This is a genomic window from Bradyrhizobium sp. 141 (assembly GCF_023074055.1).
In the GTDB taxonomy this organism is placed as follows: Bacteria; Pseudomonadota; Alphaproteobacteria; order Rhizobiales; family Xanthobacteraceae; genus Bradyrhizobium.
Genome location: NZ_JADPKR010000111.1, coordinates 1 through 57671, shown reverse-complemented (window position 1 = coordinate 57671; position 57671 = coordinate 1). Strand labels below are relative to the sequence as shown.

General features: G+C 61.6%; 48 protein-coding genes and 6 pseudogenes (1 of these 54 running past the window's edge). 16 read left to right on the top strand and 38 right to left on the bottom strand.

Features of this window, described 5'->3' with window-relative positions; all coding sequences use genetic code 11:
* Window positions 1–674, bottom strand: partial view of a peptidoglycan-binding domain-containing protein gene (locus IVA81_RS36675; protein ID WP_247327388.1) — the 5' portion only. 952 nt of this gene lie to the left of the window's left edge; 674 of the gene's 1626 nt are visible here — the first part of the coding sequence; its start codon is at window positions 672–674; the stop codon falls past the left edge of the window.
* A 350-nt stretch (window positions 675–1024) separates the two neighbouring features.
* On the opposite strand from IVA81_RS36675, the gene IVA81_RS36670 reads away from it, so the two are divergent.
* From IVA81_RS36670 to IVA81_RS36660, 3 genes are read left to right on the top strand one after another with little or no spacing between them, the layout of a single operon-like run.
* On the top strand, window positions 1025–1597 hold the full coding sequence (locus tag IVA81_RS36670; RefSeq protein ID WP_247327283.1) for a diguanylate cyclase: 573 nt from the start codon (window positions 1025–1027) through the stop codon (window positions 1595–1597).
* Window positions 1585–2856 (top strand): SDR family oxidoreductase, encoded by a 1272-nt coding sequence (locus IVA81_RS36665; RefSeq protein ID WP_247327281.1) that lies wholly within the window; start codon window positions 1585–1587, stop codon window positions 2854–2856. The genes IVA81_RS36670 and IVA81_RS36665 overlap by 13 nt, the downstream gene beginning before the upstream one ends.
* Window positions 2856–3335, top strand: coding sequence for a DUF2269 domain-containing protein (locus IVA81_RS36660; RefSeq protein ID WP_247327279.1), 480 nt, complete (start codon window positions 2856–2858; stop codon window positions 3333–3335). The genes IVA81_RS36665 and IVA81_RS36660 overlap by 1 nt, the downstream gene beginning before the upstream one ends.
* A 176-nt stretch (window positions 3336–3511) precedes the next feature.
* Here IVA81_RS36660 and IVA81_RS36655 read toward each other — a convergent pair whose 3' ends face one another.
* Together IVA81_RS36655 and IVA81_RS36650 are read right to left on the bottom strand one after the other, a co-directional pair.
* On the bottom strand, window positions 3512–4465 hold the full coding sequence (locus tag IVA81_RS36655) for a cation diffusion facilitator family transporter (protein WP_247327387.1): 954 nt from the start codon (window positions 4463–4465) through the stop codon (window positions 3512–3514).
* Between the two features lie 127 nt (window positions 4466–4592).
* Window positions 4593–5375 (bottom strand): SDR family NAD(P)-dependent oxidoreductase, encoded by a 783-nt coding sequence (locus IVA81_RS36650; RefSeq protein ID WP_247327277.1) that lies wholly within the window; start codon window positions 5373–5375, stop codon window positions 4593–4595.
* Between the two features lie 164 nt (window positions 5376–5539).
* Between IVA81_RS36650 and IVA81_RS36645 the strand changes: the two genes are divergently transcribed.
* The 3 genes and pseudogenes from IVA81_RS36645 to IVA81_RS36635 all read left to right on the top strand — a co-directional run.
* Entirely contained in the window at window positions 5540–6715 is a 1176-nt protein-coding gene (locus tag IVA81_RS36645) for a zinc-dependent alcohol dehydrogenase (RefSeq protein ID WP_247327275.1), read from the top strand.
* 15 nt (window positions 6716–6730) lie between these two features.
* Window positions 6731–7273 (top strand): hypothetical protein, encoded by a 543-nt coding sequence (locus tag IVA81_RS36640; protein WP_247327274.1) that lies wholly within the window; start codon window positions 6731–6733, stop codon window positions 7271–7273.
* 42 nt (window positions 7274–7315) lie between these two features.
* A pseudogene (locus IVA81_RS36635) lies at window positions 7316–8399 on the top strand (alpha-amylase family glycosyl hydrolase); the annotation flags it as partial.
* 61 nt (window positions 8400–8460) lie between these two features.
* Here the strand turns inward: IVA81_RS36635 and IVA81_RS36630 are convergent.
* The 10 genes and pseudogenes from IVA81_RS36630 to IVA81_RS36585 all read right to left on the bottom strand — a co-directional run.
* Window positions 8461–8505, bottom strand: a pseudogene (locus tag IVA81_RS36630) (hypothetical protein); the annotation flags it as partial.
* Window positions 8506–8587: 82 nt separating this feature from the next.
* Window positions 8588–8941: pseudogene (locus IVA81_RS36625) on the bottom strand (MFS transporter); the annotation flags it as partial.
* Between the two features lie 183 nt (window positions 8942–9124).
* A complete protein-coding gene (locus IVA81_RS36620) occupies window positions 9125–10177 on the bottom strand; it encodes a leucyl aminopeptidase (protein WP_247327273.1) in 1053 nt (350 codons plus the stop codon).
* Window positions 10158–11048, bottom strand: a complete 891-nt coding sequence (locus tag IVA81_RS36615) for an alpha/beta hydrolase (protein WP_247327272.1) — start codon at window positions 11046–11048, stop codon at window positions 10158–10160. Before IVA81_RS36615 ends, IVA81_RS36620 begins: the two co-directional genes overlap by 20 nt.
* Window positions 11045–11653 carry an isochorismatase family protein gene (locus IVA81_RS36610; protein WP_247327271.1) on the bottom strand — a complete coding sequence of 203 codons (609 nt, stop codon included), beginning with the start codon at window positions 11651–11653 and terminating at the stop codon, window positions 11045–11047. Before IVA81_RS36610 ends, IVA81_RS36615 begins: the two co-directional genes overlap by 4 nt.
* A 104-nt stretch (window positions 11654–11757) precedes the next feature.
* Window positions 11758–13005: an FAD-dependent monooxygenase gene (locus IVA81_RS36605; protein WP_247327270.1), complete on the bottom strand. Its 1248-nt coding sequence runs from the start codon at window positions 13003–13005 to the stop codon at window positions 11758–11760.
* A gap of 37 nt (window positions 13006–13042) precedes the next feature.
* On the bottom strand, window positions 13043–13531 hold the full coding sequence (locus IVA81_RS36600; protein WP_038950124.1) for a (2Fe-2S)-binding protein: 489 nt from the start codon (window positions 13529–13531) through the stop codon (window positions 13043–13045).
* A gap of 1 nt (window position 13532) precedes the next feature.
* The gene (locus IVA81_RS36595) at window positions 13533–14402 is read right to left on the bottom strand and encodes an FAD binding domain-containing protein (protein ID WP_247327269.1); all 870 of its coding nucleotides are present in this window, start codon (window positions 14400–14402) and stop codon (window positions 13533–13535) included.
* A 2-nt stretch (window positions 14403–14404) separates the two neighbouring features.
* Complete coding sequence (locus IVA81_RS36590; protein ID WP_247327268.1) at window positions 14405–14854, bottom strand: SRPBCC domain-containing protein; 450 nt, start codon at window positions 14852–14854, stop codon at window positions 14405–14407.
* 4 nt (window positions 14855–14858) lie between these two features.
* Complete coding sequence (locus IVA81_RS36585) at window positions 14859–17117, bottom strand: xanthine dehydrogenase family protein molybdopterin-binding subunit (RefSeq protein ID WP_247327266.1); 2259 nt, start codon at window positions 17115–17117, stop codon at window positions 14859–14861.
* A 419-nt stretch (window positions 17118–17536) separates the two neighbouring features.
* On the opposite strand from IVA81_RS36585, the gene IVA81_RS36580 reads away from it, so the two are divergent.
* Window positions 17537–18007: a MarR family winged helix-turn-helix transcriptional regulator gene (locus IVA81_RS36580; RefSeq protein WP_038944656.1), complete on the top strand. Its 471-nt coding sequence runs from the start codon at window positions 17537–17539 to the stop codon at window positions 18005–18007.
* 880 nt (window positions 18008–18887) lie between these two features.
* Here the strand turns inward: IVA81_RS36580 and IVA81_RS36575 are convergent.
* The 8 genes and pseudogenes from IVA81_RS36575 to mdeB form a co-directional block, all read right to left on the bottom strand.
* Entirely contained in the window at window positions 18888–19427 is a 540-nt protein-coding gene (locus tag IVA81_RS36575) for an FAD-dependent oxidoreductase (RefSeq protein ID WP_346659432.1), read from the bottom strand.
* A gap of 159 nt (window positions 19428–19586) precedes the next feature.
* Entirely contained in the window at window positions 19587–21761 is a 2175-nt protein-coding gene (gene scpA / locus IVA81_RS36570) for a methylmalonyl-CoA mutase (RefSeq protein ID WP_247327382.1), read from the bottom strand.
* Window positions 21762–21795: 34 nt separating this feature from the next.
* Complete coding sequence (locus IVA81_RS36565; RefSeq protein WP_247327264.1) at window positions 21796–23673, bottom strand: methylmalonyl-CoA mutase family protein; 1878 nt, start codon at window positions 23671–23673, stop codon at window positions 21796–21798.
* Window positions 23674–23783: 110 nt separating this feature from the next.
* A pseudogene (locus IVA81_RS36560) lies at window positions 23784–25705 on the bottom strand (acetyl/propionyl/methylcrotonyl-CoA carboxylase subunit alpha).
* Between the two features lie 8 nt (window positions 25706–25713).
* Window positions 25714–27243, bottom strand: a complete 1530-nt coding sequence (locus IVA81_RS36555; protein ID WP_247327261.1) for an acyl-CoA carboxylase subunit beta — start codon at window positions 27241–27243, stop codon at window positions 25714–25716.
* A 17-nt stretch (window positions 27244–27260) separates the two neighbouring features.
* Complete coding sequence (lpdA, locus tag IVA81_RS36550; protein WP_247327258.1) at window positions 27261–28973, bottom strand: dihydrolipoyl dehydrogenase; 1713 nt, start codon at window positions 28971–28973, stop codon at window positions 27261–27263.
* Between the two features lie 8 nt (window positions 28974–28981).
* Window positions 28982–30262 (bottom strand): 2-oxo acid dehydrogenase subunit E2, encoded by a 1281-nt coding sequence (locus tag IVA81_RS36545; protein WP_247327255.1) that lies wholly within the window; start codon window positions 30260–30262, stop codon window positions 28982–28984.
* A gap of 17 nt (window positions 30263–30279) precedes the next feature.
* Window positions 30280–32958 (bottom strand): alpha-ketoglutarate dehydrogenase, encoded by a 2679-nt coding sequence (gene mdeB, locus IVA81_RS36540; protein ID WP_247327253.1) that lies wholly within the window; start codon window positions 32956–32958, stop codon window positions 30280–30282.
* Between the two features lie 371 nt (window positions 32959–33329).
* Between mdeB and IVA81_RS36535 the strand changes: the two genes are divergently transcribed.
* The gene (locus IVA81_RS36535) at window positions 33330–34190 is read left to right on the top strand and encodes a helix-turn-helix transcriptional regulator (protein ID WP_247327249.1); all 861 of its coding nucleotides are present in this window, start codon (window positions 33330–33332) and stop codon (window positions 34188–34190) included.
* A gap of 72 nt (window positions 34191–34262) precedes the next feature.
* Here IVA81_RS36535 and IVA81_RS36530 read toward each other — a convergent pair whose 3' ends face one another.
* The 12 genes from IVA81_RS36530 to IVA81_RS36475 form a co-directional block, all read right to left on the bottom strand.
* Window positions 34263–35486, bottom strand: a complete 1224-nt coding sequence (locus IVA81_RS36530) for an ABC transporter substrate-binding protein (protein WP_256469421.1) — start codon at window positions 35484–35486, stop codon at window positions 34263–34265.
* Between the two features lie 77 nt (window positions 35487–35563).
* Window positions 35564–37429 (bottom strand): AMP-binding protein, encoded by a 1866-nt coding sequence (locus IVA81_RS36525; RefSeq protein WP_247327246.1) that lies wholly within the window; start codon window positions 37427–37429, stop codon window positions 35564–35566.
* Between the two features lies 1 nt (window position 37430).
* Window positions 37431–38210: an enoyl-CoA hydratase-related protein gene (locus tag IVA81_RS36520; RefSeq protein WP_247327245.1), complete on the bottom strand. Its 780-nt coding sequence runs from the start codon at window positions 38208–38210 to the stop codon at window positions 37431–37433.
* A gap of 16 nt (window positions 38211–38226) precedes the next feature.
* Window positions 38227–39360: an LLM class flavin-dependent oxidoreductase gene (locus IVA81_RS36515; protein WP_247327243.1), complete on the bottom strand. Its 1134-nt coding sequence runs from the start codon at window positions 39358–39360 to the stop codon at window positions 38227–38229.
* Window positions 39361–39527: 167 nt separating this feature from the next.
* Window positions 39528–40322, bottom strand: a complete 795-nt coding sequence (locus IVA81_RS36510) for a creatininase family protein (protein WP_247327242.1) — start codon at window positions 40320–40322, stop codon at window positions 39528–39530.
* Window positions 40323–41087, bottom strand: a complete 765-nt coding sequence (locus tag IVA81_RS36505; RefSeq protein ID WP_247327241.1) for an enoyl-CoA hydratase/isomerase family protein — start codon at window positions 41085–41087, stop codon at window positions 40323–40325.
* A 104-nt stretch (window positions 41088–41191) separates the two neighbouring features.
* Window positions 41192–41911: an ABC transporter ATP-binding protein gene (locus tag IVA81_RS36500; protein ID WP_247327240.1), complete on the bottom strand. Its 720-nt coding sequence runs from the start codon at window positions 41909–41911 to the stop codon at window positions 41192–41194.
* Entirely contained in the window at window positions 41904–42629 is a 726-nt protein-coding gene (locus IVA81_RS36495) for an ABC transporter ATP-binding protein (RefSeq protein ID WP_247327239.1), read from the bottom strand. Before IVA81_RS36495 ends, IVA81_RS36500 begins: the two co-directional genes overlap by 8 nt.
* Window positions 42626–43657 carry a branched-chain amino acid ABC transporter permease gene (locus IVA81_RS36490; RefSeq protein WP_247327238.1) on the bottom strand — a complete coding sequence of 344 codons (1032 nt, stop codon included), beginning with the start codon at window positions 43655–43657 and terminating at the stop codon, window positions 42626–42628. The genes IVA81_RS36495 and IVA81_RS36490 overlap by 4 nt, the downstream gene beginning before the upstream one ends.
* Window positions 43641–44510, bottom strand: a complete 870-nt coding sequence (locus tag IVA81_RS36485) for a branched-chain amino acid ABC transporter permease (protein ID WP_247327235.1) — start codon at window positions 44508–44510, stop codon at window positions 43641–43643. The genes IVA81_RS36490 and IVA81_RS36485 overlap by 17 nt, the downstream gene beginning before the upstream one ends.
* 114 nt (window positions 44511–44624) lie before the next feature.
* Window positions 44625–45170 (bottom strand): flavin reductase family protein, encoded by a 546-nt coding sequence (locus IVA81_RS36480; protein WP_247327233.1) that lies wholly within the window; start codon window positions 45168–45170, stop codon window positions 44625–44627.
* Between the two features lie 69 nt (window positions 45171–45239).
* Window positions 45240–45593 carry a VOC family protein gene (locus IVA81_RS36475; protein ID WP_247327231.1) on the bottom strand — a complete coding sequence of 118 codons (354 nt, stop codon included), beginning with the start codon at window positions 45591–45593 and terminating at the stop codon, window positions 45240–45242.
* 611 nt (window positions 45594–46204) lie between these two features.
* On the opposite strand from IVA81_RS36475, the gene IVA81_RS36470 reads away from it, so the two are divergent.
* Entirely contained in the window at window positions 46205–46828 is a 624-nt protein-coding gene (locus tag IVA81_RS36470) for an Lrp/AsnC family transcriptional regulator (protein ID WP_256469420.1), read from the top strand.
* A gap of 142 nt (window positions 46829–46970) precedes the next feature.
* A complete protein-coding gene (gene ribB, locus IVA81_RS36465; protein WP_247327224.1) occupies window positions 46971–48047 on the top strand; it encodes a 3,4-dihydroxy-2-butanone-4-phosphate synthase in 1077 nt (358 codons plus the stop codon).
* Here ribB and IVA81_RS36460 read toward each other — a convergent pair.
* Window positions 48006–48944 carry a helix-turn-helix transcriptional regulator gene (locus IVA81_RS36460; protein ID WP_247327220.1) on the bottom strand — a complete coding sequence of 313 codons (939 nt, stop codon included), beginning with the start codon at window positions 48942–48944 and terminating at the stop codon, window positions 48006–48008. The two genes, ribB and IVA81_RS36460, sit on opposite strands and share 42 nt — an antisense overlap.
* Window positions 48945–49034: 90 nt before the next feature.
* On the opposite strand from IVA81_RS36460, the gene IVA81_RS36455 reads away from it, so the two are divergent.
* The 3 genes from IVA81_RS36455 to IVA81_RS36445 are packed head-to-tail and all read left to right on the top strand — an operon-like array spanning window position 49035 to window position 52218.
* Window positions 49035–51104 (top strand): FUSC family protein, encoded by a 2070-nt coding sequence (locus IVA81_RS36455; RefSeq protein WP_247327217.1) that lies wholly within the window; start codon window positions 49035–49037, stop codon window positions 51102–51104.
* The gene (locus IVA81_RS36450; RefSeq protein WP_148754951.1) at window positions 51101–51319 is read left to right on the top strand and encodes a DUF1656 domain-containing protein; all 219 of its coding nucleotides are present in this window, start codon (window positions 51101–51103) and stop codon (window positions 51317–51319) included. The genes IVA81_RS36455 and IVA81_RS36450 overlap by 4 nt, the downstream gene beginning before the upstream one ends.
* Window positions 51316–52218, top strand: coding sequence for an HlyD family secretion protein (locus tag IVA81_RS36445; RefSeq protein WP_247327214.1), 903 nt, complete (start codon window positions 51316–51318; stop codon window positions 52216–52218). Before IVA81_RS36450 ends, IVA81_RS36445 begins: the two co-directional genes overlap by 4 nt.
* A 1046-nt stretch (window positions 52219–53264) precedes the next feature.
* Here IVA81_RS36445 and IVA81_RS36440 read toward each other — a convergent pair.
* A pseudogene (locus IVA81_RS36440) lies at window positions 53265–53513 on the bottom strand (dihydrolipoyl dehydrogenase); the annotation flags it as partial.
* A gap of 311 nt (window positions 53514–53824) precedes the next feature.
* On the opposite strand from IVA81_RS36440, the gene IVA81_RS36435 reads away from it, so the two are divergent.
* The 3 genes from IVA81_RS36435 (at window position 53825) to IVA81_RS36425 (ending at window position 56315) form a co-directional block, all read left to right on the top strand.
* The gene (locus IVA81_RS36435; protein ID WP_247327379.1) at window positions 53825–54553 is read left to right on the top strand and encodes a LuxR family transcriptional regulator; all 729 of its coding nucleotides are present in this window, start codon (window positions 53825–53827) and stop codon (window positions 54551–54553) included.
* Between the two features lie 84 nt (window positions 54554–54637).
* A complete protein-coding gene (locus IVA81_RS36430) occupies window positions 54638–55270 on the top strand; it encodes an acyl-homoserine-lactone synthase (protein ID WP_247327210.1) in 633 nt (210 codons plus the stop codon).
* Between the two features lie 79 nt (window positions 55271–55349).
* A complete protein-coding gene (locus tag IVA81_RS36425; protein WP_247327376.1) occupies window positions 55350–56315 on the top strand; it encodes a LysR family transcriptional regulator in 966 nt (321 codons plus the stop codon).
* Here the strand turns inward: IVA81_RS36425 and IVA81_RS36420 are convergent.
* The 3 genes and pseudogenes from IVA81_RS36420 to IVA81_RS40780 all read right to left on the bottom strand — a co-directional run.
* The gene (locus IVA81_RS36420) at window positions 56282–56527 is read right to left on the bottom strand and encodes a DUF2274 domain-containing protein (RefSeq protein ID WP_247327207.1); all 246 of its coding nucleotides are present in this window, start codon (window positions 56525–56527) and stop codon (window positions 56282–56284) included. The genes IVA81_RS36425 and IVA81_RS36420 overlap by 34 nt on opposite strands.
* A 3-nt stretch (window positions 56528–56530) precedes the next feature.
* A complete protein-coding gene (locus IVA81_RS36415; protein WP_247327204.1) occupies window positions 56531–57583 on the bottom strand; it encodes a TrbI/VirB10 family protein in 1053 nt (350 codons plus the stop codon).
* A pseudogene (locus IVA81_RS40780) lies at window positions 57580–57671 on the bottom strand (IS21-like element helper ATPase IstB); the annotation flags it as partial. The gene IVA81_RS36415 and the pseudogene IVA81_RS40780, both read right to left, overlap by 4 nt.

The following is a 57671-nucleotide window of genomic DNA, read 5'->3' as shown; positions in this document are numbered from 1 at the left end:
CTCTGGTTTTGCGCCGGAGCGGCCGCCTGGGTGCCGGTCGAGGCGCCCTGGTTCTGCTGCGTGGTCTGACCTTGCGTGGACTGACTCGGAGCAGGAGCATTGCTCGGGCTGGTGTTGGCGCCGGTTGTCGTGCTCTGGTCGTTCTGGCCCTGCTCCTTCTGGCCCTGCGGCGCCTTTTGCTCGGACTGTCGCGTCTGATCGCGCTCGCCACGACGATCCTGTCCGACGGTCTGACTGTTTTGCTTGCCAGAGGATTGATCCTTGTCTTGCGTCTTTTGCTCGGATTGACGAGGTTGGTCTCGATCGCCACGGCGCTGCCCAACGGTTTGGTCCTTTTGACCCTGCTGATCCTTACCGATCTGGCCTCTCTCCGCAGCCCGGCCGCCCTCCTTCATACCTTCGCTACGATCAGTGCGTGACCGACCGGCCTCAGGACTTTCCGCCCGGCCGCCTCCGCGTTGCTCCGCGGCCCGGCCTTGCGTCATGCCTTCACCGCGGGATGCAGCGCCCTGGCCTTGCGACATTCCGTCTCCAGACTTGTCGTGCTCCGCGGCGCCGGTGCCGGCATCCATTCCGCGACCGCTACCTTCACGCATGCCTTGCGCCGCCGCCAGGCTGACGCTGGCGAGCAGCACTGCTGTGGACAGCAGGCACTTGCTCTTTCTCACGTTCATCTGCACCTCCTCCGTTTTCTTGCTGTTTTTTTGACCGGCACTTTCGGACCCCGAACTTGAAGTCCGTCATGTGCTACCGAGGCGCATGAAGCGCTCATCCGACTTTCCGGTCTGGTGAGAAAACAAGACGGTGTTAGGAACGTTCCTGACCGCCAGCACCAAACGGAACCTTGACCGCATGAGGCCGAGGCTGGGGCGAAACGCTCGCGGAAAATGAAAGTGGAGAGCGTCAGCCTCGCGACGATAACTCCACTAAGCGCGCGCCGGCCGCGAGCTTCCCGCGAGTTCCAACATGAGGAACGTTCGTGCGTGCGCCGATTTATCCGTCCAGGAGTGAAAAGGAGCCTGACATGGGGCCCGACGAGGTCCTGCGGGGAATGTTGATGTATTTCGTGCTGCCGCTTTGGCTGGCAGCCGGCTTTGCCGATTATCTCTGCCATCGCGCCGCACATATCGAAAAGACGAGCGGCTGGAAGGAGTCGATCCTGCACCTTCTCCAGTTTGCCGAAATGGCCGTTCCGGTGCTGGCTGCGCTCTTCTTCGAAATTACGTCCGGTGTGATTCTGCTTATGATCGCCTTTCTGATACTTCATGAAGCGACCGCGATTTGGGACGTCCGCTACGCATCGGCTATGCGCGAGATCTTGCCGGCCGAACAGCACGTCCACAGTGTTCTCGAAATGCTCCCCCTGACCGGATTGCTGCTGGTCATTGCACTTCACTGGTCGGCCTTCACAGCATTGTTCGGCTTTGGCATGCCGGTGTTTTCATTCACGCTGAAGCAGCATCCACTACCCATTCCTTATATCGTAACCATGCTGGTCCTGACCGCACTCCTCGAGGTTTTGCCGTACATGGAGGAGCTGATCCGCGGTCTGCACCATCGGACCGGCCGACACGGGAATAGTCCATGCGGATCCTGATCGTTGGGGGCACGGGTTTTATTGGGTCTGCCATCAGCGCCAGGCTTACTGTGGAAGGGCATGAATGCGTATCGGTGTCCCGCTCCTCCACAGGGCTAAAGGGCGACCACCACGCGCCCCTAGACCTCGCGCAGACGACGCAAGCTGACTGGAGACCAATTCTCAAAGGCATAGACGCCGTTATCAATGCAGCAGGAGCCATGCACGGGCGGGAGATGCAGGAGGTTCATATCTCGGGCAGCGGCGCCCTGTACGCCGCTTGCGAAGCGGAACGTGTTCGTCGAGTGATCCTTCTTTCCGCCATTGGCGCAAATCGGGATGCTGTCAGTGTCTTTTCACGCACGAAGCGGGACGGCGAAATCGCGCTCACCTCATGCGATCTCGACTGGGTTATTCTTCGACCATCGGTGGTGATGGGAAGGGCAGCCTACGGCGGCAGCGCATTGTTACGTGGCCTTGCGTCATTGCCTGTTTTGCCAGTCATGCCTGACACCGCCCCCATCCAGCCGGTGGACATTGGTGATGTTGTCGAAACCGTTGTCTTTTTCTTGAGGCCCGGCGCGCCTTCCCGCATCGCACTCGATTTGGCAGGGCCGCGGCAGATGATTTTCAGTGATGCCGTCGCACTCTTGCGCCGCTGGCTGCGGTGGCAACCCGTCCGCCGCTTGAACTTGCCTTCGTGGGCTGCTTCGACCTTTTACCAGATGGGCGACGTCGTCCAACTACTAGGCTGGCGAACTCCTATTAACACGACAGCCCAAGCTGAGATGCGTCGCGGGGCCACTGGCGACCCTGACCCGTGGTATCGCACGACGGGAATCCGACCGCGCGACATCGAAGCCGTGTTCGCAAGCGAGCCCTCGTCAGTGCAGGAGCGCTGGTTCGCGAGGCTCTACGCGCTAAAACCACTTATATTTGGCATCTTTGGCCTATTCTGGATCGTTACTGGTATCATTTCGCTCGGTCCGGGCTGGGGGATTGGCATGTCCTTGCTCCGAGAAGGCGGGCTGGAAGGAAACATCGCGGTGCTCACCGTTGTCGCTGGAGCCCTTGCTGACATCGTGATCGGCCTCGCCATTCTGTTTCGGCCATTTAGCCGCTATGGCTTGTGGGCCGCACTTATCATCTCTCTCGTTTACATCGTAATAGGAACAACACTGGTGCCGTCCCTGTGGAGAGACCCGCTCGGCCCCATGCTCAAGATCTGGCCGGTCCTGATGCTAAATTTGGTCGCGATGGCGATCCGTGAGGACTGTTGATGTTCTACCTTCTGCTCAAGACGGTCCACGTCATCGGGGCATCCGTTCTGCTCGGTACTGGTGCCGGCATCGCTTTTTTCATGCTTGTTGCGCACGTTCGCGGCGAGCCCAGGGAGTTGGCCGGCGTTGCGCGAACTGTCGTACTGGCCGACTTCCTTTTTACCGCAACCGCCATTGCTCTTCAGCCGATTACAGGGATTTGGCTCGCGTGGTCGAGCGGATATTCTCTCGCAGAAGGATGGATTTCGGCCTCCATTGCTCTCTATATCGTCACAGGTGCTTTTTGGTTGCCGGTGGTTTGGATGCAAATACGCATGCGGGATCTTGCCGTCCACGCCGTGAAAACAAATGCACCCTTGCCCGACGAGTATACAAGTCTATTCCGCTGGTGGTTTGCTTTCGGCTTTCCCGCGTTCGCTGCGGTACTGATTATCTTCTGGCTGATGATCGCGCGTCCCGCCGTTCCATATTGGGATTAGGCTGACTAGCCGTGAATGGAGAGTATCCGAACACGGAAACCACAGGTGTCGCCCCGCCTTCTTGGCATGAGCGCGCTTGTCGATTTCTGCTCGCTCGGCACGACCTGCTCAGCCTCGCCTGCAGCGCGGGGCTCGAGATCTTCGGCCATCCCGGCGAGAATTTCCTCAAGCGTCGTCTAGGACCTTCCTGCCCGGCGTCTGGTCCGAACGGCGTGAAAGCGCGCGTTCGTCTGCGGCTTGATGAACAGGGCTGCGACACTCGGATGATGCTTGCGGATTTCACCCTCGAGCGAGATCACGCATTGCTCGATATCGTCAGCGCGCTTCTCGTCGGCAAACTCGACGCTGAGCGCGGCGACAACCTCGGCCGGGGATAGTTGCACGGTCAGGAGGCCGTTGGCCTCGAGAACCCCCGGCGAGCGCCGGGCGATCTCGAGGATCGATCGCGCAAGCTCCGGGTGTGCCGGCTCGCCGATCAGCAGACTCTTGCTTTCGCGGGCAAGCCCGACGGATGTAATTCCCAAGAGAAGCCCAATCAGGATCGAGCCGACCCCATCCCACACCGGTTGCGCCAGCGATACCGCCGCCGCCGTAGCGGCGGCCGCGATGACGATGCCCACCAACGCCGCGCTGTCCTCGACCAGCACCATGAATGCAGGCGGGTCCTTGCTGCGGACGAACGCCTGATAGTAACCAAACCGCGCCGCGTCCGAGCGGAACCGCCGCAGGGCGACCAGCCACGAGGCGCCCTCGAACAGGAACGACAGGCCGAGCACCACGAAGCTGACGACGGGATCCTCAATCGGCGCGGGCGCGGTCACGTGCAGAACGCCCTGATAGAGCGACACGCCAGCGCCGAGCGCGAAGATCAGCAGCGCGACGATGAAGCTCCAGAAATACAATTCGCGCCCATAGCCGAGCGGATGCGACTCGTCCGCCGGGCGGCTGGCGCGACGGTAGCCGTAGAGCAGCAGCATCTCGTTGGAGGTGTCGACGACCGAGTGCACGGCCTCGCTCGTCATCGCCGAGCTTCCTGTCCAGATGGCGGCGCCGATCTTGGTGACCGCGACGAGTGCGTTGCCTGCGAGCGCGGCATAGACGGCGGTCTTCGACGACGATGCGGCGGCCATGTTCACCAAGGCCAGTCTCCTCTGCAACCAGCGGGCTCGCAGCCCGCTGCGCGCAGAAGGTCAGCTACCGTTTGCACGGCGGGAGGAACCATGGCTATCTGCGGCGCACCGCTGCTGCACCGCCGCGTTACGTTTTTGCCGTGCCAGGCTCGGCCATCTTGCGGTGCTGCTTGGCCAGCATCTCGTTCGGCGTGATGTTGGCGACCATCGACTGGATCTTGTTCTTCAGTCCGGTAACGACGTCGGCCTCTCCACGCAGCATTGCATCGAAGCCGGTCTTGGCGACCTCGTAGGCACCATCCTTCGGCTCGGTGCCGACCTTGGTGTCCATCATCTCGGCGCGGCGGAAGAATTCCGTGTCGGTGGCGCCGGGCATCAGGCAAGTGACGGTGACGCCGCTGTCGCGCAGCTCTTCGCGCAACGCGAAGGAGAATGAATCGAGAAAAGCCTTGGAGGCGTTGTAGACGGCCTGGAAGCTGCCCGGTGTGAACCCGGCGATCGAGCCGGTGATCAGAATGCGCCCGGAGTTGCGTCGCAGCATCTCATTGCCGGCGCGATGAATCAGGTAGAGCGTGCCGGTGACGTTGGTGTCGACGACGTGCCTGATCCGGCCAAAGTCCTGATCGAGAAACGCCTTGCCGAGGCCGACACCTGCGTTGGCGAGCAACGCATCGATCGGCCGGTCCCCGACCGCAGCACAGAGCCTATCCACACCCTCGGTCGTGGCGAGATCGGACTGGACCGGCTCCACGCTGCCGCCGAGCCTGCGGAGTTCGACGGCTACGCTCTCGATCGCGGGCTCATCCGCAGCGATGACAAGATTGAAACCGGCTTGCGCACAGCACCTGGCGAGTTCCAGGCCGATGCCGGTGGAGGCACCGGTGACGACGGCGAGCTGATTGGCGGGCATGGGACAGATCCTTGCGGATTGGGATGATGACGCCAATCGCCCCATCGGCCAGCCGTTCCTATTTCCGCATCAGGGCCCGTGCAGTGCGAAGAATCTGCGGCTCGCATAGCAACCATCGTTCATTCCTGGACTTAGATGCCACGTGGCTGACCGGGAGGACGGAGATGAAGGCGCTGGTTTGGCATGGCAAGGAGGACATCCGGTGCGACACCGTCACTGATCCCGAGATTCAGGACCCGCGCGATGCCATCATCAAGGTCACGAGCTGCGCCATCTGCGGATCCGACCTGCACCTCTTCCACAACTTCATTCCAGGCATGCTGCCGGGTGACATCATGGGGCACGAGACCATGGGCGAAGTGGTCGAGGTCGGCTCCGGGGTCGATGGCAAGCTGAAGAAAGGCGAGCGCATCGTCGTGCCGTTCACCATCATTTGCGGCGAATGCGACCAGTGCAAGCGCGGGAATTTCTCAGTTTGCGAGACGACAAACCGCAAGCGGCATCTCGCCGACAAAGTATTCGGGCACACCACCGCCGGCCTGTTCGGCTACACCCACCTGACCGGGGGCTATCCCGGCGGACAGGCCGAGTATCTGCGCGTGCCTTATGCCGATGCCACCCACATCAAAGTTCCCGCCGGCATTCCCGACGAGCAGCTCTTGTTTCTCAGCGACATCTTTCCAACCGGCTGGCAGGCCGCCGTGCAGTGCGATATCAAGCCGACCGACACGGTCGCGATCTGGGGCTGCGGCCCGGTCGGGCAGATGGCGATCCGCAGCGCGATCCTGCTCGGCGCCAATCAGGTGATTGCGATCGACTGCCTGCCCGAGCGGCTCAGCATGGCGGAAGCCGGAGGCGCCACCACGATCAACTTCGAGACCGAGAGCGTGGTGGGGCGGCTGAACGAGCTCACCGAGGACAAGGGGCCGGAGAAGTGCATCGATTGTGTCGGCATGGAATCGCACGTGGTTTCATCGCTGCCCGATAGCCTGCTCGACCGCACCAAGCAAATGGTCATGCTGGAGAGCGATCGGCCGCATGTGCTGCGCGAAATGATCTATGTTTGCCGGCCCGGCGGCATCATCTCGGTGCCCGGCGTCTATAGCGGCTTCTCCGACATGCTTCCGATGGGCGCCTTCATGAACAAGGGGCTGACGATGCGGACAGGTCAGACTCACGTCAACCGCTGGACCGACGACCTGCTCCGCCGCATCGAAGAAGGCGAGATCGATCCATCCTTCGTCATCACCCACACCGTGCCGCTCAGCCAAGGCCCCGAGATGTACCAGGTGTTTCGCGACAAGCGGGACTCCTGCGTCAAGGTCGTTCTGAAGCCCTGAGGGATCGAGTCTGACATGTTTCATTTCTCCAACATCGTGCGCACCAAGGGTGATCCAAAGATCCTCGAGGGCGGGCCGAGCCTGAAGCGGCCGGAAGACCAACTTGCTCGCGCGCTTGGCTGGTTCAGCATCGGTCTCGGCGTGGTCGAACTGTTCGCGCCAAGGCGCCTCACCGCGACGCTGGGCATGGAAGGCCACGAGCCGCTAGTCCGCGCATTCGGCGTGCGGGAGATCCTTGCCGGGATCATGTCGCTTTCCGTCGACAGGAATGCGGGCCTCTGGGCCCGTGTCGGCGGCGACGGCCTTGATGCCGCCGCCCTGCTCTCCGGACTGACATCGGACAATCCCAAGAAGGGCAATATCGCGCTGGCGCTCCTGATGGTCGGAGGCATCGCCATGCTCGACTATCGCGCCGCGCAGGATACCAAACCGCGGCGGCCGCCGCGCGAGGCAAGACGCAAGCTTTATCCAAACCGCAGCGGCTTCCCCAAGGGGCTGGCAAACGCCAGGAGCGGTGCGAAGCAGATCGCAGCGCAGGCCACGGCGGAGCGATCCTGAGACGGTCCGAGCGACAAAACTGCGAGGAGGTGAAACGAGGCAATGACCGCCGAATCCCGTGACGAGCGTGCGTGGTGGCAATCCGCAGTCATCTATGAAATGGCGCTGATCTCGTTTCAGGATTCCAAGGGCGACGGCAAGGGTGATCTTGCCGGCCTGATGGCGCGCATAGACTATCTGAAATGGCTCGGCGTCGATGCGGTGTGGCTCACGCCGATCTACCGCAGTGCCTTCCGCGATCTCGGCTATGATATCTCAGATTATTGTTCGATCGATCCGGGCTTCGGCACGCTCGACGATTTCGATCGCCTGGTCGACGTCGTGCACGAGAAAGGGATCCGGCTCATTCTCGACCTCGTCCCCCAATCACACCGCCGACGACCACGCCTGGTTCGTTGAGAGCAGCGGCTCGCGCCATAGCGGGAAATCCGAGTGGTACATCTGGGCCGATCCGGCCGAGAACGGCGGACCGCCGAACAACTGGCTGAGCCGCTTCGGCGGCAGCGCGTGGGAATGGTGTAATGCGCGGCGGCAATATTACTACCACTCCTTTCTGGTCGAGCAGCCAGACCTGAACTGGCGCAATGCGGCGGTCAGGGAAGCGATCGCGGACGTCATGCGCTTCTGGCTCGACCGCGGCGTCGACGGCTTTCGCGTCGATGCCAGCGCCGTTCTGATCAAGGACGATCTGTTGCGCGACAATCCTCCAAACCCGCAAGCCAAGGACAAGCCGCCACCACAACGCCACACACCGGTCTTTACCGATGATCGGCCGGAGACCATGCAGTGCATCGAATTCATCCGAGAGGTGATCGACGGCTATCCGGATCGGCTGTTGTGCGGCGAAGTTCAGGGCAAGACTGACCGGATCGGACACTTCTACGGCAGCGAACGACCGCGCCTGCATCTGCCGCTCAATTTCGCGCTCCTGGATTCGCAATGGGACGAGCTGTCGCTCCAGGCGGCCATCGACGCCTATCTCAACGCCATCCCCGAAGACGCATGGCCGGTGTGGGTGATCGGCGGACATGACAAGCAGCGGATCGCCAGCAAGATCGATGCGGCGCAGATGCGCGTGCTCGCGATGCTGTTGATGACGCTGCGGGGCACGCCGTTCTTCTACATGGCGGCCGGCCGATTGCCGTGGCGATCTTGGCTAGCGCGCGGCTTACGTCCGGCTGGGATTTCTCCAGATATTCCGCGGCGGCGGAAACGCTTCCGGTTGTCCGCACGGCGCTGACCGCACTGAGCAAATTCCAGGCGAGATGATGGCTGAGGTCGGCAGGTCGTGCGCCGGAGCGCGGCCGCGCCCAAACCTCGGCTGCTCTTTTTCCAGGCCTCGTTGAAGAGCACCATGCCTACGCCATACTCGCCGCCAAGACCGATGCCAGTGATCAACCGCAGCACGGCAAGCGACCAGTAATTCCATGCGAAGGCCGAAATGATCGCGGCAACCGAGAACAGCGCGATTGTGAGTTGAAGCGAGGTCTTTCGGCCAAGTCGATCACCAACGATGCCAAACAGCGCGCCGCCAATGGCCGATCCGAACAATGTCAGAGCCTGCAGTGAACCGACCTCGGCCAACGATAGCGACATCGACCGTTGGATCGCGGGCAAAAGAAACGGAAAGATCAGAACGTCGTAGAAGTCGAGAACGTAGCCCAGCATCGCCGAGATCATAATCGAATACCGTTGCCTCGCCGTGTAATCTTCCGAAGTTCCGATCGCCGTAGACATGTGGTGCGCTTCCCGTTGAGAGAACTGGACAATTGATGGTCGTTATCGAAACGCTTTACGCGTCGTTGGGAGTCGCAAATGCGGCTCCGGGCACCGATTTTGATGCGCGGGGGCCTAGCGGCCCGGCGCTCTCAATTTCGGATAAGCAAAGTCGCCCTTGTCGAGGATGTGGATATCGTCGAGCCATAGGCTGCAGCCGCGAAGCGGGATGTCCAAATGACACGGCGTGTCATTCGTACCGCCGAGCTCCGTGTTCGGCCCCGTCGAGAACAGGACGTTCCCGTAGAAGGAAAGCGCATTCATGATGTGCTCCGACGCGAGCTCCTGGGAGGCCGCGATGTGGTGCCAGGTGGCACGCTCGTTCGATCCCCAGCCGATATGCGAGATCGCCCAGCCGCGCGGATCGCCGAAACTGTCGATATAGTTTTTGATGAGGAGCGCGTCGGTGCCCTCGCCCTTGAGGTCGACGATATAACCGTCCTTCACGGTCAGCATGACCGGCGACTGGATGTAACGCTTGAACGCGCAGAGGATGTCACCGGGCATCAGCACGACCGTGCCGTTGACCTCGCCATCAGTCGCCTGAGTGAAGGCAAAGCCTGACGGGAAATGATCCCAGCGCCCGGGCTCATCCGTGTATCCGTATTCGGAAATGACCGGGTATTGCTTCAGGCCATAAGTTACGTCCGTTCCGCCGGGCGACGTGATCCGCATTTTGCTGGCCGACTGGAGGAGGGTTCGAGAAAGCTCCGTTCGCCGGCGCAGATCTTCGGTCGGGAACATCTTCTTGAGGATGTGGAACGGCTCCATCACGCGCAAGATGCGCGTGCCCGCTTCCTGAATTTCGGCTTGCTCGCGAGAGAACAGCAACCCCAGGAGATCGATCACCATGTCCACGCGCTTGAGCGTATCGATCGCCGGCTGGTTGCCCGTGAGCGCATGCCGGCCCTGCAGGCCTGCGACCTTGCCCTGGCCATATTTGGGCACGTTGAGATGAAAGGTCGTTGCGCCGAGGCTCTGCGCGGCCAGCATGAAGGCCTGGGCGTATTCCTGCTGATCCTCGCCGCCGCTCAGGACCGCAACGACTTCGCCCTTCTTCACCTTGCAGAGTGTCAGCTCGGCCTTGAAGAGCTCGAGCATTTCAACATCAACAATTTGTCGGGACATCTTCACTGATCTCCTGTTTGCCGAACGTAGACACGCGGCCGTCGAACCGATCGCGTGGTCGCGCTAGAAGCTCTTCGACGCTCGAAAGGAAGCCCTCGGTATCGTCGATCTGCATTTGGTGACCCGCGCTTTCCAGCGTCCTGATCGCGATCGACGGCAGCAATCCGCGAATTTCCGCTTCATCTTCGGGTCGAATGACCCCTCCCCGCCCGGCGACGATCAATGCGGTGGGAACGCCGAGATGGGCGAGGTCGCGGTGGATATCATCGTCATGAAAGCCGTTATGGCTCTCGATGAGAGCACGCTCGTCGCAGGTATGCATCCACTCGGCCCGAGTGCGGATGTGCAGCTCGGGCCACCGCGGAGCAGAGGGGCTTCGCAGCGCCGCGTCGGCTTCTCCGCGTTTCGCGCTTTGAAGCAATTTGAGAAGCGGTTCGACCGGAATCGGATAGGCGCGGCGTCCGGGACCGGAGACCGGCGGATCGACCAGTATCAGTTGGTCCATGGACGATGGCCGCCAACGCGCGGCGCGGATTCCGATGCGGCCGCCCATCGAGTGGCCCAGCAGCGTATAAGGGCCCATTCCAAGCGCTTCAGCGAACCCGATGAGGTCGGATGCGCATGCGTCGAGCGAATAATTGAGATGCGGGCCGCTTTCGGAAAGGCCGCGACCGCGGACATCGAGCACGAAAACGTCGTGTCCGGAGCACAGGCGTTCTGCGATGAAGGCCCATTGCGCCGCAGTCGTCGAGATGCCAGGGACAATGATGATCTCCGGCCCGGCCCCGCCGAACCGCAAATAATGCTGCCGAATGCCGTTGGCGTGCACATTGGCGCCGTAAAGCAATCCGGATGCCGCGGCGCCGCTCACGTCTGCTGATCCTTTGTGTGGTCATCCGACAGCGCGCGAAGCCGCTCGATGGCGACCTGCGTCAGCATGACATCCGCGTATTTGCTGGCGATATCGAACAGGTTGACGGCGTGAGACGTGGGCGAGCGGTCGTAGACCGCATCGCTCGGCACAATTGACTTGAAGTTCAGCGCGCACGCATCCACAACCGAAGCCCGCACGCAGCCGCTGGTCGTGCAGCCGGTCACCACCAGCGAGTCGACGCCGGCACCGATCAGATAGGTCGCAAGCGGAGTGCCGAAGAACGCGCTTGCCTGAGTTTTCGGCAGCAGCAACTCGCCGGGCTCCGGAGCCACCTCTCGGACGAAGTCGTAGCCCTCGGACGGGATCCGCATGATACCCGGGATCTTCGCGGAGAACGCGCCCTGGTCCTGGCCTACCTTCCGCGCGACATGCGGGAAAATCACCGGCCGTTCTTTCTCGCGAAACAGCCGCACCAATTCGGCGATGTGTGCGATCGCATGCCAACCGGCCTCGCCGCAGCTGGTGGGGTATTGCTTGATCGCGTCGCGGATCGGCATCGGCCGGTCGCCGACCGAACGATACTGCACGTCGATGACCAGCAACGCCGGTCGTCTGCCGAATCCCGCCGCACCACCCAGCCCTGCGAGGGCATAGGTTTCGCGCTCGTCCAGCGGTATCGCGTCGTCCCAGGGGTGCCTGGTGCCAGTCACTGTTGCGCTCCAGAGGTCACAATCGTGAGCATGTCAGTGAAGCGGCGCGGTGGCCGCGTCGTACTGGTAGATCCAATCGTATCGCGCAGCCGTCGCGTCCGGTGCCCACTGGGTCTTGATGTAGTCACCCGCTGTCTCCGGCTTGCACAGCGCCTGGTTATGAAAGATCGGCAGCATGCCGGCCGCCGACTTTGCGACCTTGGTGGTGCGATCGAGCCGCAGGCCCTGATACGTCTTGAATACCGCCGCGATGTCATCGGGATTTCCTCGAAGCAACGGGCGAGGACGGATGCATCCTCCAGGGCCATGTTCACGCCCTGCCCGAGGTACGGAAGCATCGAATGGCAGGCGTCGCCGAGCAGGGTGACGCATCCCTTCGACCACGTACCCAGCGACGGCCGCACGAACAGTCCCCACTTGTTCAGGGTATCCACATTCCCGACCAGTTCGATGATGTCCGGATGCCAGCCCTTGAAGTCCTTCAGGCATTCCTCGACAGAACCCTTCTCCGACCAGGATTCGAGGAGCCAGTCGTCATGGTCGACCTGGCCCGAAAAGGTCATCATGACGGTGTTCTGCCAACGGACCGGATAGGCAGTGACATGAGCGGTGGGTCCGATCCAGGTTGCCACCTCGGGTTCGCGCTGATGCGGCGCAAGGCGGTCGACGGGCACGAGACCACGCCAGGCGATGGCCTTCGTGTACTCGCTCTCGATGTTGCCGATGAGGCCAAGACGGACCTTCGAATGCGCACCGTCAGCGCCGATCAGCGCGCGCCCTTCGACTTCGGAGCCATCAGCAAGCTTGGCCCGAACCCCTTCGTCGTCTTGACTGAACCCGACAACGTGGGCGCTCAGATGAATGGCGCCCGGCTTCAACTCGCGCACGCCGTCGACGAGAATCTTCAGCAGGTGAGCACGGAGCAGCAGATAGGGCTGATTGCGCGCCGCGTCGGAGCTGCGGTTGTAGAGGGGCCACCTATCACCGGTGTTCCAGAGCCGGATCGAGCGTCGCTCGGCCGCGATGCAGTTCTGCTCGACCTGTTCGGTGAGGCCGAGATCCCGAAGAACGCGCACGCCGTTCATGGAGATCCAAAGGCCGGCTCCGACCTCGCGCAACTCGGACGCTTGCTCAAATACGTCACAATCGATGCCGCGACGAAGCAGCGAAAGCGCCATCGCCAAGCCGCCGATGCCGGCGCCGGCAATGAGGACACTCGATTTACTGACCTGTTCAAGACTCATGATATCTCCAAACGACATTGCGCTATCTTGCGACGGGCTAGGCGGCGTCTTCGGAGACTTGCTCGGCGGCAAGGCTCCTTACGGCCTCGAAAATCTTGGTGTATCCGGTGCAGCGGCAGAGGTTGCCGTGCAGGTAGTGACGGATTTCTTCGTCAGTCGGGTGCGGCGTCGCCTTCAGCAACGCTGTGACAGCCATAATGAAGCCCGGCGTGCAGAAGCCGCACTGAAGGCCGCCGTGAAGCACGAACGCCTTCTGAATCCGCGATAGGCCCTCGGGCGGCGTTACGCCCTCGATCGTCGTGACCTCCCGCTGATCGACATCGACGGCGAGCGTGGTGCAACTTGATATCGGCTCACCGTCGAGCAGAACGGTGCAGGCGCCGCACACCTCCATGTCACAGGAGCGCTTCGTCCCCTTCAGGCCAAGGCGATCCCGGATCAGGTCGATCAATAGCGTATGGGCAGGAACGTCGATCGCGATCGCCTGGCCGTTCAGCGAGAACGAAATGGGCAGCACATGTGTCATTTCACGCGCTCCCGGCTGCGGCGATCGCCTCGTCCGCGTTTCGCAGAAGCAAGACACCTGCAAGGTGCCGCTTATATTCGGCGCCGCCATGCCGATCCTCGTTGACTTCCAACTCGCCCAGCGCCGTCGGGAGCACCGCCTCGATCGCCGGGCGGACTTCGGCGACGGATAGGCCCTGGAGGACATCTTCGATGGCCTTCAAAGGCTGAGGTCGCGAACCGAGCGCTCCGACCCGCACGCGGGCGCTTCTGATCGTCCTTCCGCTGGCGCCCAGCGACCAAGCCATCGCGACATTCACCGAGGGCCTCTCACCATGCTTGAACCGCCGATAGGTCGCCGGTCCGGTAGGGCGCGAAAACGCAATGACTGTCAGAAGCTCATCCGGCTCCCGCACCGTTTCCAGCTCACTTCGGATGAAATCGTCAGCGTGAACGACACGCGTACCGCTGGGGCCAATAAGCACCAGCCGTGCGTCCAAGGCCGCGAGCATAGTCAGCGGATCGGCGTGGGGCTCTCCGAAGCACAGATTGCCTCCGATCGTTCCAACGCTGCGGACCCTGATGTTCGCAACGTTGGCACAGAGCGAGGACAGCGCCGGCACATGCGCGCGAATAGCAGGATCATTGGCGATCTTGTTGTGCGTACAGCGCGCACCGAGTTCGATGTCATTCGCATCGTTCAGAGCAATGCGGTCAAGTCCCTTGATTCCCTTAATGTCGATGAGCCGGTCCGTATGGATGACGCGCATCTTCAACGCCAGTAGCAATTCGGTTCCGCCGGAGTAGAACATGCCGTCACCGGACTTTCCGACCGCACGTACGGCGCCGGCGATCGTCGAAGGCCTCTCGAATGCGAAGGGTGAAGGCAGCATGATCAGGTCGCGCCCAACATTTCTTTGAGCCGCTTCTCGAACTCCTCGAAGTTCTGATCGACGCGACGCTTGATGACGCCGAACCCCATAGTCGCGAGGCGACCTTGCACGTCTACCTTCGCGTCCACGGCGAATGTGGACCCCGCCCCTTCCGGCGTCACAGTCACGTCGAGAACAACCGCCAGCCTCGTCCCGGTGATCTTGTCGCGGCCCGTGGCGCGCGTGCGGACGTGAGACGGCTCCGTTATCGATTCAACGATGATGTCGGCCGGGACCTCGACCTTGAACGGGCCGATCTTCTGTTTGACGGTCGCTTTGTAAGTTGCAAGCCGCTCGATTTCCTCGACGTTTTCGCAGCCGGGGATGCAACCCGATATGCGAGGGACGTCGAGCAGCGTGCTCCAAAGCTCCGCCGGCGTCGCGGGCACCACCATCGACATATTGAATTCCATGAATTCAGTTCCTCTTCTGCAGGGCGCGCCATACCTTTTCGGGCGTCATTGGCAGCTCGGTGATCCGAATGCCGTAGGCGGAGAACAGCGCATTGGCGATCGCGGGCGCGACCGGAAGGATCGCTCCCTCGCCCATTCCCTTGGCGCCGCCTGGACCGGGACCGTCGCCGTTTTCGACAAGGATGGTGTCAAACACGGGGGGAACGTCGGAGATGCGCGGTATCGAATAATCGATCGGCGTCGCATTGACCGGCTGGCCATCCTCGAACTCCAGCACTTCATAAAGTGCGTGTCCGAGGCCCATGATTGCAGCCCCCTCGTCCTGCCCTTCCGCCGCAACGCGATTGATCACGCGGCCGACGTCAGCGGCGCTGGCATATCGGGTGACATGGATCTCGCCGGTGTCTTCATCGACAATGATTTCAGCGAGGCCCGCGGAAGTCTCCCAGAACAGAGGGGACTCGGCCAGAGCGCCCTTCTTCGAGCGTGGCGTAATCGCGCCGCGGCCGATGACCTCTCCCGAATCGACACCCAGCGTGCGGTGAAAAATCTGGTGGAAAGTGAGAACCTCGGATCCGGTCGTGACACCGCCCTCAACAAGCGAGAGGTTCTCCCGGGGAAGCTCCCAAACATCAGCAACCATTTCGAGTATCTGATCGGCTGCGTCGAGTGCGGCATTCTCGACGGAAAGGCCGACGACCACGGTCGATCGGCTTGCGCCTGTGCCCCAGTCGTAAGGGGCGACGGCCGTATCGGTGCGCAAGACGGTTACCGCGGAGGCTGGCTGCTTCAAGGTCTGCGATGCGATGCGCGCCATGGTCGCGTGCGCGCCCTGGCCGACTTCAATGCTGGAGACTGAAACGAGGATCGACCCGTCGATCTTGAGACGTACGATCGCGTTACCAATCGGCGTATTGGCCGGATCGGTCGCGGCGACTGCCAATCCGCGCGCCTGCCGGTTGGAGGCCTTCACCTCCGATGCGAACGACTGGGTCACTCGGCCCATCAGCTCGCTCATATCCATATCGAGCGCCCGCAAATCGGGGCGGATGCGCTCACCGCGGGACGCCAAATTCCGCAACCGAAACTCGGACGGATCCATGCCGATTGCCGCCGCGACATTATCCATGTGCGATTCTTTGGCCCAAACAGCTTGCGGCCCCCCGATCGAGCGGAACGCCGCACCTGGAACGGTGTTCGTGTAGACCGCGCTGGCCTCGAGGCGCAGATTGGGTACCGCGTAGGGGCCGATGACGCGATTTGCCGATTTAGTGGCCACGGCGGAGCCTGTATCGGAATATGCCCCGCCATCGAGCAGCAGTTTGGCGCTCTTGGCGAGTATCCGTCCGTTGGCGTCCACAGCCGTTCGAATCGTGATGTCGGCGCCCAACCTTCTGCACGTGAGCATCGATTCAGCTATGGATTGGGCAATCCGGACCGGGCGTTGCACCTTCCACGAAGCAGCGGCGACCAAAGGCTCAATCTTCACCGAGGCCTTGCCGCCAAACCCTCCGCCGACAAACGGAACGATCACCCGGACCTTGGCCAGTTGCAGCCCGAAGAGGCGCGATAGCACTTTCTGAACAGCGGTCGGCGTTTGTGCACCTGCCCAAACCGTCAGAGAGTCCCGCTGGAAATCCGCAATGACCGCATGCGGCTCCATTGCGAAGTGAGAAATGGCCGGGAAGGTGAAGCGATCTTCGTGGATATACGCTGCGGCCGCCTCCGCCGCGTCAACGTCTCCGACGTTGTTCCGGTAAGTGTGGAAAATGTTGCTGTTCTGGGTCGGCCGGGCGCCGCCCTTGAAATAAAAGTCTTCCAGATTTTCATGGCGCTCGTGGATGAGCGGCGCTTCTTCCGCCAGGGCTTCCTGGATGGTCGTTGCGCGCGGAAGGTCGTCGTATCCCACATCGACTAGTTCTGCAGCGTTTTCTGCGATGTCGATTGTCTCCGCGATCACCACGGCGACGGGTTCGCCCACATATCTCACGCGGTCGGTCGCAATGATCGGCCGGTCCTTAAGCACAACGCCCCAGTTACCGAACGAGGCGACGTCTTCGCCGATCAGCACGTCCACAACGCCGTCCATGGCCCGCGCAACGCTCGAATCGATAGAAGCGATGCGGGCATGAATGGCTGGCGAGCGAACCACAAACCCATGCAGCATTCCCGGAACCGTCAGGTCGGTAACGTACTCGGCGCGGCCCGTAACCTTTTCGATCAGGTCGGGCCGAACGGAACTCATGCTGTCAATCGCCGACATACGCAAATCCGATGGTACTTTGGTGCGCCGGTCCGTAAGGCGTGAAGCCAAGGCCCGGGGAGCAATCTCAGGACACTACAACATTTATCACTTGTATGCAAGCGCTGCACTCGCTTGCAAGTATAAGATGTTCTCTTCCCGTGATCGGAGGCAAGCTGGAGCGAATCGGTCTAGCCCAGCGCGTGCGAGAATGGGTTTGCCTCTTAGGCGGAGCGGATTTCGATATGCGAACGACGGACGCATCGAAGCGAGCCACTTCCGGGGCTCTCAACGAAGCAAATCGCATTAAACAGAATGAAGTAGAACAAAGATGGATTTCCTAGGTCGGGAAATGTAGACAATCGGCCGGCACCGAAGACCTTCGGAGCTTGAAGCCTGTATTTCTTGAACTGAGGCAACCTACGGCAAGGAAGCAAAAAGTGGTGCAACCCAAGACAAAGCCGCGCGCGGCCGGGAAAGTGAAAGAAGCTATAGATTCGTACCGGCTGGATGACGCACCGGGCTTTTTGTTGCGAGTCGCGCTCCGTACTCACACGTCCATCTTTGCCGCTAAGATGATTGAAGAATTAACGGGGCCCCAATTCTCGACGCTAGCGAAATTGAAGGAGGTAGGTCCTTGCTCGCAAAACCACTTAGGACGGCTAATTCATTATGATTCGGCGACCATCACCGGCGTTATCAATCGCCTGAAATCTCGCGGCCTCATCAAGAGCTCCAAAGACCCTCTGGATCCGCGGCGACGCGAGATAGATTTGACCGAGAAGGGAAGACGGATAGCGGACGCAGCGATTGAAACTATTGGCGAGATTTCCGGCGAGACATTCGCTCCGCTGACCCAAGATGAATTTCGAGCGCTCACCGAAATCTTGAAGAAGATCATACGACGCTGATCAACCGGCTTCGAGCGGCACTAGATATCGTCAGCAGCCGAGAAAACGGGCCCGGCGATCGCGCCGGGCCGAGTAGAGGGAGGAAAACGAAAGATCGCAAATCTTTCGCAGACGCCGAATGCGGAATTCGATCGTAGAAACCCAACGAACGACCTCCAGCAGCAATACTATCGTACATGTCAGACCGCATTTTGTGCTGAAGTCGGCACCTCTCCGCACCGTTTCCGGCATTTGACGGGTCGTACGATTTCGACAGCACGACAAAGAGCGCGCGCGAGACTTGGAAGGTCCCGATCACCAGGCTCCACGCGTCCGGTAGTTCATTTCATCGCCCGGCTCCGATCTCGCAATGCCGCGTCCGCCGTACCCGCCTTTGCAATTCAGAGATCCGAATCTCCTGCCAAGGGATGACTGCCGGTCCCCGTTGCGTCGATGAGTATCTATTCCTTGAATCTGCGCGCTGAATGAATCGTGCTAGTAACCCGAGGGGCTGTCCTCAATCGTCCCTACCTAGCGCGCGGAGTATCTTCCTTCTACAGCTCGCCAGGTCGAACAGGAGTCTTGGCACTCTTTTGAGCGCAATCGCCTTGCCCTCGATTGCGAGATGTAGAACTCGTACCAATCTGGCAAGACCAAGTTCTACAAACGCGAGCCGAACATGCGGATCGTTCACAATCCTGAGCTGGTTGTCTACAATGACGATGGATGCCGCGAGATCAGGTTTCCTCTCCAGAACGAAGTCTCGACATGCCGCGGCAAATTCCTCCTCTTGAACGCTCAAAGGTACCTTTACTTCCCTGCGAGAACTTCCCGCCATATTCGGGTCCCCTATGAACGATCGGCAGCGAGGCACCTGATGCCGGCTCAGGTTTTTGGATTTCTAGTGGCTCGCGCGCTTGGTCGATCTCTTCGGACCCGGCAACACATCCGTGCAAACACCTTCATACACTTCGCCAGCCAGGCCTATTGTCTCTCTGAACGTCGGATGCGGATGGATGGTCTTGCTGAGATCAATTGCATCGGCGCCCATCTCGATCGCCAGGCAGATTTCTCCAATCATGTCGCCAGCGTGCGGGCCAACGTTCACACCGCCGATGATGCGGTGCGTCTCTTGGTCGATGATCAGCTTGGTCATGCCATAAGACGCGCCCGAGGCGATCGCTCTGCCCGAGGCAGCCCACGGAAACTTCGCGGATCTAACGTGCCTGCCTGAGGAGGCCGCTTCATGTTCCATGATGCCAACCCAGGCCACCTCAGGATCAGTGTAGGCGACGTTCGGGACGATCTTCGCGTCAAAGAAGCTCTTGAGCACGGCAGCCGCTTCTGCCGCGACATGCCCCTCGTGAACCGCCTTATGGGCGAGCATCGGGTTACCCGCGACATCGCCGATCGCGAAAATATGAGGCAAATTCGTCCGCATTTGCCTATTGACTGCAACGAAACCTTTGCGTCGCATCTTACACCAATCTTCTCCAAGCCCAGATTTGCGCTGTTAGGCACTCTGCCTGCGGACTGCAGGATCAAATCGTAAGTTCGACGCCCCGGCTTTGAGCTTTCAATCTGGACCGATACGCCGTTACTATCTGCCGTGGCGCTTACTATATGCCGCCTCACTGTGCCCGAGCCGAGCATTGAGCTTCTGGATCAGCTGATCCGCGGCGTCCGCGATCACGGTACCGGGCGGGAAGATGGCTTCGGCACCGGCGGCGTAGAGCTCATCATAGTCCTGCGGCGGCACCACGCCGCCGATGATGATCATGATGTCCTCGCGGCCTTGCTTCTTCAGCGCGGCCTTCAGCTCCGGCACCGCGGTGAGGTGCGCGGCCGCGAGCGAGGAGACGCCGAGGATGTGGACGTCGTTCTCGACGGCCTGCCGCGCCGCTTCGTCGGCGGTGGCGAACAGCGGTCCGATGTCGACATCGAAGCCGATATCGGCGAAGGCAGACGCAATCACCTTCTGGCCGCGGTCGTGGCCGTCCTGGCCGATCTTGGCGACGAGAATACGCGGGCGACGGCCTTCCGCCTCCTCGAAGGCGTCGATCAGCGCCTGAACTTTCTCGACCTGGTTGCCCATGCTGGCCGCCTCCCGCTTGTAGACGCCGATGATGGACTTAATTTCGGCGCGGTGGCGGCCGAACACCTTTTCCATCGCGTCCGAAATTTCGCCGACGGTTGCCTTCGCACGCGCCGCGTCGATCGCCAGCGCGAGCAGATTGCCGTTGCCTTCGCCGGCCGAACGCGTGATCGCGGCGAGCGCGGCTTCGACGTCCTTCTGGCTGCGCTCGGATTTCAGTCGCGTCAGCTTGTCGATCTGCAGGCGCCGGACATTGGTGTTGTCGACCTTGAGGATGTCGATCGGCGTCTCGCCCGTCGGCTTGTACTTGTTGACGCCGATCACGGCCTGCTTGCCGGCATCGATGCGGGCTTGTGTCTTGGCCGAGGCTTCCTCGATGCGCAGCTTGGGCACGCCGGCTTCGATGGCCTTGGCCATGCCGCCGAGCTCCTCGACCTCCTGGATGTGGCCCCACGCCTTCGCGGCCAGGTCGCGCGTGAGCCGCTCGACATAATAGGAGCCGCCCCAGGGATCGATGATGCGGGTGGTGCCGCTCTCCTGCTGCAGGAAGAGCTGGGTGTTGCGGGCGATGCGCGCGGAAAAGTCGGTCGGCAGCGCCAGCGCTTCGTCGAGCGCGTTGGTGTGCAGCGACTGGGTGTGGCCTTGCGTGGCCGCCATCGCCTCCACCGTCGTACGCATCACGTTGTAGAACACGTCCTGCGCGGTCAGCGACCAGCCCGAGGTCTGGCTATGCGTGCGCAGCGACAGCGAGCGCGGGTCTTTCGGGTTGAACGGCTTGAGCAGTTTCGCCCAGAGCAGGCGCGCCGCGCGCAGCTTGGCGACTTCCATGAAGAAGTTCATGCCGATCGCCCAGAAGAACGACAGCCGCGGCGCGAAGCGGTCGACGTCGAGGCCGGCGGCAAGGCCGGCACGCAGATATTCGACGCCGTCGGCGAGCGTATAGGCAAGCTCGAGGTCCTGCGTCGCGCCGGCCTCCTGCATGTGATAGCCGGAAATGGAAATGGAGTTGTATTTCGGCATCTTCGTGGAGGTGTAGGCGAAGATGTCCGAGATGATCCGCATCGAGGGCGCGGGCGGATAGATATAGGTGTCGCGCACCATGAACTCTTTCAGAATGTCGTTCTGAATGGTGCCCGACAGCTTTTCCGGCGGTACGCCCTGTTCGCCGGCCGCGGCGACGTAGAGCGCGAGGATCGGCAGCACCGCGCCGTTCATGGTCATGGATACGCTCATCTGGTCGAGCGGAATGCCTGCGAACAGCGTGCGCATGTCGTAGATGGAATCAATCGCCACGCCGGCCATGCCGACGTCGCCGCCGACGCGCGGATGATCGGAGTCATAGCCGCGATGGGTGGCGAGGTCGAAGGCGACCGAGAGGCCCTTTTGCCCGGCGGCCAGGTTGCGGCGATAGAACGCGTTGGAATCCTCCGCCGTGGAGAAGCCGGCATATTGCCGGACCGTCCATGGCTGGTTCACGTACATGGTCGGGTAGGGACCGCGCAGGAACGGCGCGATGCCTGGCCAGGTCTCAAGGAAGTCGAGCCCGGCGATATCTGCTTCTCCGTATGCTGACTTGACCGGAATGCCCTCCGGAGTCACCCACGGATCGACGGAAACAGAAGAGGCGGCGACCGAGCACCTTTCGAAAGCAATACTTGCAAAATTCGGGATAACGCTGATGGATGACATCTGAGTGTTCGCGTTCGATTGTCGATTATCCGGAAACCTTCGGGTTTTGGATCCGGTTGTAAGCGGCATTTAGCGTTGCCAAGGCGTCGCAACTGACGTGAATAAAGCTGCAGATGCCAGCCCGCCGAAAAGCGGCCTCGGATAGAGAGGGAAGTCCCGCCAAATAGATGTGCCTAGCTCCGACTTGCTGAAGCGCGTGGGCGGAGATTTCGGCGCGCTCCGCATAGATCTTATCGCTGGAGCAAAGGCAGGCAAGTTCGGCACCAGAGCCCGTGAATGCGAGGGCAAGCTCGGCTGGGTCGGCGAAGCCGGCGCCGTCGATAGCCTCAATTCCTCCCGCTTCGAAGAAGCTCTTGGCGAATGTCGCGCGGGCCGTAAAGTCGGTCGGTGTGCCGAGATTAGCAAGAAACACTCGCGGCCGCGCGCCGAGTAGCTTCAATATCGCATCGGACTTATCGCGGAGCGATTCGAACGGTTCCGCAAGCCGGATCGGCGGCAGTGGGTCGAATACGAATTTCTGATCAAAGCTAGGCGGAAGAGCCATCGGTCTTACGTTTAGTACCGCCGCTGCGCCTTCGCCAAGGTTTGCGAACTCGCTCACTCCGGTCAGCGGGTCGCTGCGCTTCGCGAGATTTGCACCGCGCGCTGTGCGTGTAGCTGTGATCTTCGCCTGAAGCGTTCCTTGCTGTAGAGCGGCAAAAATGCCGCGCGCATTTTCGGTCTCTTGGAAACTCCTCCAGGCCGCGTCGCAAAGCTCCGTTGTTAGCGCCTCAATGCCGCCAGCACCTGCGGCAGGATCGCTAACCTTGGCAAGATTGCTTTCCTCCAGCAGCAGAAGCTGCGTGTTGCGGGCCACGCGCCGGGCAAACGAGTCTGGAAGGCCGAGCGCCAACGTGTGCGGCAGGACTGTGATCGCATTGGCACCGGCGATTCCCGCAGAGAATGTCGCCAAGGTAGCGCGCAACATGTTTACGTAGGGATCGCGCCGGGTCAACATGCGCCAGGACGTGTCAGCCGCAATGAACAGCGGCCTCGGCGCCACACCGCACGCCGATTCGATGCGCGCCCAGAGGAGTCGCAACGCGCGGAATTTAGCCATAGTCAAAAACTGGTCGGCGTCAGCAGTAAGTCGCGCATAGATCATACTTCGCGCTTGATCCAGCGGAATGCGCGCCGCCTCCATAGCGTGCAGATATGCCACGCCGCAGGCGAGCACAAAGGCAAGCTCCTGCACTTCTGAGCCGCCGGCGTCATGAACGATACGCCCGTCGCTCGCGGCAAACGGCCCCTTGAACCCCAGCGTTACAAGCCCTTTGATCGTGCTGGCAACGGTCCGCGCGATTTCTTCCCAAGTGTATGGACTGCGTCCGCTTAGGGCGCACGCGCCCAGCGGATCGAGCCCAAATCGAATGTCGCAGACGGCGGGATCGAAACCGACCGACTTCACATATTCCGCAACATGGATCGCGGTCTTACGCCCGTCTGTACCAATTTGAAGTTCAATCCCAATGCCGGCATCAAGGTGGACGTCCTTTAAAGCTTTGGCGACGGCACCTGCCGTTTGATCGAGACCGAACCCGCGGCTGCAGTTGGCGCCGGCAAAGACGAGCGTCAGGCCCGTCGCCCCATTCTCCAGATCGTGAAGGGCCTGCCTATTGGCCGTCACCGCGTCTGGATGATCGATGCGCTTCATGATCTGCCAAGGCGCCGCGGGTGCCCGCCCGTCGACTAGTGCAATGTCTTTCGCGCGGAGATAAATCGGCTCGATTCTCAAGTCGTCGTACGTCCTACCAATCAGCTTTTCGAACGGCGCTCCCTTTAGCACGCCATCAACCAGCTTGTGCCAGTCCTGGCGTGAAGCAGGCGCAAAGCCCGATGCCAATGCCAACCGTTCGGTTTTCATCAAGTCCACCTAATCCCAAGTGACGCTGAGCTGCCCAGCATGACTACTGCCTGGAAGTTTCCGAAATTCCCGCAGACAGGCTGCCCATCTCAGGTCGCCTCTTGCGGTATTCAGGAAAACTCCAAAATCAGCGCGTCGACCGCTAGCGTCGCACCGGCACTGGCGTGGATCTTCTTCACGGCGCCGTCTTGCTCGGCGCGCAGCACGTTCTGCATCTTCATGGCTTCGACGACCGCGAGCGTCTCGCCGGCCTTGACCTCCTGCCCCTCCGTTACCGCGATCGAGACGATCAGCCCGGGCATCGGACACAGCAGCTTCTTGCCGGTATCGGCGGCCGTCGTCACCGGCATCAGCCGCGCCGAGGTCGCTTCCGCTTCGGTCCAGACATAGACCGGGACTTCGACGCCCTGATGCGCGAGGCGGACGCCGTTGGCGATCGGGCGGGCCTGCACCGCAACGAGGTGACCGTCGATGGTGCCCTGCCAGACCGGATCGCCGGGCTTCCACGGCGAGGCCAGCAGATGCGAATTGCCGGCCTTGCCCTCGGCATCGACGAAGCGCACTGCGATGGCGTCGCCCTCGCGAGCGATTTCGAGCTGGATCTCCCGACGGTCGAGCCAGACCGCGCGGCGATGCGCCGGGCGACCTCGCCTTCGGGTACGCGCACCGCAAAGCCCTTGGGGAATTCCTCGGCGATGAAGCCGGTCGACAGCCGCCCCTCGCGCCAGCGCGGATGATGCATCAGTGCCGACAGGAACGGGATGTTGTGGCGGATGCCGTCGACGTAGAACGAGTCCAGCGCGGTCGCCTGCGCCTCGATCGCGGCCGCGCGCGACGGCGCATGCGTGACGAGCTTTGCGATCATCGGATCGTAATGGATCGAGATCTCGCCGCCCTCCTGCACGCCGGTGTCGTTGCGCACGGTGATGCCGTCCTTGCTCACTTCCGCCGGCGGTCGGTATTTCACCAGCCGCCCGATCGAGGGCAGGAAGTTGCGGAACGGATCTTCAGCGTAGAGGCGCGATTCCACCGCCCAACCGGTCAGCGTGACGTCCTTTTGCGCGAGCGCAAGCTTCTCGCCGGCGGCCACGCGGATCATCTGCTCGACGAGGTCGACGCCGGTGACGAGCTCGGTGACGGGATGCTCGACCTGGAGGCGCGTGTTCATCTCCAGGAAGTAGAAGCTCTTGTCTTGCCCTGCGACGAATTCGACGGTGCCGGCGGAATCGTAGTTCACGGCTTTCGCCAGCGCGACCGCCTGCTCGCCCATCTTGCGGCGGGTGGCCTCGTCGAGCAGCGGCGACGGCGCCTCCTCGATGACCTTCTGGTTGCGGCGCTGGATCGAGCATTCGCGCTCGCCGAGATAGACGACGTTGCCGTGCTTGTCGCCCAGCACCTGGATCTCGATGTGACGGGGATCGACGATGAACTTCTCGACGAAGACGCGGTCGTCGCCGAACGAGGCTTTTGCTTCCGCCTTGGCGAGGTTGAAGCCTTCGGCCACTTCCGACTTCGAATGCGCGATGCGCATGCCCTTGCCGCCCCCGCCCGCGGAGGCCTTGATCATCACGGGATAGCCGATCTCGTCGGCGATCTTGACCGCGTGCTTGTCGTCCTCGATGACGCCGAGATAGCCCGGCACGGTGGAGACCTTGGCCTTGGCGGCGGCCTTCTTGGATTCGATCTTGTCGCCCATCGCCGCGATGGCGCCGGGGTTCGGGCCGATGAAGACGATGCCGGCGGCTTCCAGGGCGCGCGGAAACGCCTCGCGCTCGGACAGGAAGCCGTAGCCGGGATGCACCGCCTGTGCGCCGGTCTTCTTGCAGGCCTCGACGATCTTCTCGATCACCAGATAGCTCTCGGCGGCGGCGGGCGGGCCGATCAGCACGGCCTCGTTGGCCATCTCGACATGGAGCGCGTCGCGGTCGGCCTCGGAATAGACGGCAACCGTCTGAGTACCCATCTTGCGGGCGGTCTTGATGACCCGGCAGGCGATTTCGCCGCGATTGGCGATCAGAATCTTCTTGAACACAGCTCTACCTACAACGGAATGTTGTCGTGCTTCTTGGCCGGAATTTCCATCTTCTTGTCACCCAGCATGGCCAGCGCCCGTGCGATGCGGCGCCTCGTTGCATGCGGCATGATGACGTCGTCGATATAGCCGCGCTCGGCGGCGATGAAGGGCGACAGGAACCGGTCTTCGTATTCCTTGGTGCGGGCCGCGATCTTGTCGGGGTCGCCGATGTCGCTGCGGAAGATGATCTCGACCGCCCCCTTAGCGCCCATGACCGCGATCTGCGCGGTCGGCCACGCATAGTTCATGTCGGCGCCGATCTCCTTGGACGCCATGACGTCGAAGGCGCCGCCATAAGCTTTTCGCGTGATGATGGTCACCAGCGGCACGGTGCACTGCGAGTACGCGAACAGGAGTTTCGCGCCGTGCTTGATCAGGCCGCCATATTCCTGCGCGGTGCCGGGCAGGAAGCCGGGAACGTCCACAAAGGTGACGATCGGAATGTTGAAGGCGTCGCAGAAACGCACGAAACGCGCCGCCTTGCGCGAGGCATCGCTGTCGAGCACGCCGGCCAGCACCATCGGCTGGTTGGCGACGAAGCCCACGGTGCGGCCGGCGATGCGGCCGAAGCCGATGACGATGTTCTTGGCGAAGCTCTCGGCGATCTCGAAGAAATCGCCCTCGTCCACGACTTTGAGGATCAGCTCCTTCATGTCGTAGGGCTTGTTCGGATTGTCGGGGATCAGCGTGTCCAGGGACATGTCGACGCGGCCGATATCGTCGAAGCTCGGCCATTCCGGCACGCCGTCGCTGTTGTTGGACGGCAGGAAGTCGATCAGGCGCCGCATCTGCAGCAGCGTCTCGACGTCGTTGTCGAACGCGCCGTCGGCAATGGAGGAGCGCGTGGCGTGCACGCTGGCGCCGCCGAGCTCCTCGGCGGTGACGACCTCGTTGGTGACGGTCTTCACCACGTCCGGGCCGGTGACGAACATGTAGCTGGTGTTCTTCACCATGAAGATGAAGTCGGTCATCGCGGGCGAATAGACGTCGCCGCCGGCGCAGGGCCCCATGATCACGGAGATCTGCGGGATCACGCCCGAGGCCAGCACGTTGCGGCGGAACACGTAGGAATAGCCGGCGAGCGCGGCAACGCCCTCCTGGATGCGCGCTCCGCCGGCATCATAGAGGCCGATGATGGGCGCCCGCGCCTTCATCGCCATGTCCTGGAGCTTTGTGATCTTCAGCGCGTGGGTATCGGACAGCGAGCCGCCGAACACCGTAAAATCCTTGGCGAAGACAAACGTTTTGCGGCCGTTGACGGTACCCCAGCCGGTGACCACGCCGTCTCCCGGAATCTTGGTCTTCTCCATCCCGAATTCGGTCGAGCGGTGCTGGACGAACATGTCCATCTCCTCGAACGAATGCTTGTCGAGCAGCAGGTCGATCCGCTCCCGCGCGGTGAGGCGGCCGCGCGCATGCTGCGCGTCGATGCGCTTCTCGCCGCCGCCGAGTTTGGCACCGGCGCGACGTTGTTCAAGGGCTTCGATAACGGACATCGATTGGGCCAACTGATCTACCGCTTTCTGGCGATTGGAGGCAGGTCGGTGCAAATGCCCTCATGGACTTCGGCAGCCATGCCAATCGTCTCGCCGAGGGTCGGATGCGGGTGAATGGTCTTTCTGATATCGATCGCGTCAGCCCCCATTTCGATAGCGAGACAGATTTCCCCGATCATATCGCCGGCATGCGGTCCGACGATCACCCCCCCGACGATGCGACCGGTTTCGGCGTCGAACAGCAGCTTCGTCATGCCATAGGACGCGCCCGACGCGATGGCCCGGCCGGACGCGGCCCATGGGAATTTTGCCGAACGGATATTCCGTCCGGATTCGGCGACATCACGCTCGGACTTGCCGACCCAGGCGATCTCAGGATCGGTGTAGGCGACATTGGGGACGATCTTCGCGGTAAAGGCCGCCGGCTTCCCGGCAGCTACTTCCGCGGCGACGTGCCCCTCGTGAGCGGCCTTGTGCGCCAGCATCGAACCGCCGACGACGTCGCCGATGGCGAAGACGTTGCGCGCCGTCGTTCTCATCTGATCGTCGACCTGAATGAAGCCGTTCGAATCGATGGCAACGTCGATCCGTTCGAGGCCGAGCTCGCTACTGTTGGGAACACGGCCGGCCGATTGCAACACCAAATCGTACGATCGTGTCCGTACCGATGCGCCTGTGGTACCGACCCTCACGCCGTCCGGCGTGATTTCGGCGGTTGATACGCTGCTTGCGACGTCGATATGCTCGAAGCGATGCGCGTTGCGCGAACGCCAGATCTTCACCGCGTCGGCATCCACGCCCGCCAGGATATCGGGAAGCCTTTCGACAAGATCGATCTTGGAGCCGAGCGAGCTGTAGACGGTCGCCATCTCCAGCCCGATGATCCCCGCTCCGATTACGAGCATGCGGCCCGGAGTGCTTCGCAGCGCGAGCGCGCCGGTCGAGGTCACGACCCGCTCGTCCTTGGGAAGCACCGCCAGCTGCACCGCGCGCGAGCCCGTGGCGATGATGCATTGACCAAATTCAATTTGCTGCGAGCCTGCCCCCTCACCGACAATCTCGAGCCGCGTGGCGGAGGCGAATTTCGCGATGCCGCGGATCACCGTGACGCGGCGCGCTGCCGCCATCTGGCTCAGCCCATCCGTCAGCTTCTTGACAGTGCCGTGCTTGAAGGCGCGCAGCTCCTGCAGATCGATCTGCGGCGCGGCGAAGCGAATGCCCTTGTCCGCGATCCGTTCGGCCTCCTCCTTGACGGCCGCAACATGAAGCAGCGCCTTCGACGGGATACATCCAACGTTCAGGCAAACTCCGCCCAAGGTGCCGTAGCGCTCGACGATCGCGGTGTTCAGTCCAAGGTCTGCGGCCCGAAACGCTGCTGAATAGCCGCCCGGCCCGCCTCCAATCACGACAAGATCGTAGCGCGTATAATCTGTTGCGCGCCGGCCAACATCCTGATCCGCTGAGATCGTCTCGCCCTGCGCGCCCGCTTCGTCCGACGCTGACGCCTTGCCAATCATGGAGCCTTGAGACACCTTGTCTCCAACACGCAGCGACATGCTCGTGATCACCCCTGCGATCGGCGACGGAATCTCCAGCGTGGCATTGTCGGATTCCACTGTGATCAACGCCTGCTCTCGCACGACGACGTCGCCCGCCCTGACGTGGACCTCAACGACTTCGACGTCTCGGAAATCCCTGATGTCGGGGACCCGGATTTCCTCTGTCCGCATCTGCGTCCTCACAATGCGAAGCGCCGCAGATCGGAGAGCACCGACGCGACGAAGCCCAGGAACCGGGCCCCAGCCACGCCGTCGACGACCCGGTGATCCCACGACAGACTCATCGGAAGGATGAGGCGCGGTTCAAACTCGCGGCCGTTCCAGACCGCCTCGGTGGCGGCCCGCCCGGCGCCGAGGATCGCCACCTCGGGCGCGTTGATGATGGGCGTAAATCCCTGACCGCCGATGCCGCCGAGAGACGACACCGAGAAACAGCCGCCCTGCATGTCGCCCGACGCGAGCTGCCCCGCGTGCGCCTTGTCGGCGAGCGAGCGCATCTCCGCGGCAATCTGCCGAAGGCCCTTCTTATCGCAGTCCCGGATCACCGGCACGACCAGACCTCTCGGCGTGTCGACAGCGACGCCGATGTGGACGTAGTGCTTGAGGATCAACTCATCGCCATCGAGCGACGAATTGAAGCGCGGGTATTTCTGCAGCGCCAAGGCCGCGGCCTTGATCAGCAGCGACACCATGGTGAGCTTCGCCGTGTCCTTCGCGGCCTCGGCATTGGCGAGCTGACGAAAGGCTTCGGCGTCGGTCACATCCGCTCTGTCGAAATTCGTTACATGGGGAATGACGCTCCAGTTGCGCGAGAGGTTCGTACCGGTCAGCTTCTGGATCCGTGTCAGCGGCAGGCGCTCGACCGCGCCGTACCTCTCGAAATCCACCTTGGGCCAATCGACCGGGGCGTCGGGCTCAGGCGCCATCGCCGGTCCCGATCGCACCAGTCCGTTGACGAAGGCCGCCACATCCTCGCGCAAAATCCGGCCCTTGAGGCCAGTGGGCACGACCGAGTCCAGCGTCACGCCGAGCTCACGCGCCAAAGCGCGGACCGACGGCGATGCATGCGCCGCCCCGCTAGGCTGCGGCTGCTGTGCACGTGCTCGCGAGTCATCGACTGGAGCCGCGGGCGCCGGCCGTGACAGCGCCTCCTGCTGCGAGATCCGTTGCTCCACCTGCGGTGCCGACGCAGTCGCCGGCGGAGGCGCGGTGGATTCGCCGCGACCTTCGAGGATCATCAGAACCGAACCTTGAGAAACCCGCGCCCCGACGTCGATCATCAGTTTGGCCACCGTGCCTGCGGCCGGGGATGGCACCTCCATCGTCGCCTTGTCGGACTCGATCGACAGCAACGGCATGTCGATCGTGACCTCGTCGCCGACCGACACATTGATTTCGACTACCGGAACATCCTTGTAGTCCCCAATATCTGGCAGAACGACTTCAATTGAACGAGACATGCGCGCTCCGCCCTCTCTCAGCGCGACCAAGGCGATGCAACGCCGGTCGGCAATTCGTAACTGGCGATGGCTTCGGCGACCTGCTCACGCGCCACTTGACCCAATTTTGCCAGCGCCGACAGCGCCGCAACGACGATCTGCTTGCGATCGACCTCGAAGAACGATCTCAGCGCGGCGCGCGTATCGCTGCGCCCGAAGCCGTCGGTGCCCAGCACCGTATAGGGCGCCTCGATGTAAGAACCGATCAGTTGCGGATACGCCCGGACATAATCCGATGCCGCGACGATCGGCACCTTGCCGCCGAGGCATTGTACGACGTGGCTCTCGACCGGGGTCGACAGCGGCGAGAGCCGATTAGTTCGCTCCACCTCGCGCGCCTCCCGCGCCAGCTCGGAAAAGCTCGTTGCCGACCAGACTTCACAGGCCACTTTCCATTCGCTTTGCAGCATCGCTGCGGCGGCGAGCGCCTCCGGGAGAATGGCGCCCGAGCCGACCAGCCTGATCTTCGCCGGCCCGTCAGCGCTCGGCAGAACTCGATAGAGACCCTTGATGATGCCGTCGCGTGCATCGTCGGGCATCGAGGGCTGCGCATAGTTCTCGTTCATCGCCGTGAGGTAATAGAACTCGTCGTTGCCCTGCTCGAGCATCGACCGCATGCCGTGATCGACGATGACGGCCACCTCGTAGGAGAATGCCGGATCGTAGGCCCGGCAGTTCGGAACGGTCGCCGCCATCAGATGGCTGGACCCGTCCTGATGCTGCAAGCCTTCGCCGCCGAGCGTCGTCCGGCCGGCCGTCGCCCCGATCAAAAAGCCACGCGCGCGCTGGTCCGCCGCCGCCCAGATCAGATCGCCGACCCGCTGAAAGCCGAACATCGAATAGTAGATATAGAACGGCAGCAACGGGAAGTTATGGATGCTATAGGAGGTCGCCGCCGCGGTCCAAGACGAAATCGCCCCCGCCTCGGTGATCCCCTCCTCCAGCAATTGACCGTCGATCGCTTCCTTGTAGTACAGCATCGAACCGGCATCTTCCGGCTCGTAGAGCTGTCCCGCCGGCGAGTAGATGCCGACCTGTCTGAACAGGTTCGCCATTCCGAAGGTGCGGGCTTCGTCGGCGACGATCGGAACGATGCGCGGGCCGAGCGTTTTGTCCTTGAGCAAATTGGTGAACAGCCGCACGATCGCCATCGTGGTCGACGTCTCCTTGCCGTCGCCGCGCAGCGCGAACTCCGCGTAGGATTGCAGCGGCGGCACCGGCAGCGCCGCCGAAGCGCGTCGCCGCGCCGGCATGTAGCCACCGAGTGCCGCGCGACGGGCGCGCAGGTACTGAATTTCCGCGCTGTCTTCCGCAGGCCTGAAGAATTCCAGATCCTCGACTTGCTCGTCGCTGAGCGGCAGGGCGAGCCGGTCGCGGAACGCATACAGCGCGTCGACGTCGAGCTTCTTGGCCTGGTGCGACGTCATGCGCGACTCGCCGGCGCCGCCCATGCCGTAGCCCTTCTTGGTCTTCGCCAGAATGACGGTCGGCCGACCCTTAATGTCCTTCGCGGCGGCAAAGGCCGCGAACAGCTTCTTGAAATCGTGGCCACCGCGCTTCAGGCCGTCGATATCCGCGTCCGACATGTGCGCAACTAGCGCCCGGACCTCGGGATCCTCGCTGAAGAAGTGGGCGAGGTTGTAGGCCCCATCCTTGGCGCCGAGCGTCTGATATTTGCCATCGACGGTGTCGGCGAATTTGCGCAGCAGCGCATGCTTGCTATCGCGCGCGAAGATATCGTCCCAGTCCGATCCCCACAGCACCTTGATGACGTTCCAGCCGGCGCCCTGGAAAAGTGATTCGAGTTCCTGAATCACCTGCCCGTTGCCGCGGACCGGCCCATCCAGGCGCTGCAGGTTGCAATTGACGACGAAGGTGAGGTTGTCGAGATTTTCCCGTGCCGCCAGGGCGAGCCCGGCGATCGATTCCGGCTCGTCCATCTCGCCGTCGCCGAACACACCCCAGACGTGGCGACCAGCCGTCTGCACCAGGCCGCGATGCTGCAGATACTTCATGAACCGCGCCTGGTAGATCGCGCTGATCGGGCCGAGGCCCATCGACGCCGACGGCACCTGCCAGAACTCTGGCATCAGCCAGGGATGCGGATAGGACGACAGACCGGGACCACTCAGTTCCTGGCGATACAGCTTCAAATTTTCGTCCGACAATCGGCCTTCGAGATACGCTCGTGCATAGACTCCAGGAGACGAATGCGGCTGGAAATACACCAAGTCCCCCTCCGACTCGGAGCTTGACGCGCGAAAGAAATGATTGAAACCGACTTCGAAGATCTCTGCCGCCGAGGTGTAGCTGGCGACGTGCCCGCCGAGTTCCCCATAGGCCTTGTTGGCACGGACCACCATCGCGAGCGCGTTCCAGCGAATGATCGCTGTCAGGCGGGTCTCGATCGCGACGTCGCCGGGGTAGGGCTTCTGCTGCTCGAGCGGAATAGAATTGCGATAGGGCGAAAACGGCGGAGAGTCCGGCAGAACGCCGAGCTCCTTCGCGCGCCGATCGAGCGCAGCCAGGATGTATCGCACGCGCTCGGCACCGGCGCTGTGGTGGAGCGATCCAAGCGAGGCGAGCCAATCGGCGGTTTCGACCGCATCCAGATCGGCGTTGACGGCCTTGCGTGGCGGATCGATGTGTGCAGTCATGCGTCGGGCTCCGAGAAAGCCCGCACTTGGTAGCATCGGGTGCTATGGCACGTGCTGCTGAATACGGCCGCGTTCCGACAGATTGCCCGGCTCCGGCAGGACGCCGAGGCTCGCATCGCAGCATTCTCTGCTGTTGGTTTAATCAGGCGAGTGATCGAGCCGTCGGCCGCCTGACAGGTGCTCCCTCTTGGTCACGGCGCAGCATGCCGCATCGCTCAGCGCTCACGCCGCAGTAGCGGGCATCTTGTCGCAGATCAGCGAACTCGACGGCTCGCCGCGACTAGTGACCTGACCTTTCAAAACAGCTAACCTCGGTTAGCAGCAGGATCTGCATCAAGGCTTGACTGACTTGACGAATTGGCAGGATTGAAATGCCGCCCGAGACCGAGTTCGATCGCGATTTTGCGCGAATGGATCTGCCCGATCTTCGGATCAACTATGATCCTGTCGATCCGGATCAGTTCGATCGTCCCGTCACTTCATTCTGTCTCGAAACTAGCAAAGACAACGACGACCTGCCGCTGCACTCACACCGCAAAGGCCAATTGGTCGTCGCATCTCACGGCTCGGTGATGTGTCGGGCGCCAGGCGGCTTGTGGATCGTGCCTCCGCAAGGCGCGGTATGGATCCCGGCCGGCGTGCAGCACAGCAATTGCGTGGCCGATTTCGGCAAACTCTACACCGTGTTCATCGATCCGCAGGTCAGCATGCTGCCGCGAACCTGCTGCACGCTGGTGATCACGTCGCTGGTGCGCGAATTGATCCACCGCCTCTCGGTGTTCCCACCGCTCTATCCGCTGGAAGGACCGACCAGCCGTCTCGGCCGGGTTTTGCTCGACGAACTCGTGCAGATGCCGACGACGGATGAAATGTATCTGCCGATCTCCCCCGACGCCCGTCTTCAACACCTCGCGACCTCTATGTTGAATAATCCGGGCGACCGCAGCACGATGGACGAAGTCGCCTCGCGCTACGCGATGAGCGAGAGTACCTTCGCACGCTTCATCGCCAAGGAAACGGGGATGACCTTCGGGCGCTGGCGCCAGCGTCTCCACATTCTGATCGCCATGCAACGCCTCACGGCGGGCACTTCGGTCCAGGCCGTGTCGCTGGAACTGGGCTACGAAACCCCCAGCGCGTTCATCACGATGTTCAAGAAGACGATGGGAAAGAGCCCCCGCCGCTTCCTTGCCGAGCGGTCGCGCCTGATCAATTCGGACAGTTTGCCCTAGCTCGCACGTCCCTGCCTGGGCACTTGACGACCGCGACCCCGCGACGCTTTCGCTGGGCCGCCCGTAACGACGTCAGCGTTTGCTGTAAGGCGCAAGCGGATACTCGAGCGACGCTTCCGCAATGGCCTTTGGAGCCACCACCCGAGGCCTGCCTTTCAAACCCTGCAGCATCACCATCGAACAGTGGATGTTCTGGCCGGTCTCGTCGAACTTGGTGTTGTCGCCGTACATCAGGATCGGCTTCATGTCGGTCTTCTTGAGCGCGCCGTGAATCGCCGCTGACTCCGGCGAAGCCGCCCGCGTCATGGCGTCTGCGACGATCTGCACCGCCTCGAACGCGCAGCCCGCATTGGCATCGAACCAGTCGTTCGGGTAGTCGGCCGCGAACATCTTCATGATCTTGTCGGTCTCGGCGCCCTTGGGATTGAGCCACAACGCCGATAGAACCGGACCGTCACCATACTTTCCGAGCGCGTCGTGATACGCCTTGTCCGACACGCCGTTGGAGTTGGGCGAAAACACCATCTTCGGGTCCCAGCCCTGCTTGATGCATTCGCGCGCGATCATGATCGCGTCGTTGACGCGCGTGACCGAGATCAAAGCATCGGCACCCGACGCTTTCGCCTTGGCAACCTCCACCGACAGATCCTTGGCCTTCTCGTCATAGGCAACGTACTGCGCGATCTTGAGCGGAACATCCACTTCCTTCCACGCCTGATCGATGCTGGCCGCCGTCGACTGCCCCATCGTGTTGTTGAGATGGAGAACGACGGCGCTGCTCGGCGGATCCTTAAGCGTGCCGAGCACGGACTTCAGCTCGGTCAACGATTGCCGCACGATGGTCAGCGACGTGGGGTAATAGCGGAACACTTGGGTGAAGCCCTGTGAAGTTACCTGGGTGGCGCTCGCGATGTGGACCACCATCGGCACCTTGGCGGCCTCGCAGGCCTGCAGCGCCGAAATGGTGGCACCGGAATCCCATGCGCCGATCAGCACGGTGCAGCCCTGCCGGATCAGGCTCTCGGCGGCAATCCGGCCGTTTTCCGGACGGCTTTGCGTATCGGCGTGAACGATCTCGATGTCGAGGCCGAACTTCTCACGCGCGAATTTGGCGCCGAGATCGATGCCGCGCACGCAGGCCTGACCGGGAAACGCCAGCACGCCGCTGCTGGGCATGATCGCTCCGACTTTCACTTTCGTGTTCGCCGCAAACGATGGCCTTGATACCAGGCCTGCCGCAATTCCCAATCCGCTTCCGACAATCGTCCGCCGCGTGATTCCGCTTCGCTTGGTCATCTCGATGTCCTGTTGCTGAAGGAGTGAAATCTTATCTCGACTGGTAGCTTCGTACGTTTTGGGACCGACCGCCGACGTCAAAGGCCCATCTCGGCCTTGATCAATTCTTCCTCGGTTTCGTCGTAGAGCGACGCGATCAGCGACTGATAGCGCTCGTTGATCTGCTTGCGACGCTTCTTCCGCGTCGGCGTCATCACGCCGTTCTCGAGCGACAGCTCCTCCGGCAGAATGCGGAACGCCTTGATCTGCTCGGCTCGCGCCAGCCTTCCGTTGGCCTTGCCGATCTCCGCCTCGATCAGCCGGTTGACGATCTCGGAGCCTGCCAGGTCGGCGTAACTCGCGATCTTGTCGTCGCGCGACTTCGCCCAGTCCATTGTGGCGGTGGCATCCACTTCGATCAGGACGGTGAGATACTTTCGCCCCTCGCCGATCACAGCCGCCTCGGAGATGAACGGGCTGTGCCTCAGCTCGTTTTCGATCTGAGTCGGGCTGATCGATTTGCCGTTCGACGTGTTGATGATCTCCTTCTTCCGGTCGACCAGCTTGAAGGTTCCTTCCGGCGACACTTCGACGATGTCGCCGGTGTAGAGCCAGCCGTCGCGAAGCGCCGCTTTCGTCTCGTCCGGCTTGTTCCAATAGCCCGCGAACAATCCCGGTCCACGGACGATCATCTCGCCGTCCTGGAGCACGGCGGTTTCCCAGGCCGGATCCGGCAGCGGGACCCCGACGTTGCCGGCCTTCGGCCACTCCGCCATCTGCACCAGATTGGCACCGACCAGTTCTGTCTGGCCGTAGCACTCCTTGAGCTGCAAGCCCCACAGCTGCCACAGCGACATCAGCTCGGACGGCATCGCCGCCGATGAGGTGAACGCGACCTTCAGCTCGTCGAAACCGACCTCCGCGAGCAGCGGCAGGAAAACTTGCTCGCGGCAGGCCGCGAACAGGTTCGAGACGAAGGCATCTTCGTGGCCGCGCTGTCGGTCTTCGAGCGCCCTGCGCGCGATCGTCATGGCAAGTGCGTAGTTCTGATCTCCCGCACCGCCGGCGGGATGTACCTTGCTGAGAAGTTGCGTCGCAAAACGCTGGTAGAAACGTGGCGGCGCCATGTAGTAGGTCGGCTTGACTTCTTTGATCGTCCGGGCGAAGTCCGCGGTCGTCTCGCCGAAATACGGAACTGCGTCGGCGATCAGCGGCAACGTCGTCGCCTGCCCGCGCGCGACGGTGTGCGACATCGGCAAATGCACGACCACCCGGTGTTCCTCTTCGCGCATGCTGGGGGCGAACAGGGTGATGCAATGAACGCCGGCGAGAATGGAAAGGTGCGTCAGCATAGCGCCTTTGGGATTTCCGGTCGTCCCGGACGTATAGCCGATGCTGACGACATCGGACGCCTTTGCTGTCGCGCTTTCCTTCTGCAGATAATCATGCGCGTCGACATCGTGTGCTCCGACAAAGTCGGCCAGCGACTTGATCGACGCCGTGGCCTCGCCGGTCCAATCCGGGTCGAGCACGATGATGCCGCGGAGCTGCTCGGCCTGACCGGAGGCGAGCACGATGCGAAGCTGCTGCTCCCCGCCGACGAACGCGAACTTCGCGCCTGAATCCGTGAAGCAGTAAGCCACTTCTTCGGGTGACGAGGTGAAGTACACGCCCACCATGACGCCGCCGGCGCACATCGTGGCCATGTCGGCGATCAGCCATTCCTCGGACGAATCGCCCATGATCGCGACCCGATCGCCGCGCTCGAGACCAGCACGCCGCAGCGCGCTGGCCAAGTTCACGACACGCTGCGCATAGGCGCCCCACGTCATGGCGGTCCAGGCGCCGTGACGCTTTTGTTGCAAGGCGATCTTGTCGGGCCGCTCCGCGAGTCGCGCAGCCAAAAGCTGCACGACGGTCGTATCGGCCAACTGAGCGCCGGATGTCATCGCAGCGACGTTCATCTCAGCGCTCCGCGAAACGCTTGCGCTTGGCCGCGAATGCCGCAACCGCCTCGGCCCGCTCGGGCGACTTGAACGTCAACATCTCCAGCGCCGCAGAGGTGTCGAGCAGCAGGTGGGCGTACTGCTTGATGATCTTGTTGACACTGTACTTTGTCCACACGATCGATTCCTTCGGCCCGCTTGCCAGCAGTTCGGCGTATTCGATCGCGGCATCGAGAACGTTGCCGTCCGCGACCACCTCGTTGATCATGCCGATAGCAGCCGCTTTCTCGGCGGAGATGAATTCGCCGGTCATTAGATAGTGCTTCGCGCGCACCGGCCCCATCAGCAGCGGCCAGATCACCGCGCCGCCATCGCCCGCGACGACGCCGGCATTGACGTGCGTGTCGGCGAAACGAGCTGTCGAGCTCGCATAGATCACGTCGCAGAAGAGCGCGAGCGTGGCACCGAGGCCGACCGCGACACCGTTGACGGCCGCGACGATCGGCACTTCGACTTCCAGCATGTTGCGGATGAGGTGGCGACCGCTGCGCGTCGGGGACGGCAGCGCTCCCTTATCCAGCGACTTCTGATCGCCACCGGAGCAAAATCCGCGGCCCGCACCGGTGAGAACGATCGCGTTGACAGAACTGTCGTGATCCAGCTTGACGAAGACGTCTTCGAGCTCCTCGTGCATCTCCCAGTTGATCGCGTTGAGGATCTCCGGGCGGTTCATCGTGACGATCGCGACGCCGGTGGCGCGCTGTTCGACGATCAGGTACTTGTAGTCGTATTGCGACATTGATTTCACCGTTGGATTACTGCTTCTGGGTCCGCATCTGCCGGATCTGCCCGAGGATCTCCTCGGTCGGCCGCACGACGTTGTTTCTGTCGTTGAAATGCGGGATGACGTAGCGACCGACCATGTCGATCGCCTCCATGATCTTTTCGTGCGGGACGGAGTCCATGTGCAGCAGCACCTCGTCGATTCCCATGGCCTCGAACTTCTCGATCTGACGAATGACCGTATCGGGGCTGCCGCACACCGTCGTGGCCGACTCGTTGACCAGATAGTCCCAGTCGTTGGCGGCACGTTCCATCGACGGCACGCTCTCTCCCATGTACTTGTAGTCGTCGGCAATCGCCGCGAGACGCGGATAGGCATCGGTCGAGATCTTGGCATAGTGCATCAGCGGGCCGGCATAATCCGCCTTGGCCTGCTCGTCCGTTTTCCCGATGCCGATGAACAGCGGAATGCCGATACGCGGACGCTGCAGCGGCCCCCCCTCGTCGCGCTTCCAGTTTTTTTGATAGGCGCCGATCAGCTTCTGCTGCGCTTCCCAGCCCTGATAGATGTTGCTGCTCATCACGGCGAAGCCCTGCGAGGCGGCCCAGACGTGACTGCGCTCGCTGGTCGCCGCGATCCCGATCACCGGATGCGGCTTCTGCAGCGGCTTCGGAACCAGCTGGCGCGGAGGGATCTGGTAGTACTTGCCGTCGAACGTGAAAATGTCCTGGCGCATCGCCGTTTTCAGCAGCGCCAGTCCTTCTTCCATCTGCGCCAGCGTTTCGTTCGGATCGACGTTGAACGCCCGCATCGCGATGGTGGTGTTGGCGCGGCCGCCGTAAAATTCCATGCGGCCGTTGGACAGGATGTCGGTCACCGCAAGCCGCTCGGCCGAACGCAAGGCGTGGTTGATGCGCTGCGGCATCAGCGTCACCGCCGCGCGCAGCTTGACGCGCGACGTCACCGCAGCCAGATAGCCGAACACCACTTCGGGCGCCGAGCTCGAGATCCCGCCCAGTGCCACGTGCTGCTCGGAGAGCGCGACGCAGTCGAAGCCGACCTTCTCGGCCAAACGGACTTCGTCGACCAGTTCGTGAAGCCTTCGCGAGTAACTGTGGCCGACCTGGGTTTCCTGTTCGGACCAGAACCCAAACGTAAGTGCCATGTCTCAATCCTTTTAGATTTCGAGATGGCACAGGGTTTCATAGGCGGGGCGATATTTTCGCCCGAAAGCCGCGTCGCGGAGTAAAGCTTTCCGAATTTTATGCTGTCAGTATTCGCAACATGGCAGACGCCGCGGGCAGCTTCGCCGCGCAGCGGACGGGCCGACCGTCAACGGCGGGCGCCGGCGACTCCGGCCTCGCCATCGAAGGTCTTGATCAGCAACTCGGCGACCGCCGCGAGGCACGCTTCGCCGATGTTGTGGCTCGAGCCGAACGGACTTCCGATCACGCCGTTATGCGAAACCGATCGGATGCCGTTCTTCCACATCAGCTCGAGATCAGCCTCCGACAAGCCGCCAAGATGGCCCACCTCGAAGCGGTCCGGTCTTACGCTGTCGGGCCGAATGACCATCATCAGCGACGTTTCGGCGATATCGGCGTGGCCGCCGACGGCCGACACGTCTCCTCCAGCTTCGCGCACCGCATCCCGCCACGTATCGATCCATTTCGTCGAGTCGACGAACGCCTGGATCGCAACATCCGGGGGGACGGCCCCACGCAGTCGATCGAGCATGTCCTTCAGGACCGGAAAATTGCCGATGTGGCCGGAGTGAATCAGGATGCGCTTGAAGCCGTGCCGCGCCAGGCTTGTGCAATAATCGACACAAATCGCTTCCAGGGTCTCCGGCCGTAACGAGATTGTACCCGCGAATGGCAGATGGTGAGACGAGCAGCCGGCCCTGATGGTCGGCGCCACCAGCGTGTTGCCGCGGCTGCGCGCAATCCGCTCGGCCAGAGCATCGGCATGATCCGCATCCATGCCCAAAGACAAATGCGGTCCATGCTGCTCGACGGCCCCCAGCGGGATCACCACCGTCGTGCACCCATCGGCCAGCGCCGCGGCGACTTCCTCGTGGCTCATCTGCTCCAGATAGATCTGATCGGGATATCCGCGTGCCATCATTCAGCCCTTACTGTTCTTTGACAAAAACCTCGCACGCACATTAATTGAGTTCTCGTCTGTGACATAGGCGTCGAGGTCGGCCACGGTCATTTCTTCGAGCGCCTGATCGCTCATTCGCGCGGTGAGGTTGAGCGATCTTTTGATGGCATGGAACAGCTTGCGGTCTTTCTGCCGCAACGCACCGCATACCTCTCGCGCACGAGATGCGACCTCCTCGGTCGCGACGATCTCGTTCGCTGCGCCAATAGCCACAGCGCGCTCGGCGCCGACGAGCTGGCCCCAATACAGCAGCTCTTGCGCCGCGCGCACGCCGAGCTTCTCGACGGCCCGGCGCATGCCTTTGGTCACCGGCAGCAGGCCGTGGTTGATTTCCGGGAACCCGATCTTGCACGCTGCATCGGCCACGACGTAGTCCGCATGCAGCAGAAACTCTAGGGCGCCTCCGACCGCATAGCCGCGGACGGCGCAGACGATCGGGCCCGGATAGTTCTCCATCGCCACGAGGAGTTCGTGGAAGAACCGGATGCGCGGCCTCGCGACATCGATCCCGACGACTTCCTTGATGTCGCCGCCTGCGCTGAAGAAGCGGTCGCCGCCTCCGGTGAGCACGATGCCGGGCGGATTCTCGTCGTCGGCAAAGTGCCGGATCCCCTCCAGCAACTCGACGATAAGTTGCGCATTCAGCGCATTGGCCGGCGGCCGGTTCATCGTGATCGTGACCAGGTCTTGATCACGCTCGATCAGGAGAGAAGTGGCAGTGTTCATAAGTGAGACCCAAGCGAGAGCGGCTGCAACAGCCGGGGAGCGGTGGACCAAACGGCGGCGCGACGAGAGCGGCACTGCCCGACGCCTCGCCGAGACGGCGCGCCTCACAATCCCAGATAGGCGCGCTGGACATCGGGGTTCTCAAGCAGATCGCGGCTCGATCCGTGCAAAACCACGGAGCCGTTCTCGAGCACATAGCCGCGGCTGCTCAGCGCGAGCGACTTGGCGACATTCTGCTCGACGAGAAGGACCGTGATGCCCTGCTCGTTGAGGGATTTGACGACGCCGAACATCACGTCGGTCAGCGCCGGCGACAGCCCGATCGATGGCTCGTCGAACATCACGATTTCTGGCTTCGACATGATCGCCCGACCGATCGCCAGCATCTGTTGCTCGCCGCCGGACAGCGTGCCGGCGAGCTGGTCGCGGCGCTCGCGAAGCCGCCCAAACAGCTGATAGACGGAATCAAGCGTGTTTGCCCGGTCGTTCCTGGCCCGCTTCAGCGAGCCTCCGATCAGCAGATTGTCCTTGACAGAGAGCGCACCGAAGATTTGACGGCCCTCGGCGACCTGAGCGATGCCCATTTCGCAGATGTCCCACGGCGGTCGCCGCGAGATCTCGACTCCGTTGATCCTGACGGAACCGCGCGACGACGGCACGATCCCCGCGATTGATCGGATCAGAGAGGTCTTGCCGGCGCCGTTGGCGCCGACCACGCAGATCAATTCACCCTTGCCGATGCGGAGCGACACGCCGTTCAGCGCATTGGAGCCGTCATAGGCTACGCACAGGTCGTCGATTGCGAGAAGCGCGTCGTCAGGCATGGAAGCCGGCTCCCAAATAACTTTCCAGCACCGCAGGATCCGTCACCACCTCTGACGGCTTGCCCTCGGCGATCTTGGCGCCGTGGTGAAGCACCACCACGGTCGACGCCACCTCCATCACGATCCGCATCACGTGCTCGACCAGCAGGATCGTCAGTCCGTCCTCGGCGAGCCTGTGCAGTACGCCAACGACGCCGGCCGATTCGGTCGGACGCAGCCCCGCCATCACTTCGTCGAGCAGCAGCAGCTTGGGGCGTGTCGAAAGCGCCTTCGCCATCTCCAGCATCTTGCGATCGGGCAACGTCAACTGATCCGTCCGGGCATTCGCCTTGCCGGCGAGCCCGACAGTTTCGAGCGACTCATACGCCTTGTCCCGCGCCTCCTTGACGTTCGTCGACCAGCTGAAGGCGCCCACCATGGCATTCTCGAGCACCGACATATCTTTCATCGGCCGGACGATCTGGAAGGTGCGCGCAATGCCCATGCGGCACACCGCTTCGGGCGGCTCGCGCTCGAGCGAACACCCCTCGAACAGCACCTGCCCGGCGGTCGGTCTCAGCGCCCCGGCGACAAGATTGAAGCAGGTGGTCTTGCCGGCGCCGTTCGGCCCGATCAGAGCGGTGATGCGGCCTGCCTGCAGTGAGAAGCTGACGTCATTGACCGCGACCAATCCAACGAACGCTTTGGTCAAGTTCTTCACTTCGAGCAGCGCGGTCATTCCTCGACCTTCCGCAGTTGTGAGATCCGGCCGCGCGCCGGCAGCTGGATCGCCCCGTAGAGCCGGACGATCGCCGGCCAGATGCCGTCGGGCAGAAACCACACGACCAGGATCAGCACCGCCCCGTAGGCGACGCTGTTCAGTCCGGGGAGCCCCAAGCTGTCGCCGAGCGCCCCCATGGCGTGATGCAGCGGGATCGCGGCCATCGAGCCGACCAGCGGGCCGAATGCAGTGCCCAATCCGCCAACCACGGGCCCGATCAGGACATCGACCGAGATCGCCATGCCCATGATCGAATCCGGAAAGATCGCGCCCTGCACCAGGCCCAGGACGCCGCCGCCGATCGCGGCCGTCGCGGCCGATATCGAGACCACCAGCACCTTGTGGCGAAACGTCCGCACCCCCAGCGCGCGGGCGGCCTCGTCGTCGTCCCGCATCGCCCGCCAGACATAGCCCCAATAGGACCGAGAGATCAGCTCCGTTCCCGCGATGCCGATGGCCGCAAGCGCGAGCGCGACGAAGTAGTAAAACCGCGCGTCACCGCGCAGCATCCCGAGGTCCATCGTGCCGCCCGGCGCCTGATAGAACAGGCCCTGCATGCCGCCGACATAGTCCCACCCGCCGAACATGATCCGGGCGAATTCGGCAGCTGCGATCGTGAGCAGCGCGAAATAGATGCCACGGACCTCGAAGCGGAAGCTCAGCCACGCCAGCACCGCGCCGACGAAGCCCGCAATCACCGCGCCCAGCAGCAGACCGATCCACGGGGTGACGCCGTATTTGATGTTCAGGATCGCCACCGCATACGCACCGATTCCAATGAACAGCGCGTGACCGATGGATAGCTGCCCGCCGATCCCGAGCATCAGGTTCCACGATTGTCCCATGAAGGTGAATAACAGGACGATCGTCAGAAGCGAGATGACGTAGGCGTTGGACATGCCACCCACCACGGCCAGGGCGGCGAAGACCAGAGCGCCGGCGCCCCAACGCTTGGCGTCGCTGACTTGATCAGATGTCCTTTGCACCGAAAAACCCCCTCGGACGGAAAATCAGGATGATGATAAGGAGCGCGTAAGGGAGTGCTGTTTTCATCGACGGCGTGAACATCAAGGCCGCGATCGCTTCGGCGACCCCGATCGTCAGGCCGCCCAAAAGAGCGCCGCCGAAGCTGCCGAGACCGCCGACGATCACCGTCACGAAGGCCAGCAGCGTGAAGTCGACGGCGAGATAGGGCTGCGCATCGAACAACGGCGAGATCAATGCGCCGGCGACGCCAGCGCAGGCGGTTCCGATGCCGAAGGTCACCGCATAGACCCGAGGGATGTTCAGCCCGACCACCAGTCCGCCCAGTCGATTGTTGGCGGCGCCCCGCAGCGATCGGCCGAATGCGGAGTACTTCAAATAGGCTCCCAGTGCGGCGATCAGCAGTCCGGCCGTAGCGGCCGCCTGGATGCGGGCCCAATCCAAGGTGAGCGGGCCCACGCTCACGGTCTGGAAGGACAGCTGAGACGCCGTCGGCCGCGGATCCGGACCGAACGACATCAGCAATACGCCGCTGAAAAGCAGTGAGAGGCCGATGAAGACGATGAACTGATAGTGATGCGGGCGATTGACGAACCGCTTCACGACGAGCGTCTCCAGAAGATAGCCGAACACGAACATGACGACCGCGGCGATCGCAGCGGCTAGAAAGATCGGGACGTCCCAGATTCGAACGGTCCAGTATCCGATGTAGATCCCGAACACGACCATCTCGCCATGAGCGAAATTGACCACGCGCATGACGCCGAAGATGATCGTGAGACCGAGCGCGACGAGCCCGTAAACCAGTCCGATGAGCACCCCGCTGGCGATGACATTGAGCCAGAGCGACAGCATCAGCGACCGACCGCTGATGGATGCGCGATGGAAAGTCTTCGTCTTCCTTGCATGCTGATCGGTTCCATCTTGGCTGTAGCGGAAACGTAGCGGCGCCTGACTTCGTCCTGTGTTTCAGACCGCCTTTGGCGCGGCGAAACATCCGTCGATGTAGACGAGCGACTCACATCCGGCTCTCGTGGTCTGAGCCACCACCTCTCCGGTGAAAATGGTGTGACTACTGTCGCTGTAAGCATTCACCACGCGGCAATCGAAGCTGCAGACCGCGCCGACCAGACTTGGTGCTCCGGTTTTGAGATCGCACCACAAACCGTCGCCGAAGCGGATATCGCCCTTGCTGCCGTCCTGCCCGGAAAACTTGAGCGCCAGATCGCGATGCTCGACCCCCAGGATATTCCAGCAGAACGACCGACTGCTGAGAATAGTGTCGTGCGCACCGGCAGATCGATTGACGCAAACCAGCACGCTGGGCGGAGCCGCCGACAGTGAGCAGCCCGCCGTCAGTGTCAGACCATGGCGGTTCGGCGCCCGGCCTGTCGTGACGATCGACACGGTGCCCGGCACGCTGCGCATTGCAGCGCGGAATGCTGCGGCATCGAGTGGGCTCGTTTCGGACAGCGGCGGTGTTGCGTACGGCATGGCTACGACCCTTGGATTCATGGGATGGATGCGCCCTCTTTGTCTGGTTGTGATTCCGGGCATGCAGCGCTGCCCCGGTGAACGTCTGAGCTATCCGGCTGCTTGATAGAACTGGATGACGTTGCCGCCCGGATCCCGCACCTTCACCGCACGGCCGTGACTGGCCATGTCCTGGACCGCGCCGACCTGCGCCCCCATGGCTGCGGCACGCTCCATGGCGGCCTCGAGGTCATCGACATCGAAGACAAGAACAGCATCTTGCAGCTGGTCCGAGACCGACTCCGTCGGTCCGGCGACGCAGAACGCAGCCGCATCGCTCACGAACTGGATCCACTTGCCGGGATCAGCGAAGCGCACCTTCAGACCCAGGCCTTCGTAGAACTCGGCCAGGCGTCCAGGATCGTTCGCCGTCAAATAGACTTGCTTCAGTTTCACGCTCGACATCCAAACCGTCGCTACCCAAGTGCGATCGTGGGTGGATAGTCGCCCGAGCCTCTCAGCATTACTGCTTGAACAACGCCTGTCACAGAAGCTTCATCAGCATTTTATGCTGTAACGACTTGTCGAGTCGCTAGATCCAACTCTGCATCCGGCCGATCTTTGCCATTTTCTGGTTGACGAGGGTGGGCGTCGTTGCTGCCGAACCTTCTGTCTCGCGCAACGCCCGCGGCGTGGTCAGCGACGTGGGACCAGGGCCACACGCGACGACAGGCGGTTGTACGAAACAGGGCAGCTCTCGACATCGAGCTCTGCTGCACATCCCGTCAAGTGACATGGGGAGCCAAATCGATGGAGCGGCGGGCATTACATCTTGACCGAATCCGTGGATCAACGTCGGCCTGCATATCGCATAGGCAAAAAATGTATCGGAAGTAGGCAACTAACCTCCTGATCGCAATGCACAATGTGAAGGTTGACGGTTTTTCGATACAAGTCGATGATTTGTCGAAATCCCACAAGCGCAATTGCGGTTAGCTTTTACCACGCGATTGTCATCACCCCGCAAACGAGGGTGATACGCGCCGCAGAAGACTGCCATACTTGGGAGATACGCGATGTCAACGACCTCTCTCGACAGAATAGATATCAAGATCCTCAACGAGCTCCAGCAGAATGCGAGCTTGACCAATGTCGAGCTCGCATCACGCGTCAATCTCTCGCCGTCGCCGTGTCTGGCACGCGTCAGAACACTCGAAAAACTCGGCGTGATCGATCGACGGATCGCCCTTCTCGATCCCGCCGTGCTCGGCATTGGTGTAACGGCTTTCATCCAGATCAAGCTGGAAAAGCAGGTCCAGACGTCCCTCGAGAATTTCACCCGATCCATCGACCGGCTGGCCCAGGTAATGGAATGCTATCTCATGACCGGTGAGAGCGACTACCTGCTCCGCGTCATGGCGGCCGACATCGAAGATCTCGAAGACCTGATTGTCAACAAACTATCCCGCATCCCCGGCGTCAGCAGCATTCGATCAAATCTGGCCCTCAAGCGCATTTCGTACAAGACCGTGCTGCCGATCGACGCCAATCGGCCGGTCACCGTCAGGGCTTGCGCCAACCCCTCGCGCCCTCTGGAGCGCTCACCAAGACCCCGATACGACCCAACTGGTCCTTTGCTGTCCGATGCGCCGATCGGGCTCGACACCAATCGTCCCAGCTACAGCGTGGAAAGACTATGAGGCGCCCCGCCATGGGCTCCGGCCAGTTGACAATAATGGTGAAGTTAAGATCGGCAGAGTGCTCGAGCGGCGCTGCGAGCCTGACAATCCGCACAAGACCCAACGCGAGCACCCGTCGGTTCTAGCGAGCAGAGCGACCGAGATGACGGGATTGATCGAAGCGGCCCTGCAGGCGCTCGCCAACGGCGAAATCGTCGTGGTCACCGACGACGACGATCGCGAGGGCGAAGGGGACCTCGTCGTTGCCGCCTCGCGGTGTACCGCTGAGAAGATGGCCTTCATCATTCGCCATACATCGGGAATCGTCTGCGCTCCGATTACCCTCGAAGACGCGAGACGCCTGCGGCTTGACCCGATGGTTGTCAACAACGACTCGGCTCACACCACGGCGTTCACCGTGTCAGTGGACTACCGGCCGGATAGCGGGACGGGCATCTCGGCCGAAGAGCGGGCCTCGTGCTGCCGTGCACTCGCCAACCCCAACGCTGGCGCCGGCGATTTTTGCCGGCCGGGACACGTCTTCCCGCTGATCGCAAAAGAAGGGGGCGTACTCATGCGCTCGGGTCACACCGAGGCCGCCGTCGACCTGTGCAGACTGGCAGGTCTCGAGCCGGTCGGCGTCATCAGCGAACTGATGAACGACGATGGCTCGGTGATGAAGGGTCCGCAAGTCGCGGCGTTCGCCGACAAGCACAAGCTGAAACAGGTCACCATCGCAGACCTCATCAGCTTCCGGCAGGCCCGCGAGACGCTGATCGAGCGCGTCTCGAGCGTCACGGCGGAGAGCCCGATCGGCCCGCTCCAGGGCTATTCGTATCGCTCGCCGTTCGACCCCATTCATCACGTCGCCTATATCTACGGAGAACTGGGCGACGGCACCGACGTCCTTACGCGCTTCTACAAACCCAACATCCTGCGCGATTTGTTCTCGGGTCAGGAACAGGCCAAGATGAACGTCATTCTGCAACGCTTCAAGGATAATGGCAGCGGCGTGCTCGTCTATCTGCGCGACGGCGCGGCGGGCGTTCCGCCTGCGCCGCTAGGCCCGATCAGTTCGCGCGAAGACGACCGTAATCGGCAATGGCGCGAGATCGGCGTCGGCGCCCAGATCCTGCGGGATCTCAAGATCAGCTCCATCCGTCACCTCACGTCGTCGACGCATCACTTCAAGGGCCTGTCAGGCTTCGGCATCGAGATCGTCCGAAACGAAGCGCTCTAACTCCAGCCATCCGCGTTGCGAAAATCCATTGAGCGCGTCCCGCACCTCAGGCATCCGACGAAGCTTGCAGTTCGTCTCGCGGCAGGTCTCCCCCGGGCCAGCCTGGCCGGCCTCGCGCTCGGAGAAGTAGCGCGCCGGCGATTTGCCAAGCGCCTTCTTGAACATGGTGATGAACGCACTCACCGACTCGTAGCCGAGCGCCTCGGACACGGATTGAACCGTGTTGCCAGCAGACAATTTCTGGATGGCGACGATGATCTGAAGCTGCTGACGCCAGCGACTGAAGGTCATGCCGGTCTCGGCGAGCACAATGCGCATCAGCGTCCGCTCGCCGAGCGCGACGGCTTGCGCCCACTCCGCCACGGTCCTACGGTCGGCCGGATTGTCCATCAAGGCATCGGCGATCATACGCAGTTTCGAACTCCGCGTGATCGGAAGATGCAGCCGTTCGGTCGGCATGGCGATCAACTCGTTGAGGAGCACCGCGGCGATCTGCGCGGGCGGGCCGTCGGGATCGTAGAGCGGGGGCAGCGTCGCCATCCGATGGATCAGCTCGTGCAACAGCGGTGAGATCGACAGCGTGCAGCATTCCTGCGGCACGCTCGCCGCATCCATGTCCACATAGAGAAACAGCAGGCTGGCGTTGCCGCTGACGCGATTGCTGTGGGGCATACCGCCGGGAATCCAGACGCCGCAGCGCGGCGGGACCATCCACAGGCCGCTCGGCACTTCGCACGTCACACCGCCGCGCTGGGCGAGGACGAGCTGTCCCTTGCGATGGATATGAACCGGCAGTTCGTCCTCCTGCTCCCGGGTATCCACCATGCCGGCCACGATCGGACGGTCCAAAATGTCAGGATCGAACCGCCGATAGTGCTGATAGAGCGTGCCGCGCATTGTCATCCTTTAGCAATTAATTGGCAGAATAACGAAATTCTCTCGACGCAGCAACGCCTATGGTCTCCGTGCTTCACGGACGATCACATCATGCCTTCACCATTTCTGTCTCGGCTTCTCGCAGCAGCAGCGCCCGGCCGGCTCGATCCGAAATGGGCGCTGTTCTCGGCGAACTCCTTCATCGCGGCAATGCTCGCGATCTATTTTGCCTTCCGGCTCGGATTGGAGCGGCCGTATTGGGCGATGCTCACGGTCTATCTGACCGCACAGCCGTTCGCCGGCGCGGTTCGGTCACGCGCCGTCTACCGCTTTGTCGGGACATTGCTGGGCGCCTGCGCGGCGCTGGCGCTGGTCCCGATCCTGGTCGATCAACCCGCGCTATTGTCGGTTGCCGTTACCGCATGGGCCGGACTCTGCCTCTATATCTCCTTGCAGGACCGCACGCCGCGCAGCTATGCTTTCCTGCTGGCAGGCTACACCGCGACGACAATCGCGTTCTCGAGCGTCAACGTTCCGGCGATGGTATTTGTGACCGCGCTGTCGCGTGTCGAGGAGATCCTGCTCGGCATCGGCTGTGCGACCCTGGTGCACACCCTGCTGTTCCCGCGCGACGTCACTACTCCTGTGCTGGAATCCCTCTGCGCCGCATTGTCGGACGCCTTCGCCCGGACCACCGATGTGCTCTGCGCGCGCGTCGACAAGGCACCGAATACGGGGCGCTGGAAGCTCGCTGCGGACATCACGCAAATCGAGATCCTGTCGACGCACCTGCGCTACGACACCGCCGCGAGCAAGCCGGACATGCGCGCTATCGGTGCCGTGCAGGACCAGCTCGCATTGGTCTTGCCGATGCTGCTGTCGGTGGAGGACGGACTCGCCGCCTTGGGAGAGCGGCGCTCGGCCGAGTTGAACCACCTGCTGTCTGAACTCGCCGACTGGACACGTGCGCCGGAGCGATCACCGGCCACTTCCGACGAACTGATCAGAAAGTGCACATCGTTCGAAGCGACCTGTTGCGACGATCGCAGCGAATGGGATCGGCTGATCGAGGCCGGAACCGCGGCCAGATTGGCCACGCTGATCGAAGCGCTGGCTGCCGCGCGAAACCTGTCGCGCGCATTGCACAGCGGTGCTCACCCTGCCATTTGGAGCCAAGCTGGCCTGCGGGATAGACACGTGAGGCGACGCCTGCACAGCGATCCCGGCCTTGCCGTTCTGTCGGTCGTGGCTCTTGGCGTCGCCGTGCTCGGCTGCTGCACGGTCTGGATCACGACGGCCTGGCCGGAAGGCGGCGTCGCCACGCAAATCGCCGCCATCGCCGCGGCGCTCTACAGCAGCCTCGACGATCCCGCGCCAACGTTGATTTCCTACGCGCTCTGGACGCTGGCCTGCCTGCCGATCGCCGCGATCTACCTGTTCGTGATCTTCCCGGCCATCACCGGCTTTCCGATGCTGGTGTTCTCGCTGGCGCCGACCTTTCTGGTGATCGGCTATCTGCAGGCCAATCCCCGGCATTTCATCAAGGCGCTGGCGCTCGGTCTCGGACTGATCGGCGCGCTCGACCTCCAGAACAAATTCAGCGCCGACTTCGCTCTATTCATCAATAGCAATGCGGCTGCGATGATCGGACTTCTCACAGCGTTCATCGCAATTCGATTGCTGCGTTCACTGTCAGCATCGGGAGCGGCGCAGCGTCTGCTGCGCCACGGCTGGTCCGATCTGGCGAGGCTGGCTGCTGCACGGCGGCCGATGAGCCGCGCCAGATGGACCAGCATCATGCTTGATCGATTCGGCCTGGTGATCCCTCGGCTGGCTGGCGCGACGACGGACATCGCGGTGGAAGCCCGTCCTTTGGCCGCGCTGCAAATCGGCCTCGATCTGCTCGCGCTCAGGCAAGCCGTAGTGCACGAGGACGCGCGCAGCGACCCTGGCCTCCAGCAGCTTCTGCCGATGCTGTCGCAGGCATTCCGCTGGCTGGCCCGCGGCAACGCGAAACTGAAGCCTGACGTTGCGCGCGCCCTTCTGGCCGCGATCGACAACGCGCTGTGCGACACGCGCAAAGACACGACCGCCTGCCAGCAGCGAACGCTCGCGCTGATCGGCCTGCGTCGGACGATGTTTCCGGATGCTCATGCTTTGTCCAGCAAGGCCATGCCATGAACGAGGAAATCGCCATTGCCGGCGTCTACGTTCCGACGTTTGCGCTGGCCTGTGCTTGTGCGCTCGCGGCCTGCTTTATCGCCTCCGCGGCCAACCGCAAATTCATCGGCGTCGATATTCGAAGGTATGCGTGGCACCCCGCGCTGTTCGACTTCGCCGTCTTCGTCATTCTGACCAAGATCTTCTACGCTGTTCTGGGAAAGCTGCCGCTATGACAACGATGAGTTCGATGTTTCCCCGCATGATGCTCACTGTCCTGATGGTGAGCGTCGCGGCACCGGTCGGCATCGGCATGTGGGAGCATTATGAGGCGGCGCCATGGACACGGGACGGCCGCGTCCGCGCCGACATCATCGCCGTTGCCGCCGATGTCTCCGGGCTGGTCGACGAGGTGCTGGTCCGGGACAATCAGGTCGTCCGCAAGGGCGATATTTTGCTGCGGCTGAATCCCGACCGTTTCCGCCTCGCCGTCCAACAAGCAGAGGCGTCTCTGGCCAACCGCGAAGCCGCCGCGGAGAAGGCAGCGAGCGACCGCGCACGATACGAGAAGCTGAGCGAAGGTGTCGTGTCGCAGCAACAGCGCGAGACGATCCGTGCTACGGATTTGCAAGCCAAGGCGCTTTATGGTCAGGCCGTGGCCGACCTTCAGATCGCGCGGCTCGATCTCGATCGATCCGAAATCCGGGCACCCGCGAACGGCCGCGTGACCAATTTTGATTTACGGCCCGGCACCTATCTCGCCGCGGGGCGCGGCATCATGGCGCTGATCGACATCGACACCGTGCGTGTCGAAGGCTATTTCGAGGAGACCAAGATCCCGCGGATCCACCTCGGTGACGCCGTTGACGTGAAGCTGATGAGCGGAGCGACGCTGAGCGGTCGGGTCGAGAGTATCGCTGGCGGAATCGAGGACCGCGATCGAAGTTTGGGGTCCAGCCTGCTCGCCAGCGTCAATCCATCGTTCTCCTGGGTCAGGCTCGCCCAGCGCATTCCGGTTCGGGTCCGCATCCCGCGCAAAGATGTCGATCGCCTGATCGTCGGAACGACTGCGACGGTGCAAGTCAATGTTGGAAACCGCAACGCACCGCCAAACACCATGGGCGTTTTACGGTAACGCTCGGTAACGCGCTCAGCCGGCGCCAAGAAAATCTAATGAAAACAAAGCCGAATGGCGCGCCCGGAACGATTCGAACGTCCGACCCTCAGATTCGTAGTCTGGTCCGGAGCACTGAAACAACTAGCGTTTGTTACCGTAAGCGCAAGCAAGAATCGCGAAATAGCGCCGTTTCGCCGCGTCACCAGATGTAGCCAGACCTTGAGAAAGGGCCCGCCGATCGCGCCGGGCCAAGTAGAGGGAGGAAACGAAAGATCGGATATCTTTCGCAAACGCCGAATGCGGAATTCGATCGCGGAAATCTAACGAACGACATCCAGCAGCAATACTGTCGTGCACATCAGACCGCATTTTGTGCTGAAGTCCGCAGCTCTCAGCGCCATTTTCGGCATTTGACGCGAGGTACGATTTCGACTGCACCAAAAAGCGCGCGCGCGAAACTTGAAGGGTACCGATCACCAGGCTCCGCACGTCCAGAACAGCTCATTTCATCGCCCGGCTCAGATCTCGCAATGCCCGCGCCGCCATACCTGCTTTTGCAATTCAGAGCTCCCAATCGCCGAGGGTTCTGCCGAGGATGACTGCCTGGGTTCGCGTTGCGATGATGAGTGTCCATTCCTTTAAATCGCGCGCTGACGAAATCGCGCCTATTTTCCGAGGTGCTGTCCTCGATCGTCTCTACCTAGCGCGCGGAGCGTCTTTCTTCTGAAGCTCGACAGGTCGAACAGGAGCCTAGGCACTTTTTCCAGCGCCATCGCCTTGCCTTCGATTGCGAGATGTAGAACTCGCACCAATCTGGCAAAGACCGAGTTCTACAAATGCGACCGAACATGCGGATCATTCCCAATCCTGAGCTGGCTGTCTACAATGACGATGGATGCTGCTAGATCAGGTCTTCTCTCCAGAACGACGTATCGACATGCCGCGGCAAATTCCTCCTCCTGAACGCTCAAAGGTACCTTGACCTCCCTCCGAGAAGTTCCCGCCATGGTCCCATATGAACGATCGGCAGCGAGACACCTGATGCCGGCTCAGGCTTTGAATTTCTAGTGGCTCGCGCGCTTGATCGACCTCTTCGCACCCGGCAACACATCCGTGCAAACACCTTCGTACTTCGGCAGCCAGGCCTATTGTTTCTCCGAATGTCGGATGCGGATGAATGGTTTTGCTGATATCAATTGCATCGGCGCCCATCTCGATCGCCGGACAGGTTCTCCGATCATGTCGCCAGCCTGCGGGCCAACGATCACACCGCCGATGATCCGGTGAGTCTCTTGGTCGATGATCAGCTTGGTCGGCAAACTGGCCTTCCTGGCCGGTCAGCGCAGTGTCCCGGCACATGCAGGCCCCTAGCCAGTTGCATAGCCGCATCCCATTCGGCACTTTGGGGGAGGCGGCTGCAATTTCGGCATAAAATGCCGGGCGTATTATGATAATAGGCAAAGACAACAAAATGTGCGAGGCACAACTTTCTGGTTGGGTACCAGAGGGATTGCCTTGACTTCACCGGCTGCGAAGCGCTGCTCTTTGGTCCTTCATTGTGGGCACAATCGAGGAACTAGGCGAGATCTTTGCTTTCGCACCATGCACGGTTTGCTTGGCAGCGATGCATCGCATCTTTCAAAATTTCATCGATCTCCTAGCGACCGCAGAAGATCTCCAAGACTTCTCCAAAGCCATGGGAGACACAGCGGCCGCTTTGGACTTATCGTGTTTTGCTTACCTAGCTCTCCAGCACACCAACAGAGGTAAACCGCGCCTAATCTCTACATATCCATCGCGGTGGGTAGCACACTATCTACGAAACAATTATCAAATGCTTGATCCCGTTATCCAAGAAGCCCTTCGAAGGCCCGAGCCCTTTCGATGGGGGAAGAATTTCAACTCGGAGTTCACATCGAAAGCACAGCATCGTCTTTTCGAAGAGGCCGCGGAGTTCGGAATCCGGTTTGGCTTTACGGTGCCCATTCACGATGGCCACGGCCCCATCGCTGCATTGACCTTTGCCGTGGACCAGAACCGCCCGCAATTCGAACGGTTCATTGAATCGCATGAACGCGTTCTTCAGCTTATGGCGATGTATTTCCATGCTCATACCCGCCGAAAGCTAGGGAACGTACACGATATAGAGGGGGCACGCCTATCACCGCGCGAGTTCGAATGCTTGGAGTGGGCAGCTCGGGGCAAGAGCGCTTGGGAGATTGGTTGCATTCTCGGCATCTCGCGCAACACAGTTGCCTTCTACCTAGAAGGCGCGAAGAAAAAGCTTGGTGTTCGGACGATTGTGCAAGCGGTAGCCCGCTTAGCCGCTGTGAAAAGAAAACAGCAAAATTAGGGACGCAGCCCCCTACAACTACAGGTACTGACTTAAGACGCGTGATCCGCTCCAAAGGTGACGATGTACACCGTTGGAGGGACTATGATTCAGCTAATCACACCGTCCTTATATGGACAGTTCGCCGAGACACTTGCCGAAATGCATCGGTTGCGGTATCGCGTTTTCAAACTTCGCATGGCATGGGACGTTCAAACCAGCAGCGACATGGAGATCGACGATTTCGATGCACTGCATCCCGCTTACCTAACCCAGCTATGTGACAACGGCCAGGTCCAAGGTTGCGTACGCCTCCTCCCCACACTTGGCCCGACCATGCTTTGCGACACCTTCCCTGCGCTTCTTGAAGGCCAACCCGCGCCGTCAACTCCTCTCGTTTGGGAAAGTAGTAGATTCGCAATCGATGTTGCTGCCGATGCCCCGAAAGGAGACCACGGTATCACTCGCGCCGCTTACGAGCTATTTGCGGGAATGGTTGAGTTCGGGCTTTCACGGCAGCTCACAGATATCGTTACCGTCACAGATGTCCGAATGGAGAGAATTCTTCGACGAGTTGGCTGGCCCCTGCGACGTATTGGCAATCCTTCCACAATTGGCAACACTTTAGCCGTCGCGGGTTACCTTGAGATTTCGCCCGATACTTTAGCCAGCCTTCGTAAAGCCGGCGGTCTCTCGGCACCGGCCCTTTGGACGCCGGTAATCTTCGCGGCCGCCTAGAACGATCCATGCCAACAAACGATATGCACGTCCCCGCCGGGAGCGGGGGCGCCGTGCCTTGCAGTTTTCCTACCGAGCTATGAACATGACGGAAATTGAGACTAGGAACGACGGCCGGAACGCAGCAAAAGCTATTCACCTGCACCATCTTCGATTGGCCGTTGTCGCTTGCGACTGCGGCAGTTTTCGACGAGCCGCAGAGGTGCTATCAATCAAGCATACCGTCCTGAGCCGTTCCATCGGTCAGTTGGAGTACCTGATTGGAACCAGGCTGTTCGAGCGCTCTAGCGGGGGGACCAAGCCTACTCTCGCTGGCCGAGCGGTTCTGCGGATTGCAAGGTTGATATTGGAGCAGGTGGACACGCTCGTCGACACGGGAATATCAAATGGTCGCGGCGAATCTGGTCACCTTACGATGGGCTTCTGCACATCCATTTCCACTGGCAACTTACGAGCAACTTTAGGAGAGTTCAAGAAGCGATTCCCGCAGATCGAGTTGGCAACCGTGGAACGCTCTCGCCTTCGCTTAATGACGGCCCTTCGTAGCGGGACCGTCGATCTGGTCGTTAGCCCCGGACGTCTGCCCTCAAGGGAAACCAAGGCACTACCGCTCTGGAGCGAACGCATTTTGATCTCGCTGCCTCAGGATCATGGCTTGGTTGCACGCGAGATCATCTACTGGACCGATCTGCGTAACGAAACAATCCTCCTAAGTCGGTATGATCCTGGACGCGAGCTTGAGGATCTCTTGATCTCGAAGCTCGTACTACCTGAGGACCGACCCAAAATCGCGCGCCATGACGTTAGCCGAGGCATCATCAATAGCCTAATAAGTATGGGCATGGGGCTCAGCCTCGTGATGGAGTCGGATATTGGAGCGAGTTTCGCCGGCTTGGTTTACCGCGAATTGCAAGACGGAGCAGGGGCGAGCCGGATAGGCTTCTATGCGCATTGGCGCGATGATAACGAAAATCCGCCTCTGAAGCGATTCATCGATCTCTTGGCAGAGCGCTATCCGTCACCCCCTTCGGTCCTCGCGGACTGATTGGTTCGTCTCGCCTTTGCAAATCCGCGGTCCGCTGCCATGAAGCGCGCCAACATGGGCGCGATCAGTTTCAACGGATCGATGCGCTGGCCATTTTCGCGTGCCAAGGCCTCTGCATAGGCAACGAGATCCCGATGCACCGATGCTGGAAGTTCAGTCGCAACTTTCACTGGCTTGTCGTCGGGTAGTGCTCCTATTCTAAGCTTATGCACGCGTTACCCTCCGTATGGCGCTAGGATGAGATCACGATTGACGAGAACGCGAACCGGAAAGCCGGGTCGTACGGTCAAAGTAGGCTGAACATTGAGACTGCGCCGAACCACCTGCTGTCCGGTTTGGTTCAGTGAGTCTGGGGCGCCGTGCCGCAATGCCTGAATGATCGCGCTATCGTTGCTATTGGTGTCCGAGCCGGCACCTAGTTCAGTCCCGACCGCCAGAAACGTCGACAACGCAGCGGCCTTGAATAGCTCACCCCAGTGATTATCGACCTGGTCCTCAAGTCCGGCATACCCGGCAGTGTCGGCGCCAGGCTGCCGCTCGAGAACGATTGAACGTCCGTTCGGCATGATCACCCGGGTCCAGACGAGCAGGACTCGGGACTGGCCGAAAGCGACCTGGCTGTCGTAGATGCCAACCAGACGCGCTCCTTGAGGCACAAGCAGGAAGCGGCCGGTCGGCGTATCGAAAACATTCTCGGTAACTTGCGCGGTAATTTGGCCTGGCAGGTCCGATCGGATCCCAGTGATCAGCGCCCCTGGAATGACCGTTCCAGCCTGCACGATGTAGGGTGAAGCGGGCTTGGTGACGCGGTCAGGGCTTACCGTGCGACGGTCCACAGAGGCGTTTACGAAGGCAAGCTTGTGGTCCTGACCGCTTTGCGCAGATCCATCGTCGCTAGTGCTCGTTGCGCTCGGCGACACGACGCGCTCGCTGCCAACAGCCGCAGCGGCGGACGGACGCACTTCTCGTCCATTGGTCGAGGCGAACAGATGACTGATGCGGGCTGCTTCGGTTTCTTGATCCCGGCGCTGCTGGTCCGGATCCGCGAGGCTCGTCGGCGACTGCCCCTGAGCGGCAAGGATCGGTCGGCCGAGGTCCCCGGGAAGCGGCGGACCAAGCTGCGGGATCAGCTGACGTGGAACGCCAGCGTAGTCCTTCGGCAGCGTCGTAACGCCATCGGCGATATTGTGGTGGTCAGTGCTGTAGAGCTCAGCAGCCGGCTGACTTCGAGGGCGGTTGTTCTGCAGCGACCACAGCACAGCTGTCAATCGGCTTGCAAATTTGACCCCTCATCGGCGTCCAATTTTGACCCCTTAGCACGGCGGGCTTTGCTGGTAGCGCTCGTCTCGTCGGAGC

Coding starts and splice junctions, on each gene's coding strand:
- IVA81_RS36655 (WP_247327387.1), bottom strand. CDS start 4,465: ATGGCCGCCGCATCGTCGTCGAAGACCGCCGTCTATGCCGCGCTCGCA.
- IVA81_RS36455 (WP_247327217.1), top strand. CDS start 49,035: ATGCCTTCACCATTTCTGTCTCGGCTTCTCGCAGCAGCAGCGCCCGGC.
- IVA81_RS36460 (WP_247327220.1), bottom strand. CDS start 48,944: ATGCGCGGCACGCTCTATCAGCACTATCGGCGGTTCGATCCTGACATT.
- IVA81_RS36645 (WP_247327275.1), top strand. CDS start 5,540: ATGAAGGCGCTGGTTTGGCATGGCAAGGAGGACATCCGGTGCGACACC.
- IVA81_RS36475 (WP_247327231.1), bottom strand. CDS start 45,593: ATGTCGAGCGTGAAACTGAAGCAAGTCTATTTGACGGCGAACGATCCT.
- IVA81_RS36470 (WP_256469420.1), top strand. CDS start 46,205: ATGTCAACGACCTCTCTCGACAGAATAGATATCAAGATCCTCAACGAG.
- IVA81_RS36500 (WP_247327240.1), bottom strand. CDS start 41,911: ATGCCTGACGACGCGCTTCTCGCAATCGACGACCTGTGCGTAGCCTAT.
- IVA81_RS36510 (WP_247327242.1), bottom strand. CDS start 40,322: ATGATGGCACGCGGATATCCCGATCAGATCTATCTGGAGCAGATGAGC.
- IVA81_RS36565 (WP_247327264.1), bottom strand. CDS start 23,673: ATGAAAACCGAACGGTTGGCATTGGCATCGGGCTTTGCGCCTGCTTCA.
- IVA81_RS36445 (WP_247327214.1), top strand. CDS start 51,316: ATGACAACGATGAGTTCGATGTTTCCCCGCATGATGCTCACTGTCCTG.
- IVA81_RS36520 (WP_247327245.1), bottom strand. CDS start 38,210: ATGTCGCAATACGACTACAAGTACCTGATCGTCGAACAGCGCGCCACC.
- IVA81_RS36620 (WP_247327273.1), bottom strand. CDS start 10,177: ATGTCCCGACAAATTGTTGATGTTGAAATGCTCGAGCTCTTCAAGGCC.
- IVA81_RS36530 (WP_256469421.1), bottom strand. CDS start 35,486: ATGACCAAGCGAAGCGGAATCACGCGGCGGACGATTGTCGGAAGCGGA.
- IVA81_RS36425 (WP_247327376.1), top strand. CDS start 55,350: ATGAACATGACGGAAATTGAGACTAGGAACGACGGCCGGAACGCAGCA.
- IVA81_RS36590 (WP_247327268.1), bottom strand. CDS start 14,854: ATGGAATTCAATATGTCGATGGTGGTGCCCGCGACGCCGGCGGAGCTT.
- IVA81_RS36495 (WP_247327239.1), bottom strand. CDS start 42,629: ATGACCGCGCTGCTCGAAGTGAAGAACTTGACCAAAGCGTTCGTTGGA.
- IVA81_RS36595 (WP_247327269.1), bottom strand. CDS start 14,402: ATGCTGCCTTCACCCTTCGCATTCGAGAGGCCTTCGACGATCGCCGGC.
- IVA81_RS36480 (WP_247327233.1), bottom strand. CDS start 45,170: ATGAATCCAAGGGTCGTAGCCATGCCGTACGCAACACCGCCGCTGTCC.
- IVA81_RS36515 (WP_247327243.1), bottom strand. CDS start 39,360: ATGGCACTTACGTTTGGGTTCTGGTCCGAACAGGAAACCCAGGTCGGC.
- IVA81_RS36665 (WP_247327281.1), top strand. CDS start 1,585: ATGCGGATCCTGATCGTTGGGGGCACGGGTTTTATTGGGTCTGCCATC.
- IVA81_RS36605 (WP_247327270.1), bottom strand. CDS start 13,005: ATGAGTCTTGAACAGGTCAGTAAATCGAGTGTCCTCATTGCCGGCGCC.
- IVA81_RS36525 (WP_247327246.1), bottom strand. CDS start 37,429: ATGAACGTCGCTGCGATGACATCCGGCGCTCAGTTGGCCGATACGACC.
- IVA81_RS36670 (WP_247327283.1), top strand. CDS start 1,025: ATGGGGCCCGACGAGGTCCTGCGGGGAATGTTGATGTATTTCGTGCTG.
- lpdA (WP_247327258.1), bottom strand. CDS start 28,973: ATGCGGACAGAGGAAATCCGGGTCCCCGACATCAGGGATTTCCGAGAC.
- IVA81_RS36485 (WP_247327235.1), bottom strand. CDS start 44,510: ATGCTGTCGCTCTGGCTCAATGTCATCGCCAGCGGGGTGCTCATCGGA.
- IVA81_RS36545 (WP_247327255.1), bottom strand. CDS start 30,262: ATGTCTCGTTCAATTGAAGTCGTTCTGCCAGATATTGGGGACTACAAG.
- IVA81_RS36585 (WP_247327266.1), bottom strand. CDS start 17,117: ATGTCGGCGATTGACAGCATGAGTTCCGTTCGGCCCGACCTGATCGAA.
- IVA81_RS36505 (WP_247327241.1), bottom strand. CDS start 41,087: ATGAACACTGCCACTTCTCTCCTGATCGAGCGTGATCAAGACCTGGTC.
- IVA81_RS36650 (WP_247327277.1), bottom strand. CDS start 5,375: ATGCCCGCCAATCAGCTCGCCGTCGTCACCGGTGCCTCCACCGGCATC.
- IVA81_RS36575 (WP_346659432.1), bottom strand. CDS start 19,427: ATGCGGACGAATTTGCCTCATATTTTCGCGATCGGCGATGTCGCGGGT.
- IVA81_RS36450 (WP_148754951.1), top strand. CDS start 51,101: ATGAACGAGGAAATCGCCATTGCCGGCGTCTACGTTCCGACGTTTGCG.
- mdeB (WP_247327253.1), bottom strand. CDS start 32,958: ATGACTGCACACATCGATCCGCCACGCAAGGCCGTCAACGCCGATCTG.
- IVA81_RS36660 (WP_247327279.1), top strand. CDS start 2,856: ATGTTCTACCTTCTGCTCAAGACGGTCCACGTCATCGGGGCATCCGTT.
- IVA81_RS36430 (WP_247327210.1), top strand. CDS start 54,638: ATGATTCAGCTAATCACACCGTCCTTATATGGACAGTTCGCCGAGACA.
- IVA81_RS36555 (WP_247327261.1), bottom strand. CDS start 27,243: ATGTCCGTTATCGAAGCCCTTGAACAACGTCGCGCCGGTGCCAAACTC.
- ribB (WP_247327224.1), top strand. CDS start 46,971: ATGACGGGATTGATCGAAGCGGCCCTGCAGGCGCTCGCCAACGGCGAA.
- IVA81_RS36535 (WP_247327249.1), top strand. CDS start 33,330: ATGCCGCCCGAGACCGAGTTCGATCGCGATTTTGCGCGAATGGATCTG.
- IVA81_RS36640 (WP_247327274.1), top strand. CDS start 6,731: ATGTTTCATTTCTCCAACATCGTGCGCACCAAGGGTGATCCAAAGATC.
- IVA81_RS36600 (WP_038950124.1), bottom strand. CDS start 13,531: ATGACACATGTGCTGCCCATTTCGTTCTCGCTGAACGGCCAGGCGATC.
- IVA81_RS36435 (WP_247327379.1), top strand. CDS start 53,825: ATGCATCGCATCTTTCAAAATTTCATCGATCTCCTAGCGACCGCAGAA.